64 protein-coding genes (1 of these 64 only partly in view) are annotated in these 54,075 nt (G+C 71.6%); 18 read left to right on the top strand and 46 right to left on the bottom strand.

The window, feature by feature from the left end:
- The 3 genes from F6W97_RS39500 to F6W97_RS39490 all read right to left on the bottom strand — a co-directional run.
- Positions 1-875 carry the beginning of an RICIN domain-containing protein gene (locus F6W97_RS39500; RefSeq protein ID WP_155375720.1) on the bottom strand. Its footprint begins 1,339 nt before the window's first position, so 875 of the gene's 2,214 nt are visible here — the first part of the coding sequence; the start codon lies at positions 873-875; the stop codon falls past the left edge of the window.
- Positions 872-2,770, bottom strand: coding sequence for an RICIN domain-containing protein (locus F6W97_RS39495; protein WP_230687355.1), 1,899 nt, complete (start codon positions 2,768-2,770; stop codon positions 872-874). Before F6W97_RS39495 ends, F6W97_RS39500 begins: the two co-directional genes overlap by 4 nt.
- 376 nt (positions 2,771-3,146) lie before the next feature.
- Entirely contained in the window at positions 3,147-4,175 is a 1,029-nt protein-coding gene (locus tag F6W97_RS39490) for a LacI family DNA-binding transcriptional regulator (protein ID WP_155375718.1), read from the bottom strand.
- Positions 4,176-4,470: 295 nt separating this feature from the next.
- Between F6W97_RS39490 and F6W97_RS39485 the strand changes: the two genes are divergently transcribed.
- Complete coding sequence (locus tag F6W97_RS39485; protein ID WP_230687354.1) at positions 4,471-5,205, top strand: DsbA family protein; 735 nt, start codon at positions 4,471-4,473, stop codon at positions 5,203-5,205.
- A 2-nt stretch (positions 5,206-5,207) separates the two neighbouring features.
- The gene (locus F6W97_RS39480) at positions 5,208-5,873 is read left to right on the top strand and encodes a vitamin K epoxide reductase family protein (RefSeq protein WP_230687353.1); all 666 of its coding nucleotides are present in this window, start codon (positions 5,208-5,210) and stop codon (positions 5,871-5,873) included.
- Positions 5,874-6,007: 134 nt separating this feature from the next.
- On the opposite strand, the gene hypE is transcribed toward F6W97_RS39480, so the two are convergent.
- Genes hypE through F6W97_RS39460 form a run of 4 tightly spaced genes read right to left on the bottom strand, consistent with a single transcriptional unit; the run spans position 6,008 to position 8,901 of the window.
- Positions 6,008-7,141 carry a hydrogenase expression/formation protein HypE gene (hypE, locus tag F6W97_RS39475; RefSeq protein WP_330165006.1) on the bottom strand — a complete coding sequence of 378 codons (1,134 nt, stop codon included), beginning with the start codon at positions 7,139-7,141 and terminating at the stop codon, positions 6,008-6,010.
- On the bottom strand, positions 7,138-8,265 hold the full coding sequence (hypD, locus tag F6W97_RS39470) for a hydrogenase formation protein HypD (protein WP_155375717.1): 1,128 nt from the start codon (positions 8,263-8,265) through the stop codon (positions 7,138-7,140). Before hypD ends, hypE begins: the two co-directional genes overlap by 4 nt.
- A 14-nt stretch (positions 8,266-8,279) precedes the next feature.
- Positions 8,280-8,552, bottom strand: a complete 273-nt coding sequence (locus F6W97_RS39465; RefSeq protein WP_155375716.1) for a HypC/HybG/HupF family hydrogenase formation chaperone — start codon at positions 8,550-8,552, stop codon at positions 8,280-8,282.
- Between the two features lie 4 nt (positions 8,553-8,556).
- On the bottom strand, positions 8,557-8,901 hold the full coding sequence (locus tag F6W97_RS39460) for a hydrogenase maturation nickel metallochaperone HypA (protein WP_196279531.1): 345 nt from the start codon (positions 8,899-8,901) through the stop codon (positions 8,557-8,559).
- A gap of 164 nt (positions 8,902-9,065) precedes the next feature.
- On the opposite strand from F6W97_RS39460, the gene F6W97_RS39455 reads away from it, so the two are divergent.
- On the top strand, positions 9,066-9,539 hold the full coding sequence (locus F6W97_RS39455; RefSeq protein ID WP_155375714.1) for a hypothetical protein: 474 nt from the start codon (positions 9,066-9,068) through the stop codon (positions 9,537-9,539).
- Positions 9,536-9,847: a winged helix-turn-helix domain-containing protein gene (locus F6W97_RS39450; protein ID WP_155375713.1), complete on the top strand. Its 312-nt coding sequence runs from the start codon at positions 9,536-9,538 to the stop codon at positions 9,845-9,847. Before F6W97_RS39455 ends, F6W97_RS39450 begins: the two co-directional genes overlap by 4 nt.
- 66 nt (positions 9,848-9,913) lie before the next feature.
- Here F6W97_RS39450 and F6W97_RS39445 read toward each other — a convergent pair whose 3' ends face one another.
- The 12 genes from F6W97_RS39445 to F6W97_RS39395 all read right to left on the bottom strand — a co-directional run bounded on the left by F6W97_RS39445 (position 9,914) and on the right by F6W97_RS39395 (position 19,379).
- Positions 9,914-10,795: an LLM class F420-dependent oxidoreductase gene (locus tag F6W97_RS39445; RefSeq protein WP_155375712.1), complete on the bottom strand. Its 882-nt coding sequence runs from the start codon at positions 10,793-10,795 to the stop codon at positions 9,914-9,916.
- 27 nt (positions 10,796-10,822) lie between these two features.
- On the bottom strand, positions 10,823-10,930 hold the full coding sequence (locus F6W97_RS41600) for a DUF6893 family small protein (RefSeq protein ID WP_407924651.1): 108 nt from the start codon (positions 10,928-10,930) through the stop codon (positions 10,823-10,825).
- Entirely contained in the window at positions 10,927-11,499 is a 573-nt protein-coding gene (locus F6W97_RS39440) for a hydrogenase maturation protease (RefSeq protein WP_155375711.1), read from the bottom strand. Before F6W97_RS39440 ends, F6W97_RS41600 begins: the two co-directional genes overlap by 4 nt.
- Before the next feature lie 67 nt (positions 11,500-11,566).
- Complete coding sequence (locus F6W97_RS39435; protein ID WP_155375710.1) at positions 11,567-13,051, bottom strand: hypothetical protein; 1,485 nt, start codon at positions 13,049-13,051, stop codon at positions 11,567-11,569.
- Positions 13,033-13,710: a DUF6084 family protein gene (locus tag F6W97_RS39430; protein ID WP_155375709.1), complete on the bottom strand. Its 678-nt coding sequence runs from the start codon at positions 13,708-13,710 to the stop codon at positions 13,033-13,035. Before F6W97_RS39430 ends, F6W97_RS39435 begins: the two co-directional genes overlap by 19 nt.
- On the bottom strand, positions 13,703-14,389 hold the full coding sequence (locus F6W97_RS39425; RefSeq protein ID WP_155375708.1) for a DUF5947 family protein: 687 nt from the start codon (positions 14,387-14,389) through the stop codon (positions 13,703-13,705). The genes F6W97_RS39430 and F6W97_RS39425 overlap by 8 nt, the downstream gene beginning before the upstream one ends.
- A complete protein-coding gene (locus F6W97_RS39420; RefSeq protein WP_155375707.1) occupies positions 14,386-14,952 on the bottom strand; it encodes a NifU family protein in 567 nt (188 codons plus the stop codon). Before F6W97_RS39420 ends, F6W97_RS39425 begins: the two co-directional genes overlap by 4 nt.
- Positions 14,953-14,957: 5 nt before the next feature.
- On the bottom strand, positions 14,958-16,730 hold the full coding sequence (locus tag F6W97_RS39415; RefSeq protein WP_155375706.1) for a nickel-dependent hydrogenase large subunit: 1,773 nt from the start codon (positions 16,728-16,730) through the stop codon (positions 14,958-14,960).
- 40 nt (positions 16,731-16,770) lie between these two features.
- A complete protein-coding gene (locus F6W97_RS39410; RefSeq protein WP_155375705.1) occupies positions 16,771-17,826 on the bottom strand; it encodes an NADH-quinone oxidoreductase subunit B family protein in 1,056 nt (351 codons plus the stop codon).
- Complete coding sequence (locus tag F6W97_RS39405; RefSeq protein ID WP_230687352.1) at positions 17,789-18,532, bottom strand: D-sedoheptulose-7-phosphate isomerase; 744 nt, start codon at positions 18,530-18,532, stop codon at positions 17,789-17,791. Before F6W97_RS39405 ends, F6W97_RS39410 begins: the two co-directional genes overlap by 38 nt.
- Positions 18,529-18,774: a HypC/HybG/HupF family hydrogenase formation chaperone gene (locus tag F6W97_RS39400; protein ID WP_155375704.1), complete on the bottom strand. Its 246-nt coding sequence runs from the start codon at positions 18,772-18,774 to the stop codon at positions 18,529-18,531. Before F6W97_RS39400 ends, F6W97_RS39405 begins: the two co-directional genes overlap by 4 nt.
- Positions 18,771-19,379, bottom strand: a complete 609-nt coding sequence (locus F6W97_RS39395; protein ID WP_155375703.1) for a phosphoheptose isomerase — start codon at positions 19,377-19,379, stop codon at positions 18,771-18,773. The genes F6W97_RS39400 and F6W97_RS39395 overlap by 4 nt, the downstream gene beginning before the upstream one ends.
- A gap of 128 nt (positions 19,380-19,507) precedes the next feature.
- On the opposite strand from F6W97_RS39395, the gene F6W97_RS39390 reads away from it, so the two are divergent.
- A complete protein-coding gene (locus F6W97_RS39390; RefSeq protein WP_155375702.1) occupies positions 19,508-20,257 on the top strand; it encodes a SanA/YdcF family protein in 750 nt (249 codons plus the stop codon).
- Positions 20,258-20,358: 101 nt separating this feature from the next.
- Here F6W97_RS39390 and F6W97_RS39385 read toward each other — a convergent pair whose 3' ends face one another.
- The 14 genes from F6W97_RS39385 to F6W97_RS39320 all read right to left on the bottom strand — a co-directional run bounded on the left by F6W97_RS39385 (position 20,359) and on the right by F6W97_RS39320 (position 31,358).
- Positions 20,359-21,192: an SDR family oxidoreductase gene (locus F6W97_RS39385; protein ID WP_155375701.1), complete on the bottom strand. Its 834-nt coding sequence runs from the start codon at positions 21,190-21,192 to the stop codon at positions 20,359-20,361.
- 87 nt (positions 21,193-21,279) lie between these two features.
- Complete coding sequence (locus F6W97_RS39380) at positions 21,280-21,930, bottom strand: phosphatase PAP2 family protein (protein ID WP_155375700.1); 651 nt, start codon at positions 21,928-21,930, stop codon at positions 21,280-21,282.
- Between the two features lie 52 nt (positions 21,931-21,982).
- A complete protein-coding gene (locus tag F6W97_RS39375; protein WP_230687351.1) occupies positions 21,983-22,618 on the bottom strand; it encodes a MerR family transcriptional regulator in 636 nt (211 codons plus the stop codon).
- A 161-nt stretch (positions 22,619-22,779) separates the two neighbouring features.
- Complete coding sequence (locus F6W97_RS39370; protein WP_144127411.1) at positions 22,780-23,244, bottom strand: bifunctional nuclease family protein; 465 nt, start codon at positions 23,242-23,244, stop codon at positions 22,780-22,782.
- 137 nt (positions 23,245-23,381) lie between these two features.
- Positions 23,382-24,119 carry a transcriptional regulator FtsR gene (ftsR, locus tag F6W97_RS39365; protein WP_230687350.1) on the bottom strand — a complete coding sequence of 246 codons (738 nt, stop codon included), beginning with the start codon at positions 24,117-24,119 and terminating at the stop codon, positions 23,382-23,384.
- Positions 24,116-24,556, bottom strand: a complete 441-nt coding sequence (locus F6W97_RS39360) for an FHA domain-containing protein (protein ID WP_120315525.1) — start codon at positions 24,554-24,556, stop codon at positions 24,116-24,118. The genes ftsR and F6W97_RS39360 overlap by 4 nt, the downstream gene beginning before the upstream one ends.
- A 167-nt stretch (positions 24,557-24,723) precedes the next feature.
- Positions 24,724-25,101, bottom strand: coding sequence for a glycine cleavage system protein GcvH (gene gcvH / locus F6W97_RS39355; RefSeq protein WP_155375699.1), 378 nt, complete (start codon positions 25,099-25,101; stop codon positions 24,724-24,726).
- 42 nt (positions 25,102-25,143) lie between these two features.
- Positions 25,144-26,091: a DUF881 domain-containing protein gene (locus tag F6W97_RS39350; protein WP_155375698.1), complete on the bottom strand. Its 948-nt coding sequence runs from the start codon at positions 26,089-26,091 to the stop codon at positions 25,144-25,146.
- Positions 26,092-26,099: 8 nt separating this feature from the next.
- Positions 26,100-26,432 carry a small basic family protein gene (locus F6W97_RS39345; RefSeq protein WP_155375697.1) on the bottom strand — a complete coding sequence of 111 codons (333 nt, stop codon included), beginning with the start codon at positions 26,430-26,432 and terminating at the stop codon, positions 26,100-26,102.
- Positions 26,429-27,346, bottom strand: coding sequence for a DUF881 domain-containing protein (locus tag F6W97_RS39340; RefSeq protein ID WP_155375696.1), 918 nt, complete (start codon positions 27,344-27,346; stop codon positions 26,429-26,431). The genes F6W97_RS39345 and F6W97_RS39340 overlap by 4 nt, the downstream gene beginning before the upstream one ends.
- Positions 27,343-27,957: a CDP-alcohol phosphatidyltransferase family protein gene (locus F6W97_RS39335; protein ID WP_230687349.1), complete on the bottom strand. Its 615-nt coding sequence runs from the start codon at positions 27,955-27,957 to the stop codon at positions 27,343-27,345. The genes F6W97_RS39340 and F6W97_RS39335 overlap by 4 nt, the downstream gene beginning before the upstream one ends.
- A 208-nt stretch (positions 27,958-28,165) precedes the next feature.
- Positions 28,166-29,329, bottom strand: a complete 1,164-nt coding sequence (locus F6W97_RS39330; RefSeq protein WP_155375695.1) for a cellulose binding domain-containing protein — start codon at positions 29,327-29,329, stop codon at positions 28,166-28,168.
- A 170-nt stretch (positions 29,330-29,499) separates the two neighbouring features.
- Positions 29,500-30,738, bottom strand: a complete 1,239-nt coding sequence (locus F6W97_RS39325; RefSeq protein WP_155375694.1) for a hypothetical protein — start codon at positions 30,736-30,738, stop codon at positions 29,500-29,502.
- Positions 30,739-30,887: 149 nt separating this feature from the next.
- Positions 30,888-31,358 (bottom strand): YybH family protein, encoded by a 471-nt coding sequence (locus F6W97_RS39320; RefSeq protein ID WP_196279530.1) that lies wholly within the window; start codon positions 31,356-31,358, stop codon positions 30,888-30,890.
- Between the two features lie 227 nt (positions 31,359-31,585).
- Between F6W97_RS39320 and F6W97_RS39315 the strand changes: the two genes are divergently transcribed.
- Positions 31,586-32,173 carry an alpha/beta hydrolase gene (locus F6W97_RS39315; RefSeq protein WP_155375692.1) on the top strand — a complete coding sequence of 196 codons (588 nt, stop codon included), beginning with the start codon at positions 31,586-31,588 and terminating at the stop codon, positions 32,171-32,173.
- A 61-nt stretch (positions 32,174-32,234) separates the two neighbouring features.
- Positions 32,235-33,206, top strand: coding sequence for a helix-turn-helix transcriptional regulator (locus F6W97_RS39310; protein WP_155375691.1), 972 nt, complete (start codon positions 32,235-32,237; stop codon positions 33,204-33,206).
- A 6-nt stretch (positions 33,207-33,212) separates the two neighbouring features.
- Here F6W97_RS39310 and F6W97_RS39305 read toward each other — a convergent pair whose 3' ends face one another.
- Positions 33,213-34,127 (bottom strand): SDR family oxidoreductase, encoded by a 915-nt coding sequence (locus F6W97_RS39305; RefSeq protein WP_155375690.1) that lies wholly within the window; start codon positions 34,125-34,127, stop codon positions 33,213-33,215.
- 77 nt (positions 34,128-34,204) lie between these two features.
- On the opposite strand from F6W97_RS39305, the gene F6W97_RS39300 reads away from it, so the two are divergent.
- Positions 34,205-34,723: a P-loop nucleotide/nucleoside kinase family protein gene (locus F6W97_RS39300; protein ID WP_155375689.1), complete on the top strand. Its 519-nt coding sequence runs from the start codon at positions 34,205-34,207 to the stop codon at positions 34,721-34,723.
- Positions 34,724-34,738: 15 nt separating this feature from the next.
- Complete coding sequence (locus F6W97_RS39295; protein WP_144127423.1) at positions 34,739-35,170, top strand: OsmC family protein; 432 nt, start codon at positions 34,739-34,741, stop codon at positions 35,168-35,170.
- Positions 35,171-35,305: 135 nt separating this feature from the next.
- Here the strand turns inward: F6W97_RS39295 and F6W97_RS39290 are convergent, their stop codons facing one another.
- Both F6W97_RS39290 and F6W97_RS39285 read right to left on the bottom strand, forming a co-directional pair.
- Positions 35,306-36,100 (bottom strand): class I SAM-dependent methyltransferase, encoded by a 795-nt coding sequence (locus F6W97_RS39290; RefSeq protein WP_155375688.1) that lies wholly within the window; start codon positions 36,098-36,100, stop codon positions 35,306-35,308.
- 22 nt (positions 36,101-36,122) lie between these two features.
- Positions 36,123-36,677: a nucleotidyltransferase domain-containing protein gene (locus F6W97_RS39285; RefSeq protein ID WP_155375687.1), complete on the bottom strand. Its 555-nt coding sequence runs from the start codon at positions 36,675-36,677 to the stop codon at positions 36,123-36,125.
- A 35-nt stretch (positions 36,678-36,712) separates the two neighbouring features.
- Here F6W97_RS39285 and F6W97_RS39280 point away from each other — a divergent pair, with 35 nt between their 5' ends.
- The gene (locus tag F6W97_RS39280) at positions 36,713-37,660 is read left to right on the top strand and encodes an aminoglycoside phosphotransferase family protein (RefSeq protein ID WP_230687348.1); all 948 of its coding nucleotides are present in this window, start codon (positions 36,713-36,715) and stop codon (positions 37,658-37,660) included.
- 4 nt (positions 37,661-37,664) lie between these two features.
- Here the strand turns inward: F6W97_RS39280 and F6W97_RS39275 are convergent, their stop codons facing one another.
- The 3 genes from F6W97_RS39275 to F6W97_RS39265 are packed head-to-tail and all read right to left on the bottom strand — an operon-like array spanning position 37,665 to position 39,007.
- Positions 37,665-38,078 carry a PIN domain-containing protein gene (locus F6W97_RS39275; RefSeq protein WP_155375686.1) on the bottom strand — a complete coding sequence of 138 codons (414 nt, stop codon included), beginning with the start codon at positions 38,076-38,078 and terminating at the stop codon, positions 37,665-37,667.
- The gene (locus F6W97_RS39270; RefSeq protein WP_155375685.1) at positions 38,075-38,287 is read right to left on the bottom strand and encodes a type II toxin-antitoxin system VapB family antitoxin; all 213 of its coding nucleotides are present in this window, start codon (positions 38,285-38,287) and stop codon (positions 38,075-38,077) included. The genes F6W97_RS39275 and F6W97_RS39270 overlap by 4 nt, the downstream gene beginning before the upstream one ends.
- Before the next feature lie 60 nt (positions 38,288-38,347).
- Entirely contained in the window at positions 38,348-39,007 is a 660-nt protein-coding gene (locus tag F6W97_RS39265) for a FadR/GntR family transcriptional regulator (RefSeq protein WP_155375684.1), read from the bottom strand.
- Between the two features lie 95 nt (positions 39,008-39,102).
- Between F6W97_RS39265 and F6W97_RS39260 the strand changes: the two genes are divergently transcribed.
- From F6W97_RS39260 to F6W97_RS39250, 3 genes are all read left to right on the top strand, one after another.
- Positions 39,103-40,386, top strand: a complete 1,284-nt coding sequence (locus F6W97_RS39260; protein WP_155375724.1) for a CynX/NimT family MFS transporter — start codon at positions 39,103-39,105, stop codon at positions 40,384-40,386.
- A 52-nt stretch (positions 40,387-40,438) separates the two neighbouring features.
- Entirely contained in the window at positions 40,439-41,635 is a 1,197-nt protein-coding gene (locus F6W97_RS39255; RefSeq protein WP_155375683.1) for a multidrug effflux MFS transporter, read from the top strand.
- A gap of 214 nt (positions 41,636-41,849) precedes the next feature.
- Positions 41,850-43,022: a low temperature requirement protein A gene (locus F6W97_RS39250; RefSeq protein ID WP_155375682.1), complete on the top strand. Its 1,173-nt coding sequence runs from the start codon at positions 41,850-41,852 to the stop codon at positions 43,020-43,022.
- A 99-nt stretch (positions 43,023-43,121) separates the two neighbouring features.
- Here F6W97_RS39250 and F6W97_RS39245 read toward each other — a convergent pair whose 3' ends face one another.
- The gene (locus F6W97_RS39245) at positions 43,122-43,910 is read right to left on the bottom strand and encodes an enoyl-CoA hydratase/isomerase family protein (protein ID WP_230687347.1); all 789 of its coding nucleotides are present in this window, start codon (positions 43,908-43,910) and stop codon (positions 43,122-43,124) included.
- A 56-nt stretch (positions 43,911-43,966) separates the two neighbouring features.
- Between F6W97_RS39245 and F6W97_RS39240 the strand changes: the two genes are divergently transcribed.
- Complete coding sequence (locus F6W97_RS39240) at positions 43,967-44,341, top strand: Mth938-like domain-containing protein (protein WP_230687346.1); 375 nt, start codon at positions 43,967-43,969, stop codon at positions 44,339-44,341.
- Positions 44,342-44,346: 5 nt separating this feature from the next.
- On the opposite strand, the gene F6W97_RS39235 is transcribed toward F6W97_RS39240, so the two are convergent.
- Together F6W97_RS39235 and F6W97_RS39230 are read right to left on the bottom strand one after the other, a co-directional pair.
- Positions 44,347-45,141, bottom strand: a complete 795-nt coding sequence (locus tag F6W97_RS39235; RefSeq protein ID WP_155375680.1) for a maleylpyruvate isomerase family mycothiol-dependent enzyme — start codon at positions 45,139-45,141, stop codon at positions 44,347-44,349.
- A gap of 27 nt (positions 45,142-45,168) precedes the next feature.
- On the bottom strand, positions 45,169-45,579 hold the full coding sequence (locus F6W97_RS39230; RefSeq protein ID WP_155375679.1) for a winged helix-turn-helix transcriptional regulator: 411 nt from the start codon (positions 45,577-45,579) through the stop codon (positions 45,169-45,171).
- A 67-nt stretch (positions 45,580-45,646) separates the two neighbouring features.
- Here F6W97_RS39230 and F6W97_RS39225 point away from each other — a divergent pair, with 67 nt between their 5' ends.
- Positions 45,647-46,594 (top strand): NADP-dependent oxidoreductase, encoded by a 948-nt coding sequence (locus tag F6W97_RS39225; RefSeq protein WP_155375678.1) that lies wholly within the window; start codon positions 45,647-45,649, stop codon positions 46,592-46,594.
- 46 nt (positions 46,595-46,640) lie between these two features.
- Here the strand turns inward: F6W97_RS39225 and cspE are convergent, their stop codons facing one another.
- Positions 46,641-46,844, bottom strand: coding sequence for a transcription antiterminator/RNA stability regulator CspE (gene cspE / locus F6W97_RS39220; RefSeq protein ID WP_155375677.1), 204 nt, complete (start codon positions 46,842-46,844; stop codon positions 46,641-46,643).
- 302 nt (positions 46,845-47,146) lie between these two features.
- Between cspE and F6W97_RS39215 the strand changes: the two genes are divergently transcribed.
- The gene (locus F6W97_RS39215) at positions 47,147-48,709 is read left to right on the top strand and encodes a glycoside hydrolase family 10-like protein (RefSeq protein ID WP_230687345.1); all 1,563 of its coding nucleotides are present in this window, start codon (positions 47,147-47,149) and stop codon (positions 48,707-48,709) included.
- A gap of 98 nt (positions 48,710-48,807) precedes the next feature.
- On the opposite strand, the gene F6W97_RS39210 is transcribed toward F6W97_RS39215, so the two are convergent.
- The 3 genes from F6W97_RS39210 to F6W97_RS39200 all read right to left on the bottom strand — a co-directional run bounded on the left by F6W97_RS39210 (position 48,808) and on the right by F6W97_RS39200 (position 52,397).
- The gene (locus F6W97_RS39210; protein ID WP_155375676.1) at positions 48,808-50,343 is read right to left on the bottom strand and encodes a GGDEF domain-containing protein; all 1,536 of its coding nucleotides are present in this window, start codon (positions 50,341-50,343) and stop codon (positions 48,808-48,810) included.
- 108 nt (positions 50,344-50,451) lie between these two features.
- Entirely contained in the window at positions 50,452-52,023 is a 1,572-nt protein-coding gene (locus F6W97_RS39205; protein ID WP_155375675.1) for an amino acid permease, read from the bottom strand.
- Positions 52,024-52,127: 104 nt separating this feature from the next.
- The gene (locus F6W97_RS39200; RefSeq protein ID WP_155375674.1) at positions 52,128-52,397 is read right to left on the bottom strand and encodes a hypothetical protein; all 270 of its coding nucleotides are present in this window, start codon (positions 52,395-52,397) and stop codon (positions 52,128-52,130) included.
- Positions 52,398-52,601: 204 nt separating this feature from the next.
- Here F6W97_RS39200 and F6W97_RS39195 point away from each other — a divergent pair, with 204 nt between their 5' ends.
- Positions 52,602-53,441 (top strand): nitrilase-related carbon-nitrogen hydrolase, encoded by an 840-nt coding sequence (locus F6W97_RS39195; protein WP_155375673.1) that lies wholly within the window; start codon positions 52,602-52,604, stop codon positions 53,439-53,441.
- A gap of 11 nt (positions 53,442-53,452) precedes the next feature.
- On the top strand, positions 53,453-54,075 hold a 623-nt coding region (locus tag F6W97_RS39190), incomplete at its 3' end, for an amidohydrolase family protein (RefSeq protein WP_155375672.1).

Genomic DNA, 54,075 nt, shown 5'->3' with positions numbered 1-54,075 from the left:
TCGGCACCGCGCCAGAAGTTCTGGGTGGCGTTGTTCGGCGGGAACCAGTCGGCCTCCACGTGCACCGACCCGTTGATGTTCACCGCGTCCGGCGAGAAGCCCAGACCCAGGACCTGGGTGTAGAAGCCGACGTTGACGTTGACGTTGTAGCTGCCCGGCTTGAACATCAGCGCGTACCGCTGGGTGCCGAACTGGTTCGTCTCCTGCCCCGAGAACACGCTGTTGAGCTGGGACTGGATGGTCGAGGCCGACATCGACGGGTCGAAGATGCGGACGTTCGGGCCCAGGTCGGGGTTGCCGGGGTTAGGCGGCACGGTGCTGGGCGAGGGCTGCGGCCCGCCGACGGGGTTGAGGAAGAATGACTGCGCTCCGGTTCCGTTGCAGGCGTACTGCACCAGCTGCACGCTGTCGGCGGTCGAGGCCGCGGGCACGTCCAGGCACTTGCCGCTGTGCCGGCTGACGAAGTGGTACGCCCCGTCGGCCTCCTGCACCGGCTGCCACTGCTGGTTGTTGCCGCCGCCGTAGAGCCACAGGTGGATCGCGGCGTTGTCGGCGGTCGACACGTTGGAGACGTCCCAGACCTGGTTGACGGCCGGGGCCGTGCCGACCCGGAAGTAGCCGCCGCTGGTGGCGTCGAAGCGCCACTGCTGCGCGGTGCTGCCGTTGCAGGCGTACTGCTGCACCGCGGTGCCGTTGGCGCTGGCCGCGGCCCGTGCGTCGACGCACTTGCCGTTGCCCTTGTTGACCACCGTGTACGTGGTCCCGGAGGTCACCGCGGCCTGCGCCGAGGTGCTGCCGAGCACGACCACGGCGGCCGCGCCGAGCCCGGCGAGCAGCGACGCGGTCAGCGTCGTGACGATCAGGCGCCGCTTCATGAGTACGTCCACTTCTGGTTCGCGCCGGTGGTGCAGGACCAGATCTGCAGCCGCGCGCCGTCGGCGGAGCTGTTGTCCTTCACGTCCAGGCAGGTGCCGGAGAACTGGTTCACGAACTGCTGGGTGCTGCTGTTGTAGGTCCACTTCTGGGAGGTGCCGGTGTGGCAGTCCCACAGATGGGTCAGCGTGCCGTTGGCCGCGCTGGGTCCGGCGATGTCCAGGCACTTGCCCAGCGAGCTGAGCCGGCCGTCGGCGTCGCGGGTCCAGGACTGCGCCCCGGTGCCGTTGCAGGTGTAGAGCTGGATCGCGGTGCCGTTGGCGGTCGCCGCCCCGGCCACGTCGATGCACTTGCCGCCCAGTCCGGTGATCGGGCTGGTGCCGGTGCCGCCGCCCCCGCCGCTGCCGGGGGTGCCGGTCCAGGTGAAGGTCGCGGTGGTACGCGCCGGCAGGGTGTACACGAACGACTGGTTGCCCCAGTTCACCCGCACCGACTGCGACGACGTGCCGCCGTTGTGCGCGATCAGGGCCTTGGAGCCGTCCGGGTTCTTCCACGCGACGTTCTGGATGGTGCCGTTGGCCGTCGAGTCGATGCGGTACGCGCCCGGCTTGACGAACTTGGTCAGGTGGCCGGTGGTGTAGTACTCGATGGTGTAGTCGACCTGGCCCGCTCGCGAGCCGCCCTCCTGCACGGTGATCAGGCCGGTGCAGACGTCGCAGCCGCCGTTGTGCGGGCCCATGTTCTGGTTGAGCGCCAGGCTCCACTTGACCAGGCTGCCGCTCCAGTTACGGGTGTAGTTGACGATGTCAGACATGTCCTCGTTGTGCTGGTTGCCGATCCAGGTGCCGCCGGAGTGCTCGGTGCTGAACTGCTTCACCGCCGGGTACTGGTTGTGCACCTGGGTGCCGACCGCCGGGTCGCCGAAGTAGCCGTGCCAGGCGATGCCGCCGAACAGCGGGTCGTTGCGGATGCCCGTGTCGGCCAGCGTGCCCGCGCTCATGCTGGCGTAGTCGCCGTAGTTCCAGTCGTGGATGAGCACCTTGGTGGTGATGCCCGCGGCCCGGAACGCCGGGTACACGTGGTTCTTGGTGAACTCGGTCAGCCCGGAGGTGTTCCAGCTCATGCCCGGGTAGTTCATCGCGGTGGGGTTGCCCGACTGGCAGCAGTTGGGCTCGTTCTGCACCGAGATGTAGTTCACCGGCACGCCGATGGCCTGGTAGCTCTGGATGTACTTGACCAGGTACTGGGCGTACATCGGGTAGTACTCGGCCTTGAGCCAGCCCATCTGGTCCATCCGGCCGTTGTCCTTCATCCAGCCCGGCGCGCTCCACGGCACGCCCTTGACCCGCAGGGCCGGATTGAGGTTCTTGGCCTGCTGGGTCAGCAGCCGCACGTTGGTGTCGTAGCCGTTGCTGCCGAAGTCGTTGAGGTTGCAGCAGGTGTCGTCGAGCGAGATGTGGCCCGGCCGGGACAGGTCGGACGCGCCGATCGGGTTGCGCACGAACGACAGGCCGATGCCCGCGGTCGGCGAGAACAGCTTGCTCATCACCGTGTCGCGGGTGGCTGCGCTGATCGGGCCGCCGCGCAGCAGGTAGGCGGTGGTGTCCGTGATGGACGCGCCGCCGCCCTCGAACTGCTGGTAGGTGGTGCCCTCGTTGACGGTGATCGTGTGGTTCGCGCTGCCGCCGGCGGGGCCGAAGGCGATGTTGCCCTGCTGCTGCAGGCCGCGGGTGACCGTGCGGCCACCGGAGTCGGACGTGGTGGTGAGCCAGACGCTGACGCTCTCGCCGGCCGCGTAGGCCGAGGGGGCGATCACCGAGCCGGTCACCAGGAACGCGGTCGCCGCAGTGGCGGTGACCGCGATGGTGGTGGTCCAGCCTGACCGGGGACGGAACACGCGGGACCCTCCTTTCGACAAAACCATGACGTGGCCATGGCAGGACGGGGACGCGGGATTCGCCGGGGCGCGCCGCGTGAGAGGTGGCGCGTCGCGACGAGTCGCGTACGGGCGGTGGGGCCGGGCGGCGGTGGGGCTGCCGCCGGTCCGGCCCCGGGCCGTTCTCGGTACACAGGACGGTCGATGTAACCGATGTAACAGAATGATTGACGTCCTGTTGACAGCACTGAAACATAAGGCATTCAGGCCTGTCAAGAGCTAGGTATGTCCGAGAAAGACAGCAGGTTCAGGGCCGATTCTGCTGTAACAAAATGAAACTGCCGCTGCCTGCGAAGAAAAGGAAGGACACCTTCCTATAGCCCGCGACGAATGTTCGTCAGCGGGTCGGCGCGGGGGCGGTGGAGTCGCGGATGACGAGTTCGGTGCCGAGCGAGACGTGCACGGCCTCCAGGGTGTGCCGGTCCAGCAGCCGCATCAGCATGGTGACCGCCATCCGGCCCATCTCCTGCAGCGGCTGGCGCACCGTGGTCAGCATCGGCGTCGTCGCCCGGCTCACGTCGATGTCGTCGAACCCCGCGATCGACAGGTCCTGCGGCACCCGCAGCCCGCGCTCGTGCGCAGCGGCCAGCGCGCCCACGGCCATCTTGTCGTTGAACGCCACCAGTGCCGTCGGCCGGTCCCGCAGATCCAGCAGCTCGCCCGCCGCCCGGTAGCCGTTGTCCGTGTTCGGCTCGTTGACGTGCCGCACCAGCTCGGCAGTGGGCAGCACCCCGGCGTCGGCCAGCGGCGCGACATACCCGGCCATGCGAGCGTCGTTGGCCAGCCACTCCGGCGGGCCGCCAATGATGCCGACCCGGCGGTGGCCGAGCTCCACCAGGTGCGACATCAGCCGCCGCGCCCCGGCGAAGTGCGCCGCGGACACGGTCACGATGTCCCTCGGCGCGGGCGTGCGCGGGTCGATGACCACGAACGGGAACTGCTGGTCACGCAGCCGCACCAGGTCGTCGGGCGACTCGGGCGGCAGGATCAGGATCGCCCCGGCCACGTCCGGCCGGTCCCCCAGTGTCGGCAGCACCGCGGCCGTCTGCGCCGCCTCGCCCGCGTTGAGCACCATCTGCCGGCCGTGCAGCTCGATGGTCTCCGCGATCGAGCTGACGATCAGCCCGAAGTAGTCGGTGAGCACGTACGGGCAGCGCACGTAGACGGAGCCGGCGGCCGGGGGCAGCTCGCCGCGGCGCAGCGGAGCCTTGTCACCGCGCCGGCGCACGGCCTGCAACACCAGGTCACGCGTATGCGGCGCGACGTTGGCCGCGCCGTTGAGCACCCGGGACACCGTCGCGATGGACAGGCCCGTCTCCGCCGCGATGTCGCGCACCGTGGCGCGCACGCCGACCGTCCTAGGCATGGGCGCACACGATACCCGACACGCTGCGTGACTCCCCCCACCCAACCCGCCACCCCACCACCCATGATCACGACGATCTTGCGCGAAACGTTGCCCTTTTGTCCGGTACGGGCGTGTCGTACCCACAGTTCACGCAAGATCGCCCCCGCGGGGTAGGCGACACGGCACAGGCTTTTCGCGGCGTGCTCACAGGGATCGCCCAGCCGTCATGGATAGAGTCCCCAGACAGCTGGGCCGCCCCCACCAGCGGTGATCTACGAATCCCCCCACATCATTCCTGTGGAAAGGTGACGCGATGCCCGCGACGACCCGCCCTGCCTCGCGGCGGCCGGACAAGACCGGCGGCAAGGGGCGCAAGAACCTGAAAGCGCCGGCCCGCGCCGGTATGAGCACCAACCTCAAGTTCACCCTCGGCGTGCTGGCGGCGGTCGCGCTGATCATCGGTGGCGCCGTGTTCTTCGCCATGAAGGGCTCGTCCACGCCGGACGCCGCCGGGGCGAACCTGGTGCGCGCCGACTCGCACCAGATCTCGACGGCCGCCGACGGCAAGGTGACCATCGTGGAGTTCCTCGACTTCGAGTGCCCGTCCTGCGGCGCGGCGTATCCGGCCGTCGAGCAGCTGCGCAAGGAGTACGCCGGGAAGATCACGTATGTGGTGCGGGAGTTCCCGCTCGACATGCACCCCAACGCGATGAACGCCGCCGCCGCCGCGGAGGCCGCCGCGAACCAGGGGCAGTTCGAGGCGATGTACAACAAGCTGTTCAGCACCCAGCAGACCTGGGGCGGGCAGCAGACCGACCACGCGAAGACGTTCGACGGTTATGCCCAGGAGCTGGGGCTGGACATGGCGAAGTACCGGGCGGACGTCGCGTCGCAGCCGGTGCTCGACCGGATCGAGACCGATCGGACCGACGGCGCGGCCGCCGGGGCGCGGGGCACGCCGACGTTCTTCGTCAACGGGAAGCTGTTCGAGAAGCAGGCAACGTACGACAACCTGAAGGCCGCGGTCGACGCGGCGCTGGCGGGCTGACCATGACCACGATCAAGCAGCGCGGCGGCTCCCACGTCGAGCAAAGCGCCGTCGACGAGCAGCCGGCGCCGCGGCGGACCACCGTCGACCGGGCGATCGGCTGGATCCTGGCCGTCACCGGCGTGCTGGGCACGGCGGCCGCGTTCACGCTGGCCGTGGAGAAGATCCACCTGCTGACCGATCCGTCGTACACGCCGTCGTGCAGCATCAACCCGGTGCTGTCCTGCGGTTCGGTGATGGTTACCGAGCAGGCGTCGGCGTTCGGCTTCCCGAACCCGCTGCTGGGGCTGGGCACGTTCCCCGTCGTGGTGACGCTGGGCGTGCTGGTGCTGGCCGGGGTGCGGCTGCCGCGTTTCGTCTGGCTCGGGCTGCAGGCGGGGGCGACGTTCGCGCTGGGGTTCGTGTTCTGGCTGATGTTCCAGTCGCTGTACCGGATCGGCGCGCTGTGCCCGTACTGCATGGTGGTGTGGGTCGCGGTGGTGCTGCTGTGCTGGTACACGACGCTGTACAACCTGCACCACGGGCATCTGCCGGTGCCGGCGCGGCTGCGCGGGGCGGTGGACCTCGCGGTCGACGTGCACGCGGTCGGCCCGGCGCTGTGGCTGCTGGTCACGGTGGTGCTGATCGCCCAGGCGTTCTGGAGCCAGTGGCAGATCATGCTGTCCTGACCTTCCCGGCCGCCGCAGCCCTCCTCCCCGGGTCGCGGCGACCGGTTCCGGCTGGAGATCGCCGTTTCTTGTCAGAACATGGGATCGGGCCAAAGGTTCTGACACGAAACGGCGATCTTCGCTTCCAGTCCGAGTCAGCAGATCCGCGGCAGCGGATCACCGACCAGGAGGTCCATGATGCGGGTGCCGCCGAAGCGGGTGCGCAGCAGGACCAGGTGGGCCGGGTCGTCGTCAACGCGGCCGATGACGGCGGCCTGCTCGCCGAGCGGGTGCCTGCGCAGCGCGGTCAGCGCGGCGTCGGCGGACTCGGGCGCGACGACGGCCACGAAGCGGCCCTCGCAGGCGACGTAGAGCGGGTCGATGCCGAGCAGTTCGGCCGCGCCGCGTACGCCGGGACGGACCGGCACCGCCTCCTCGTCGACCACGATGCTCACCTGGGCCGCGCGGGCGATCTCGTTGAGGACCGTGGCGACGCCGCCCCGGGTCGCGTCGCGCATCGCGCGCACGCCCGCCCCGCATGCGTCGAGCAGCGCGGCGGTCGCCCCGTGCAGCGGCGCGGTGTCCGAGCGCAGGTCGACCTCCAGGTCCAGGTCGCCACGGGCGATCAGGACGGTCATGCCGTGGTCGCCGACCGGGCCGGACACCAGCACCACGTCACCCGGCCGGGCCTTGTCGACGCCGAGTTCGTGGTCGCGCTCGCGCAGGCCGACCCCGGCGGTGGTGATGTAGCAGCCGTCGGCCTGGCCGCGCTGCACGACCTTGGTGTCCCCGGCGACGATGCGCACCCCGGCGGCGTGCGCGGCGGCGGCCATCGAGGTGACGATGCGGGTCAGGTCGGCGACCGGGAACCCTTCTTCGAGGATGAACCCGGCCGACAGGAACAGCGGGCGCGCCCCGCACACTGCCAGGTCGTTGACGGTGCCGTTGACAGCCAGCTCGCCGATGTTCCCGCCGGGGAAGAACAGCGGGGAGACCACGTACGAGTCGGTGGTGAACGACAGCCGGGTGCCCGCGACGGTCAGCGCCGCCGCGTCGTCGAGCGCGGCCAGCTGCGGGTTGTGGAACGCCTCCAGGAACACCGCCTCGACCAGGCTCTGCGTGGCCTTGCCGCCCGCGCCGTGGGCCATGGTCAGGCGCTCCTCGCGGACCCGGGCGCGGGCCCGGCGGGCGCGGGCTACGCGGTCCATGACGGCCTGCTCGCTGATGCCCGCGGCAGCCGCCGCCCCGGCCTCGGTGACCGGGCCGTCGAGGGTGACGTCGCCGGTCATCGCGGCGTCACCTGGAGCAGCCGCTGGCGGCGGAACCGGCCGAAGTTGTAGTACGCCGCGCAGGCGCCCTCGGGCGACACCATGCAGGTGCCGATCGGGGTCTCCGGGGTGCAGGCGGTGCCGAACACCTTGCACTCCCACGGCTTGAGCACGCCCTTGAGCACCTCGCCGCACTGGCAGGACTGCGGGTCGGCGACGCGTACGCCGGGCACGTCGAAGCGGCGCTCGGCGTCGAAGTCGGCGTACGCCTCGGTCAGCCGCAGCGCGCTGTGCGAGATGAAGCCCAGGCCGCGCCACTCGAAGAACGGGCGCAGTTCGAGCACGTCGCCGAGCACCTTCAACGCGGTCGGGTTGCCGTCCCAGGTGACCACCCGGCTGTACTGGTTCTCGATCTCGCAGCGGCCCTCGGCGAGCTGGGCCAGCAGCATGTCGATCGAGTGCAGGATGTCCAGCGGCTCGAACCCGGCGACTACCAGCGGTTTGGCGTACTGCTCCGCGATGAACCGGTAGGGCTCGCAGCCGATCACCGTGGACACGTGCCCGGGACCGAGGAAGCCGTCGAGGCGCTGGTCGGGCGAGTCCAGGATGGCCTTGATGGCCGGCAGGATGGTGACGTGGTTGCAGAAGACGGAGAAGTTGGCCAGCCCCTCCGCCTTGGCCCGCAGCACCGTGACGGCGGTGGACGGCGCGGTCGTCTCGAAGCCGATGGCCATGAAGACGACCTGGCGGTCCGGGTGCTGCCGGGCGATCTTCAGCGCGTCCAGCGGGGAGTACACCATGCGGATGTCGGCCCCGGCCGCCTTGGCGTCCAGGAACGAGCCGTCGCCGCCGGGCACCCGCATCATGTCGCCGAACGAGGTCAGGATGACCTCGGGGCGCTTGGCGATGGCGATCGCGTCGTCGACGCGGCCCATCGGGATGACGCAGACCGGGCAGCCCGGCCCGTGCACCAGCTCGACCTGCTCGGGCAGGTAGTCCTCCAGGCCGTGCTGGTAGATGGTGTGCGTGTGGCCGCCGCACACCTCCATGAACTTGTACGTGCGGCCCGGTTCGCACCGGGCGGCGATCCGGGCCGCCAGTGCTCGGGCCTGTTCGGCGTCGCGGAACTCGTCCACAAAACGCATCGTCGTCGCCTCGCTCAGTCGATGGTGGAGCTTCGCAGGGCGGTCAGCTCGTCGGCGTACGCGTCCCCGAGGCTCTTCAGGAAGTCCATCGCGGCCGTCGCCTCGGCCTCGTCGATCTTGGATAGCGCGAAGCCGACGTGGATCAGCACCCAGTCGCCCTCGTTGATCTCACCGGGCTCGAACAGCCCGATGTTGATGGCGCGGCGTACGCCGCTGACATCGACCTGCGCCAGGTCCGGCCGGTCGGTCATGATCTCGACGACCTCGCCGGGAATGCCCAGGCACATACGCTCAGGCCCGCAGGTCGACGAGGTGGAGCTCTTCGAGGATGAGGTCGTCGCCACCGGTGACGACCACGTCCGCGCTGCCGCAGAACGCGCACACGGGCAGCATGTCCATGGACTGCTCGGCCCGCTTGCAGGCCGAGCACGCCACGTGCGCCGGCACGGCGACCATGTCGATCTCGGCGCCGTCGGCGGTGGTGCCCGTGGCGACCAGCGCGAAGCCCTGCTTGAGGGCGGGCTCGGCGACGCCGTGGCGCACGCCGATGCGTACCTTCACGCGGTTGACCTGCCGCCCTTCGGCACGCTGGGTGACCGCGCCGAGGATGCTCTCACAGAGTCCGATTTCGTGCATTTTATCTCCTTTGCTCCGCATACCCAACGCCGCTCGACCCGCCGGGGAAACGAGAGCGAGGACTGCTTCTTCGCGCACTGTGCCAACCTTCAGGAAAGTACTTTCCTCATGGGAAAGCCGAGTGTACTTTCCTTGTAGGAAAATACTTTCCGAAGGAGGGCACCATGACGGAGCAACTCCGTCCCGACGAGGCGGCACAGGCGCTGGCTCGGATACGGGAGCAGCAGGAACAGGTCATCGACGCGCTGTCCATCCCGGACTGGTACTGGTGGCTGCTGGGCGGCCTCATCCTGGCGCTGACCGCGGCCGTGGAGTCCGGGAACCCGACCACGATCGGGGTCGGGGTGACGGTCTTCGTGCTCGGCATGCTCGCCGGGACCGGGTGGGTCGTCCGCGGCTCGCTGCGCGTGAAGGTGCGCAACGCCCTGCTGGGCGCACGCGGGATCGGGCTGATCCTCGGCTTCGTCGCGCTGACCGTCGCGGTCTCGCTCGGCCTGGCGTTCAGCCTGCAGGCCGCGCAGATCGGCTACCCGGCGACCTGGGGCACGCTGGTCAGCGCGGTCATGCTGGTCGTCGGCGGGCCGCTGCTCACCCGGGCGCTGCGGCGCACCATGCTCGACCGGCGCGGAACACGATGACCGCCAGGTTCGACGAACTGATCCACGCCCCGACCCGGCTGGCCATCGTCGCGCTGCTCGCGGCGTCGGAGTGGGCCGAGTTCAAGTTCATCCGCGACAGCGCCGGACTGTCCGACTCGGCACTGTCCAAGCAGCTCACGACGCTGGAAGAGGCAGGCTACGTGGAGATCCGCAAGGGTTTCGTGGGCAAGCGGCCGCGCACCTCGGCCGCACTGACCCCGGCCGGCCGGGCGGCGTTCGCCCAGCACGTGGCCGCCCTGGAGGAGATCGTGGCGCGGGCGGGCGTGACGATTCTGCCCAACGGCTGACCTGCTCGTTCACGGGCGTGCACACCGTCCCCTGGCTGCGGGGGCGGCATGCACGCCCGTAGCAGGTCAAGCCTCAAGCGGCAGCGCACCGGCCAGGCGGCGCCACTGCTCGCGCGGCAGTCCGGGCTCGCCGGTCACCACCTGCACCGCCAGGTGATCCGCGCCTGCGTCCAGGTAGGCGGCGGCGCGGCGCGCGACGGCCGTCTCATCGCCCATCGCGAACACCGCGTCCAGCAGCCGGTCGCTGCCGCCGTCGCGGAAGTCGTCCTCCGTGAAGCCCCACCGCAGCAGGTTGCTGGTGTAGTTGGGCAGCTGGAGGTAGAGGGCGAGGTGCCCGCGGGCCGCCGCGCGGGCGCGGTCCGAGTCGGTGTCGAGCACCGCCTTGAACTCGGGCGCCAGCACGGCCTCCGCACCGAGGATCTCGCGGGCTCGGGCGGTGTGCTCAGGCGTCACCAGATAGGGGTGCGCGCCGGCGGCCCGGACTCGCGCCAGCGCCAGCATGCGCGGGCCGAGCGCCGCCAGCACGCGGTCGTGCGCCGGCACCGGTTCGGCGGCGGAGTCCAGCGCGGTCAGATACTCCGCCATCGCGGTGTACGGGTGCGCGTAGTTCTCGGTGAGTTTGCTGTGGCTCACCCCGAGTCCCAGCACGAAGCGGCCGGGAAACTCGCGCTCCAGGTCGGCGCGCTGCGCGGCGACCTCGGCGGCTCCGTGCTGCCAGATGCTGAGGATTCCGGTGGCGACCGTCATCCGGGAGGTCGTCAGCAGCAGTGGCCGCGCGTACGTGACCGCCGGGCTGCCGCCCAGCCAGAGCGTGCCATAGCCAAGATCGTCCAGTTCGGCTGCCGCGTCGGCGAACTCGCCGGTCAGCACCTCACCACCGGACCGCTGCGCCTCGGTCCAGGCCGAACTCCACACGCCGATCCGGCCCCATCGATCGTGCCGCGACACGGCGCCTCCTCCCCCATTGCCGCCCGGTCACATACTGCGGATCTTGAGGTACCGCTTCATGTCCGGCAGCGTGCGCACCACCACCGCCGTCACGCCGGCCAGCACCAGACCCGCGACGATCTTCTTCAGCGTCATACCCGTACCCCTGTCTCTCGATCCTCTACCACCGGCGCGGCGAGCAGCCCCGCCGGCAACGGCAACGCGCCGGTCAGCACGGCCGGCCCCAGCTCCCACAGCTGGCGTACCAGCGCCACCGCCGGTTCGACGGCGGCCTCGACCGGCGGGCTCAGCCCCATCCGCTCGCTCAGGTCGGCGGGCTCGCAGCCGACCAGCAGCACCCGCCCGGGGGCGCTGCCGCAGCTGTCGAGCAGGTCCAGCACCCGCTGCGGCTGCATGCCGTGCGGGTCCACCAGCACCGGGCCGTCGTCGGCCCGCCCGGCCGCGCGGTCGGCGGCGCTGATCTCCAGCAGCCGCACCGTGCCCGGGGCGTCACCCCGGCTGTCCAGGTCGATCAGGACGGTCGCGTCGTAGCCCGCCATCAGGTCGTACGCCAGGTGGACGCCGCGGATGCCGTAGTCGGCGACCCGCAGCCAGGTCGGGCACGGCCCCGCGAGCAGCCGCGCCGCGACCTCGACGCCGAACCCGTCGTCGCCGAGGAAGATGTTGCCCAGCCCGGCGACCAGCACCCTGCGCCGTGCGCTCATGCCCGCTCCTCGCTGCGCTCGTCGCCGGCACGGGTCGCCATTCCCATGATTTGCTCGCGATGCTCGCTCATGCCCGCTCCTCGCTCGTCACCGATCCGGCCGCCACGCTCGGGTCACCGCGTTCGTCCGGCACCACGGTGAGCTCCTCGGGGGCGAAGTAGCGGAACCGTCCCTGCAGGATCTGCAGGTCGGCGGCCGGGTCGTCGTCGAGCGTCACGGCCAGGTGCGTCGAGCCGTCCACGTCGAGCAGCACCGCCTGCACGGTGGCGATCCGGTCGACCAGGAACATGTCCTGCGCGTCGCTGCGCCGCCCGCCCGGGTGCAGGCGTACCCGGCTCCCCCGGCCGACCGGGGTGCCGTCGATGACCACGGTGTCGGTCGCCGGGTCGACGGAGGAGTCCGCGCCCGGGTCCCACCACGGTGTCCGCGTGCCGAACACGTCGGCCTGCTCGGCCGCGGGCGCGGGGCGCAGCTGCCGGATCGCGCCGTGCAGCCGTTCGAACACCTCGGGCGGCATCGTCTCGGCCCGGCCCAGCAGCGCTTCGCCGCGCGGGTCGGTGGCGCGGACCTGGCGCTTCTCCTCGTCGGTGAGGGTGAGCGTACGCAGCACCAGCAGCTCGTCGATCTCCAGCGCGTCGAACATGTCGCCGGGGCTCTCGGGCGCGACGACCGGGTGGTCGTAAAGGATCACCGGCGCGGACAGCATCACCTCGCGGCTGCCCTCCGGGCCCAGCATGACCGGCCAGGTGCGGATGTTGCGGCACTCCTGCACGGCCGCCTTCGCCCACTCCGGCGGGTCGAGCAGCGAGACGAAGTTGCCCGCCGTCAGCGCGAACACGCTGTGCGCCGCGATCAGCGAGTGCCGCAGCGCCTCCGGCCGCTCCAGCGCACCACCCACCTGCGCCGCCTCGGGCGATGCGTTTGGAAGGTGCCCTTCCTCTACGTATACCGATGTGAAGGCGCCCTTCCTTTCGGTCAGGTTGGTGATCGTGGCGGTGAGGCGGAGGACGCCGTAGGGGCCGGGGAGGAGTTCGGCGTGCAGGCGCAGTTCTGCGCGCAGGGGGTGGCGTTCGCGGTGGAGGCGGACGGACGGGGAGAGCTGCTCGGTGGTGGTGTCGCCGGGGATGTCGACGGTGTGCACGTGGTCGGGGGTGCCGACCAGGTCGGCGGGGGTGAGGACGAGGTCGGCGGACTGTTCGACGGTTTCGTCGAAGGGCAGGTGGATGACGCCGTCGACGTCGGCGGAGGGCACGGGGCGGAAGCCGTCGCCGGAGTCGGATTCGACGGTGCGGCGCTGGGCCGCAAGGAAGCGCAGGCGCCAGTGCAGGCGGGCGCCGGGGCGCGGTTCGGCCAGCAGCTGGGTCTGGCACCAGGTGTACTCGCCGAGCGCGTCGTCGGCGTAGGCGGGCGGCACGAGGACGCCGAACTGCCAGCGGAGCTGGTTCTTCGCGGCGGAGGCGCGGTACGGGTAGAGCAGGTAGCCCTCGTAGAGGACCGCGTCGGCGACCGCGCGGGCCTGCTCGAACGGGTCACTCAGCGTGGTGTCGGGCACAGGCCGTCCTCCTTCGAGGGGTCGTCCGCCGCTGCCGCGAGCAGGGCCGTCAGCACCTCGTCGGCCGTGGGCACGGCGTGGCGGGCCTGATGGCGCAGCAGCGCGTCGACGGTGTCACGGCGCAGCCGCAGCCACGCCGTGTCGGGGAAGTACAGGTCCATCAGCTCGCGCCACACAGCGACCGGCAGCGCGTACGCCGCCTCGCGGTCCCACGGCACCCGCCCGACCTGCACCCCGGAGCCGCCCGCCGGGGCCTCGAACAGCGTGCCGCTGAACAGGAACGTGATCGGGACGGTGCCCTCGGCGAGCGCGTGCAGGTACTTGCCCAGCCCGGGTTCGAGGTCGTAGGTACAGGGCACCATCAGGTCGAACTCGGTGCTGCCGGTGAACCCGGGCACGGTCACGCCGACGGTGGCGAAGTGCAGCGCCTGCATGCTGGTCGCCCAGCGGGCCGGCGCGCCGAACACGTAGTCCAGGCCCTGCCCCTCGTCGGCGGAGTAGGTCCGGGCGCGTGGGTCGATGCGCAGCTGGCAGCTGAGCACGAGCGCGTGCACGCGTACGCCCTCCGGGGCGGTGATGCGCAGCCGGAAGCGCAACGTCGGCCCGGCGGCCCACGGCAGCGCCTGCGCGTCCACGCAGGCGAACGCCAGCTCAGCCATGTGCCGCCCCCACGGGCACGCCGGCGTTCTCGCGTACCTGCGCCAGCCAGCCGTCGATCGCCGCCCACGCCTGCTGGCCGCCGTCGAAGCCGCGCCAGTGCAGCCGGACCAGCCCGACCAGGCGGTAGCAGACGTCGATCGGCACCGCGTACGCTTCGGGCCCGTCCGGGGACCGGTGCAGCAGCAGCGCCTGCACGTCGGCGGGCAGTTGCGCGGTGTACGGGTGCCGGGCCAGCACCTTCGCCCACACCTCGGGCGGCAGCTGCGACTCGGCCGCCCCGGCGGGGCTCGGGTAGAGCGCCACCGGCTGGCCGAGCGAGCTGTTGACGAACACGAACGCCAGCCGCACCGGCACGTCCAGCGCGGACCAGTCCAGGTCGGACAGCGGGAAGTCGGGCAGCGCCACGTGCTCGCGCGGCACCGCCGCGAACCGGCGCGCGCCCACCGCCTCCTCGCGTGGGGCGGGCCCTCGCCCGACAACGGCGGAAACTCGCTCGTCGGCGGGCACGAACAGCAGGTAGCAGGGTCGGCAGGCGCACGGCAGCGACCTGCTCGTCAGGTCCACCAGATGGTCGTGGTCGGCCGGGATGGCTGCCGCGCACAGCTCGCAGCGTTCCTGCGCCGCCTGCGCGGTGGCAGGCGGCGCGGGCGCGGTCAGGTACCGCCGCAGCACGGTCATGCGGGCGCGCCGGTCGGCGCCTTGGGCCGGTGGCCGATCTGCAGCAGCTTCTGCGCCGGTGCGGCCTCCTCCAGCACGACCTCGACGATCTCCGGCGCGGCCTGCTGCACCAGGCGGGACACCGTCTCGCTCACCGGTTCGGCGGTGCTGCCGCAGCCGCTGCCGCAGCCGCCCGCGGTCGAGATCCGGGCGGTGCCCGCGGCGTCGATGTCGACCAGGGTGAACTCGCGGCCGAGCCGCCGGCGGGCCCGGTCCAGCGCGACCAGCACCCGCTCCTCGATCGGCACCGGGTGCAGGCCGTACAGCGCCAGCAGGCCGCCGACCAGCTCGTCCTCGGCCAGCACGCGCAGTTCCTCGGTGACGCCGGGCACGGTGACCAGGCCGTCGAGCAGCCGGGCCAGCCCGGCCTCGTTGAGGTGCAGCAGCTCGCGGACCACCCCGTCGGCGGCGGCGCGGGCGACCGTCCCGCCCGCGCTCTCCACCTCCACGAGCAGCCCTTCCACGCGTACGCCTACCGTGTGCGGGTCGAGCACCATGACCCGGTCCATGTGCTGGTCTCCCATCGGGATCACGCCGCACCGGACGCGAAGGCGTGCGGGGTGTGCAGCTTCTTGAGCACCGAGCCGTTGCCGGTGTACATGTGCACCCCGCAGGGCAGGCACGGGTCGAAGCTGCGTACCGCGCGCATGATGTCGATGCCCTTGAAGTTCTCCTGCGTGTTCTCCTCGAAGATCGGCGTGTTCTGCACCGCGTCCTCGTACGGGCCGGGTGTGCCGAAGCGGTCGCGCACGCTGCCGTTCCACGGCGTCGGCGGGTACGGGTGGTAGTTGGCGATCTTCCCGTCGCGGATGACCATGTGGTGGGACAGCACGCCGCGCACGGCCTCGGTGAAGCCGACGCTGTTGGCGTCCTTGGGCACCTTGAACGGCTCCCAGGTCTGGGTGCGCCCGGCGCGCACCTCGCCGAGCGCCTTCTCGCAGGCGTGCAGCGCGACGGCGGCCGCGTACGCCTGGAAGTAGGTGCGGGCGCGGTTGCGCTCCAGCGCGTTGCTCCACTTCGGGATCTTCCACTCGAAGGTGGCCGGGGGCTTGGTCAGCGTCTTCGGCAGGTTGATCACCACGCTGTGGCCGGTCGCCTTGACGTAGCCGATGTCGACCAGGCCGCTCAGCGCGGTGGACCACAGCCGGGCGATCGGGCCGCCGCCGGTGTCCAGGGCCAGGTGGTCGGTGCCGTCGAACCAGCGCGGCGACATGACCCAGGAGTACGCCCCGTCGAAGTCGCGCTTCTGCGGGCGGGGCAGGGTGTGCTGGTTCCACGGGTGGCGCACGTCGACCGGGTTGCCCAGCGGGTCCCGCTTGACGAAGACCTCCTGGCCCTGCCAGTCGTCGTAGTAGGAGCTGCCGAGCAGGATGCGGATGCCGAGGTTGATGTCGACCAGGTCGTTCGTGACGAGCTTGCCGTCGACGATGACGCCGGGCGTCACGAACATCTTCTTACCCCACTCGCTCATCCGCTCGTAGGTGAAGTCGCAGTGGTCCGGGTCGTTGAACGCGCCCCAGCAGCCCAGCAGCACCCGCCGCCGGCCGACCTCCTCGTAGCCGGGCAGCGCGTCGTAGAAGAAGTCGAACAGGTCGTCGTGCATCGGCACGACCCGCTTCATGAACTCGACGTAGCGCATCAGCCGGGACAGGTAGTCGGTGAACAGCTGCACCGTGGCGACCGTGCCGACGCCACCGGGATACAGCGTGGACGGGTGCACGTGCCTGCCCTCCATCAGGCAGAACATCTCCCGGGTGGACCGGCTGACCTGCAGGGCCTCACGGTAGAACTCCCCTTCCAGGGGGTTCAGCGAGGTCATGATCTCGGCGATGGTCTTGTAGCCGTGCTGCTCGGCGTGCGGGGCCGCGGTCGTCTTGGCCTTCTCCCAGACGCTCGGGTTCGTCTCGCGGACCATGCGCTCGCAGTAGTCGACCCCGACCAGGTTCTCCTGGAAGATGTTGTGGTCGAACATGAACTCGGCGGCCTCGCCGAGGTTGACGATCCACTCGCCGAGGTGCGGCGGCTGCACGCCGTACGCCATGTTCTGGTTGTAGATCGAGCAGGTGGCGTGGTTGTCCCCGCAGATGCCGCAGATCCGGCTGGTGATGAAGTGGGCGTCGCGCGGGTCCTTGCCCTTCATGAAGATGCTGTACCCGCGGAACACCGACGAGGTGCTGTAGCACTCGACGACCCGCTTGGCCTTCCAGTCGATCTTGGTGTAGATGCCGAGGCTGCCGACGATCCGGGTGATCGGATCCCACGACATCTCGACCAGGCCCTCTGCGGCCGCCTGCGTCGCCATGCTCGTCCTCAACGCCTTTCTGAATCGATACGGCCGCTGCTCAGCGGTGGTAGCCGGTGGTGAGTTCGGTGCCGCGGTGGCGCCACTTGGGCTCCTTGTCCACGGTCTTTCCGGTGACGTGGCGCAGCATCCGGATCATCGCGCCGTACGCGCCGCTGGCCGCCGAGGAGACGGTCGCGCCGGGCGGCTCGTCCATGAACGGCATGAACTTGTCCGGGAAACCGGGCATGGTGCAGCCGATGCAGATGCCCCCCACGTTCGGGCAGCCGCCGATGCCGTTCATCCAGCCGCGTTTGGGCACGTTGCACTTGACGACCGGGCCCCAGCAGCCGAGCTTCACGATGCACTCGGGCGTGCCGTACGCCGAGGCGAACTGGCCCTGCTCGTAGTAGCCGCCCCGGTCGCAGCCCTCGTGCACGGTCATCCCGAACAGCCACTGCGGGCGCAGCTTGTCGTCCAGCGGGATCATCGGCGCCTGCCCGGCGGCCTGGTAGAGCAGGTAGGTGATGGTCTCGGCGAGGTTGTCCGGCTGGATCGGGCAGCCCGGCACGCACACGATCGGGATGCCCGCCGCCGAGCGCCAGTCCCAGCCCAGGTAGTCGGGCACGCCCATGGCCCCGGTCGGGTTGCCCGACATGGCGTGGATGCCGCCGTACGTGGCGCAGGTGCCCACCGCGAGCACGGCCAGGGCCTTGGGCGCGAGGCGGTCCAGCCACTCGCTGGTCGTGATCGGCTGCCCGGTCGCCGGGTCGGTGCCGAAGGCGGCCCAGTAGCCCTCCTCCTTGATCGACTCGTTCGGGATCGACCCTTCGACGACCAGCACGAACGGCTCCAGCTCGCCCCGGTCGGCCTTGTGGAACCAGGCCAGGAAGTCGTCCGCGCCGCCGTCCGGGCCGCACTCGAAGTCGATCAGCGGCCAGTGCACCGCGATCTTCGGCAGGCCCGGCAGCGCGCCGAGCGCGATCTCCTCGATGCTGGGCTGGGTCGCGGCGGTCAGCGCGACGGAGTCGCCGTCGCAGCTGAGCCCTGCGTTGATCCAGAGGATGTGGATCGGCTGTTCATCGGTCTGCGCAGGCTGTGCCTGTGTAACGGTCATCTGCGTACACCCCCTGTGCCGCCGACGGGCGGCTGTCCGCGCCGCACAGCTCCGCCACGGTCAGCTCCCACAGCACGTGGCAGGCGGTGGTCTGCGCTTCCTGGATGCGGTGCACCGACGGCGACCGCACGACGAAAAGGTGGTCGACGGCGCCCGGCTCGGCCAGCCGTCCCCCACCGCCCCCGCTGAACCCGACGGTGACCATCCCGCAGCGGCGCGCCCGGTCGAACCCGGCGACCAGGTTCGGCGAGTTCCCGCTGGTGGAGAAGCCCATGGCGACGTCACCGGGGCGGGCGTGCGCGGCCACCTGGCGGGCGAACACCGACTCCACACCGACGTCGTTGGCCAGCGCGCTGAGCACGGCCACGTCTGCGCTGAGCGCGTACGCCGAAAGCGGCGGCGCGCCGTACCCGGCCGGCGGGGCCGCGAACAGGTCCGCGCAGGCCTGGGCGTCGGTGGCGCTGCCGCCGTTGCCGAACGCGAACAGCCGCCCGCCGGTGTCCAGCGCCACCGCCAGCGCCCGTGCGCAGGCCGCCAGCGCCTCGCCCTGCTCGGTGAGCACCTGGGCGCGCAGGGCCGCCGTCTCGCGCAGCTTGCCCGCGGTGGACACGACCAGCTCCGCGGTGAACGCGTCCACGACCGGGGCCGGTTGCGCGTACAGGAAGGGATACAGGGCGCCCAGGTGCGCCGGGGCGGCGTTGCTCACCCGGCCACCTCCGGCAGCACCTTGATGGCCTCGCCGGCGTGCACCAGCACGGTGTCACCGACCCGTGCGGCCACCAGCGCCACGCTGATCTCCTCCGGTCCCCCGCCCGCGTCGGCCAGGGCCAGGCCGTCGGCCAGCAGCAGCACCACGGTCGCCGGGACCGCCGTGTCCGAACAGGTCACGCAGGACGCACCGGCCCGGTCGCCCAGGGCCCGCAACTCCGCCGGAATGGCCTGCCTCATGGTGTGGGCCCGTCCGGGCCGTGTTCGAGCACCGCGTGGGTGAGTTCCCAGAGCAGGTGGTATGCCGAGACCTGCAGCTCGCGCAGCACGAGCGGGTCGTCGGCGGGCAGGGTCAGCAGGTGGTCCACGTTCGGTCCGGTCCAGAACCGCCCGGCCAGCGCGACGGTGAGCAGCCCGTGCCCGCCCGCCGCCGCCAGCGCCGCGGTCACCGGACCGTTTCCGGCCACCCAGGCCTCGTCCTCGGGCACCGCCCCGGACTCCGCCACCGCGCCGGTGCGCACCCGCGGCGGGGCCTGCGCGCCGCACACGGCCAGCGCGACATCACCAGGCGACGCGTGACGCAGCCGGTGGGCTGCCCGGGTCGCGCCGTGGGCCACGGCGGGCAGGGCGCGCTTGCCGACGATGACCGGGTGCACGAACTCGACCGCGATGTGATGGGCGTCGGCGTCGTCGGAACCGAAGGCGTGCAGGACACCGCCCGACCGGAACCGCCGGGCCATCGCCACGGCCGCCGCGACCAGGTCCGGTGCGGACCCGGCCAGATCCGCTCCCGGCCGCTCGCGCCGCTGCGCGAGCGCCGTGGTCAGCACCGCGGCCGCGGTCATCCCTGCCCCCCGTGGCTAGGTTCCGTCCGACTCACCATAGCGGCCTTATCACGACAACCACCGCGAATCGCCCTACCCCGCGCCGGACGGGGTGGCGGGGCGTGGCGGCGTACGCGATGATGCCGCGTATGACGTCCGACCAGGAGCAGCCCGAGTCCGCGCCGGTCGGCGAGCCGGCGTCCGGCCCGTTCGGGTCCCCGGCGCCCGTGCGCCGCCGACGCCGGTGGTGGCGGGTCACCCGCCGGGTCGTGCTGCTGAGCCTGCTCGCCGGACTGCTCGCGCTGGCGGGCAGCATCGGCTGGGTGCGCTGGCAGGCCGACGGGCACGTGTACGCGATCGAGAACGTGCCCGAGGCCCCGGTCGCCCTGGTGCTGGGCGCGCAGGTGCACGACAACGGCTCGCCCTCGGGCTTCCTGGAGGCCCGGCTCGACATCGCCCGCCGCCTCTACGAGACCGGCAAGGTGCGCGCGGTGCTGGTCTCCGGCGACCACGGCCAGTGGTCCTACGACGAGCCCGACGCCATGCGCCGGTGGCTCATCGACCGCGGCGTGCCGGACCGCAAGGTGGTCGCCGACCACGCCGGGTTCGACACGTACGACTCCTGCCAGCGGGCCGTCCGGGTGTTCGGCGTGCGGCAGCTCATCGTGATCACGCAGAGCTACCACATCGACCGGGCGGTCGCGCTGTGCCGCGACGCGGGCATCGACGCCACCGGGGTCGGCGACGACACCGCCCGCCGCTTCGGCTCCTTCTGGACCAAGGCGGTCGTCCGCGAGCAGGGCGCGTGCGTCAAGGCCATGCTTGACGTGGTCACCGGCCGCGACCCGGTCTTCCTGGGCCGCCACGAAACCAGCGTCGAGGATGCACTTCGCGACTGACCGCCCCACCCCCCATCCCGCCGCGACTCTTGCCGACTCGGGCCTTCACAGCAGCCAGGAAGGCGCGACTCGGCAGGAGTTGCGGCGGCGTGTGGCGAGGCTCAGGCCGCCGCTGACACGTGCAGGCGGGCGGCGGTGACGTCCTCGAACTCCTTGGTGCGGGCGGACAGGGCCATGGTGAGGAACTGGGCGGCGTCCTCGCCGACCGGCAGGCGCAGCGGCGGCTCGGCGAGCCCGGCGAGGCGGTGCACCGCCTCGGCGAACAGCTCCGGCGGGTTGAGCGCCGGGTTGCCCTGCATGCCGCGCAGTCCCGCGATCATCGGGCCCGCGACCGGCTCGTAGGCCTCCACCCGCTGGCGCGGCAGGGCGGCCGAGGTGCCGTACGGGGTGCTGAAGCCGCCGGGCTGCACGATGGTGACCTTCACCCCGAGGTGCGCGGACTCCTGTGCCAGCGACTCGGCCAGGCCCTCCAGCGCGAACTTGCTGGCCGTGTACGCCGCGAGCCCCGGGAACGGCACCGCGCCGGCGATCGAGGAGACGAACACCGCATGCCCGCCGCCCTGGGCCCGCCACAGCGGCAGCACCAGCCGGGCCAGCCGCCAGGGTCCGTACACGTTGGTCGCGAACTGCGCCTCCAGCTCGCCGTCGGAGACCTCCTCCACCGCGCCGCACTGCCCGTATCCGGCGTTGTTGACGAGCACGTCGATGCCGCCGAAGCGCTCGGCCGCGGCGGCCACCGCGGCGGCGCAGGAGACCGGATCGCAGACGTCCAGCGGCAGCGCCAGCACCGTGTCCGGGTGCCGCTCGGCGAGGTCGGCCAGCGTCTCGGGCCGCCGGGCCGTGGCCACCACCCGCTCGCCCGCCTGCGCCAATCGCTCCACCAGCGCCCGGCCCAGCCCGGTCGAGCATCCCGTCACCAGCCAGCGTCGTGCCATCGGTGCCACCCCTCGCGTACGCCGGCCCCCTGCGGGCCGGTCGGGTGACCAGACTGGCAGCGGACATACAGGAACGGCAATGTAAACTTACGGACGGGAGTGATCTCGCCACGCTGCGTGAGTCACGATCGTGAGCGCCACCCCGAGCAGCGCCACCAGCCACCCGCCGAGCACATCGGAGGGCCAGTGCACCACCAGCGCCACCCGGCTCGCCCCCACCAGCACCGCCCAGCCGACCACCACCGCCGCCAGCGCGACCCGCTGCCGGCGCGTGCCCAGCCGCGGCCACACCAGCACGAGCAGCAGCAACGCCGCGGTCGCGAAGTGACTGGTGTGTCCGGACGGATAGGACCAGCCGGCCGCCCAGGACAGCATGTCGTCGGGCCGGTGCCGGGCCACCAGCGCGTGCACGGTGAGCCGCAGCGCCGCGCTGGCCGCCACGGCGGCGCACACGAAGGCGAGCTGCGCCAGCAGCCGGCGGCGCAGCAGGAAGCCGAGCGTGAATGCGAGCACCGACAACAGCACCACGGTGTCACCGGTGCGGGTGACCGCGGTCATCGCCGCCCGCCACATCGGATACTCCAGGGCCAGCCGGTGCGCGGCCGCGCTGACGACGGCGTCCTGCTCCACCAGCGGGGTCCAGGTGACCTCGACCGCGAAGGTCAGCAGCGCGTAGGCCGCCACGGCGGCAGCCGCCGCCCACAGCCAACGACGCCTGGCGTCGGTGTGTACCAGCATGGATATTTCTTACCCCCGCACGGTGACGCCCGTCACTCGGGGGGCGGATTCTTCAGCCCGCGCGACGCCGGGCCCGGCGGGCGGCCAGCTCGTCGGTGACGCCCAGGGGCAGCACGGCCGGCGCGAACGGGGTGACCGTCGCCTCCTCGACCTCGGTGCCCCGCTCCGCGGGCAGGTGCGACAGCGAGCCCTGGATCTCCTTGAACGCGCCGCCGATGGCGATGCCGAACACGCCCTGGCCACCCTGCAGCAGGTCCACGACCTCCTCCGGCGAGCGGCAGTCGTACACCGAGGTGCCGTCGGAGATGAGGGTGATGGTCGCCAGGTCGTCGGCGTCGTACGCCCGCAGCGTCTCGATGGCGCGGCGGATGTTCTGCAGCGACACCCCGGCGTCCAGCAGCCGTTTGACCACCTTCAGCACGACCAGGTCGCGGAACGAGTAGAGCCGCTGGGTGCCCGAGCCGGACGCGTCCCGGATGCTCGGCACCACCAGCGCGGTCCGCGCCCAGTAGTCGAGTTGCCGGTAGCTGATGCCCACCGCGTGGCAAGCCGTCACGCCCCGATAGCCGAGCGAACCGCCCTGCACATCCGAGTCCGCATCCTCCGCCGCGCCGCCGTGCAACGCGGCCGCACCACCGGGACGACCTGGTTCACTACCAGGCGACTGCGGATCATGGAGCTGGTTCATGCGACTACCTCCCGCCGAGTGTCGACTTGAAGCAGCCTATAGCGGATGCGACCGGCGGGCGGGGAGGTAACGCCGCGACACGCCACATTCGAGTCCCGGAGCGTCACTTTTCGGTGACCCGCTCGTTAACGGCATCCGCGGAAGCGGATGCCGTGGCCGGGCTACGAGGCGAAGTCCTCCGGGCGGACCTGCTCCAGGAACTCGCGGAACTTCTCGACCTCGTCCTCCTGCTCGTCCGGGATGATGATCCCGGCCTCGTCGAGGACCCGCTCCGCGCAGCGCACCGGGGCGCCCACCCGCAGCGCCAGGGCGATCGCGTCGCTGGGCCGGGCGGACACCCGCACCGAGTCGCCGATGAGCAGATCGGCGTAGAAGATGCTGTCCTTCAACTCGACGATCTCCACGGCCTTCAGCGGCGCCGACAGCGCCTGCAGCAGGTCCCTGAGAAGATCATGAGTGAGCGGCCGGGCAGGTTTGACGCCCTGCTGCTCGTAGGCGATCGCCGTCGCCTCGACCGCGCCGATCCAGATCGGCAGGTAGCGGTCCCCCTCCACCTCACGAAGCAGGACGATCGGCTGGTTGGTGGGCAGTTCGACCCTTACCCCGATCACGCTCAGCTCGCGCACCGTCTCGCCTCCGTCGCGTCTGCCTGGGGCCGGTGTCCGGCGGGCCCGCCTCTCGGCGGACCTTATGACACTGCCTCTCAGCCTCTTCTACTGCACGCTACACGCCCACGCGCACCGTCGGCTCGTACGACCGCCGGTCAGCCGCCGAGCGCGTCGTTGAGCCCGGAACGCAGCAGCGCCACGTGCAGGCGCTGCGACAACACGGTCAGCTCGCGCATCGCCTCGGCCGCCCGCGCGCGGGCCGTGGGGTCCTGCTGGCGCATCAGCGGGGCGACCAGCTGGGCGTAGAGCCCGGCCTCGCGGTCCGCGGCCACCCGGTACGCCCGCAGGTGCCGGGGCTCGACGCCGTACTCGGCGAGCTGGCCGGCGACCTCGGCGACCGCCAGCGCGTCGCCGTCGAACCACTCCCCCGCCCGCGCCGTGACCAGCCCGTGCCGCTCCAGGTCGGCCAGCAGCGCCTCGGTGATCCCGGCGCGGTGGCACAGCTCCTGGCGGCGCAGCCGCTCGTCGACGGGCTCCGCCACGGCCTCGGGCCGGTGGTCGTCGCCGACCGCGACCAGGGTCGGGCGCGCCTGCGTCAGGTGCGCGCCTTCGGACAACTGCTCGCGGATGACGCGCAGGGGCAGATACTGGTCACGCTGCGCGGCGAGGATGAACCGCAGCCGCGCCACGTCCTCACGGCTGTACTTGCGGTAGCCGGACGACGTCCGCTGCGGCTCCACCAGACCCTCCGTCTCGAGGAAACGCAGCTTCGAGATGGTGACATCCGGAAAGTCGGGACGCAGCAGCCCGAGCACCTCGCCGATGCTCATCAGCGTCTGTGCCCGCGCCGCCCCGCCCCCGCCGCCGGCCGACGCCGGCACAGCTCCGGTCATGCCTCCTCGGCGCGCGGGCCGGCCACGTACAGCAGGCGGAACTTGCCGACCTGCACCTCGTCGCCGTTGTTGAGCGTGGCCGACTCGACCCGCTCCCGGTTGACGTAGGTCCCGTTGAGGCTGCCCACGTCGCGCACGGTGAACGTGGACCCGTCCCGGTGGAACTCGGCGTGCCGGCGCGAGACCGTCACGTCGTCGAGGAAGATGTCGCTGTCGGGGTGACGGCCACTCGTCGTCACATCGTGGTCGAGCAGGAATCGGGCGCCCGCGTTGGGGCCACGACGCACCACCAGCAGGGCCATGCCCGGCGGCAGCTGTCCCGAGACCCGCCCCGGGACTACGTCAGACTCCGGCCCTTCCAGCGCCTCCTCCAGGGAGCCGAGGTGCAGGGTCGACGTGACGTCGAGCTGGGGGAACTCGTCGTCTGGTCGCGTCATCGGACCACCTCACGGTCATATCGGCCACGTAAACGTGGAACTGCTATGGGCACCGGATAGGGCGTTACTCGACGTCAGCGGCGAGCTTAGGGAGCGAGCCTAGCGACCCTGGAAATGAAGGGTCAACCGGACTCGCGGTTCGGCGATTCACGCCCCTGAATGAAGGTTCAGCTCTGGGTCAGCTCACGGTACGCTGCCGCGTCGAGAAGCGCATCCAGCGCGGACGGATCGGCGATCTCGATTTCGACGAGCCAGCCCTCGCCGTACGGGTCGGTGTTGATCAGGTCGGGTGAGTCGACGAGGGTCTCGTTGCGGGCGGTCACCGTGCCGCTCAGCGGAGCGTAGATCTCCGACACGCTCTTGGTGGACTCGACCTCGCCGAAGGACTCGCCCGCCGCCACGACCTGGCCGGTCTCCGGCAGCTGCACGTACACGATGTCGCCCAGCGCGTCCTGCGCGAAATGGGTGATACCGACCCGGACCGAAGCGCCCTTCGTGGTGACCCACTCGTGCTCGGCGGTGTACTTCAGGTCCTCAGGAATCACGGTCGTGCCCTTTCGCTCCAGGCCGTCGTGTGGCCTTGCCCGTCAGGAGACGGGTTTCGCGTACTCCAGGTTCGGCGTGCCCCGCACCGCGGTGATGTCGACCGGATGCGGATCACTGACGATCACCGTACCGCCGTCGTTGCTCACATCGTCAACCACCCCGCCGCGGAACTCCATGGCCTTGTCCAGGTCTTCCGGGCCGATCGCGGTCACCGTGTACGGCCCGGTCAGCCGCACCCCGTCGACCTCGATCCCGCCGCCGCCGGCGTTGACGAAGTGCGTCGAGGCGATCACCCGCACGGAGCCGCCCGTCCCGTCGATCTGGATCGCCTCGGCCCCCGCCCCGCGCAGCTCCTGCACGGCGTTGAGCAGGTGGTCCGCGGTGATCGGCCCGGCGCCGTCGGAGAAGCGCAGCGTGATGCCGGTGCCCTGGGCCTTGAGCGTGCCCGCCAGGATGCCGATGTCGTCGGCCCGCTCCTGGGCCTCCTTGAGGATCTGCTCCCGGCTGGACGCGCCCGAGTCGAGCTCGCGGCGGGTCGCGTCGAGCTCGGCGATGTCCTGGCGCAGCCGCTCCGCGCGCGAGTCGAGGTCGGCGAGGATGACGTACAGATCCTCCTCGCGCAGCGAGTTGTAGCCCTCGTCGGCGGAATTGCTCTTGAGCTGGACCGCCAGCGTGAAGCCGAGCAGGACCAGCAGCACCCCGATCAGGGCGCCCGCGCCGCTGATCTGCTTGCGTCTGTTGTCGCTCGGGCCGTCCGCGTCCGGCTCGGGCCGTGCTTGCGGGGCCGCGTCGCCGGGCACCGGGGAACCGGCGCCGTCCGGCGTCGCCGCGTCGGACGTCTCGGCCGTCGGCTCCGCCGCGGGCTCGGCGGTCGAGGCCTCGGCGGTCGAGGTTCCGGCCGTCGGCTCGTCGCCGCCCGCGCCCGCCAGGGGCACGGTCGGCTCGTCGCCCTGACCGGGGCCGATCGGCTGCGTCTTCTCGTCGCTCACTGCTGCACCTACGCCTTGAACAGCCGTCGCCGGATAGCCGCCACGTTGCCGAAGATCCGCACGCCGAGCACGACGACGACACCGGTGGACAGCTGGACACCCACCCCCAGCTTGTCACCGAGGTACACGATGAAGGCCGCGACCAGGACGTTGGAGATGAACGAGATCACGAACTGCTTGTCGTCGAAGATCCCGTCCAGCTTGGCGCGCACGCCGCCGAAGACCGCGTCCAGCGCGGCCACGACGGCGATCGGCAGGTAGGGCTGCAGCGCGTCCGGGACGGTGGGGTTGAGCACGACGCCCAGCACCACTCCGGCGATCAACGCCAGTACTGCGATCACTTGCCACCTCCCGAGGGCGAGGTTGAGGGTGCGGGCGTGCCCGAGGGCGACGGCGACGGCTGCGGCACGCGGGCGAACTGCAGCCGCGGCATCACCGCCGCCGGCAGCTCCAGGTCGTCCTTTTCGTCGACGTCGAAGCCGACCTCGAAACGCTTGTCGTCGCGCAGCTTGCGGTAATCTTCCGCGGTCGCCGTGTCGTTGAACTTGTCCGCCATGTCGGACGGCCCGATCGCGGCCACCTCGTAGGGGCTGATGACGTGCGCGTTGCCGATCAGGATCGCCGAGCCGGCGGTGCGGATCGGCGTCACCGAGGTCAGCCGCCGCCCGTTGACCGAGATCGCCTCCGCGCCGGCCGCCCACAGCGCGTTCGTCACCAGCTGCAGGTCCAGGTCGAGCACCCGGGCCAGCCGCTCGGTGCTCGCGTTGGGACCGTCGGCGAGGGTGACCACCACGCCGTCGCCGGTCACCTTGCGCACCCCGGTCGCGGCCTCCAGCTCACGCAGGCGGGCGATGGAGGTGTCGTCCAGCTCCTGCTCACGCCGCCGGTTCACCTCGTCCTGGCGGTTCTCCGCGTCCTGGTCGAGCTTGTCGGTGTCCGCGGTGCGCCGGTTGATGTCCTTGATCAGCTCGGTGCGGGTGGTGGCCCGGGCCGGCGCCCGTGCCACGACCTGCAGGTAGGCCACGGCGAGCAACACCCCGATGACCACGCAGGCCAGCACGGTGATCCCGCGGCGAGTCCAGTGGGTTGCCGTCGGCAGCGGGCCGTGCTCGCGGCGGGCGCGGGCCGCGTCGGTGTATCCGCCGTCGAGCGGGTCCTGGAACAGGTCGGTCAGCATGTCCGTCTGCCACACCCGCTGCCCGGAGGGCGGCGTGGACACCGGCTGCACCGGCTCCCGCTCGGGGCCCGTGCTCACGCCGTCGCCTCACGGGAGCGCCTCACCACGGCGGCGAACTGCACCAGGTAGAAGATGCCCGCGATCCAGTACAGGACGATGCCCCACCAGCACAGCGCCCAGCCGCTGGCGTACGCGACGGTGTGCATCGCGCCGGTCGGCACGGCCCAGGCCAGCAGCAGGATCGGGAAGCCCATCAGCAGGATGAAGGTGGCCGTCTTGCCGATGTAGTGCACCGGCAGCGGGCCGTAGCCGAGCCTGCGCAGCACCGGGAAGGTCAGCATCAGCAGCACGTCGCGGGCCAGCAGCGCGACCGTGAACTGCCAGGGCACGATGTCGCGCACGGTGAACGCGAGCAGCGTGGCAAGGATGTAGAGGCGGTCGGCCGCCGGGTCCAGCAGCTCGCCCACGCGGCTCACCTGGCCGAGCCGGCGGGCCAGGTAGCCGTCGATCCAGTCCGTGGTGCCGCCCAGGCCGAGCACGACCACGGCCCAGCCGACCTCGTCGGCGACGAGGAAGAGATAGAGGAAGACCGGCACGCCTAGCAGGCGGGCGAAGCTGATCAGGTTGGGGATGGTGAGGATGCGGTCGCGCGACTGCACGCCAGCATCGCCCAGCGGCTGCTGAGCCACCGAGGCCTCCCCTCCGCCGCCGGCTGTAAAAGCGACAGCCGGCGCAGGCCGGCCGTATTCACCCGAATCTTCGGACATGATCCGCCGATTCACGACCCCCAGTTGTACCACGTTGCCGTGGGTGGCTGCCGACACGGCCGCAGGCGTCGGCGACGGTGCGGGAAAAGGGCGTACCCGCACTGCAGGTACGCCCTTTTTGTCCTTTTTATCAGAGCGCCGTGCAGACCGGCACCGGGGTGCCGTTGGCGCCCTGGTAACTGGCGAGGAACCCGGTCGCCGTGCCCGCGCCGGGCGCCAGCTGGCCGTTCCAGCTGACGTTGAGCGTGGTCACGGTCGAGCCGGTCTGGGTGTACTGGCCGTTCCAGCTCTGCGAGATCACCTGGCCGTTCGGGAAGGTGAACCGCACCGACCAGCCGCTGATCGGCACCGTGCCGTTGTTGACCACCCGCAGCTCGCCCTGGAACCCGCCGGGCCACTGCCCGATGATCACGTACGTCACCGCGCACGACTTGCCCGGATTGCCCGACGGCGACGGCGACGGCGGGCGCGACGGGCTCGGCGAGGCCGAGGCGGACGGGGAAGCGGACGGGCTCGGGGACGCCGACGGGCTGGGCGACACCGACGGGCTCGGCGACACCGACGGCGACGGCGTGACCCCGCCGAGCGCCGCGATCAACGCCGGGTACCAGCGGTCGGACATCTTCTGGTCGCCGGCCGCGTTGGGGTGCACCCCGTCGTAGGTGTCGGTAGCCGTGTTGAAGCCGGTCCACTGGTCGACCACGGTGATCGGCGACTGGGCGGTGGTCTTGCCCGCCGCCCAGGCCGGAATGGCGTTGTTGAACGACACCGCGCGAGCGGCGCACTCGGTGCAGCTCGACGGGTTCATCGGAATGATCTTCGCCACCAGGATCTTCATCGTCGGCTTGCTGGCCCGCATCTGGTCGACCATCGTGCTGAAGGCGGCGAGGATCTGCGTGTTGGGCAGGTTCGACCACACGTCGTTGGTGCCGAGGTGCATCAGCACGACGTCGGGCAGCGTCGCCGACAGCCAGCCGACCAGCTGGTTCTGGCCGGCGATGTTGGTCGCCAGGAAACCGCCGTGGCCCTCGTTGTCGCCGTCGTGGGCGACCCCGCAGCCCTGCGTCGGCAGCGTGCCGACCATGTCGATGTTGGTGTAGCCGGTGGACTGCAGCCGGTTCCACAGCGTCGCCCGCCAGCAGCCGGGCGAGCCGGTGATCGAGTCACCGAGCGCCATGATGCGGGTCGGGGCGGCAGCCGCGCTGCCGGTGGGAGCGGCGACGACGACGGCCGTCGCGGCCACGAGTGTGCCCAGCAGCGCCGTCAGCGCTGCCCTCACGGTGGGCCTGGACATGGGCGAATCCCCTCACTGGGACGCGCGAAGACACCCGCCGCCCACGCGGAGACCCCACGCTGGTACCGAGACAGGACGTCGACGCGGCACGGCGCGGTCGACGCGATCAGGGTGCGGCCCGGCTCCCGGGGGCCGACAGAGCCTGGCGTCGATATTAGAGGGTGCTGGGCCTACGGCGAAACCGAGCTGACCAACAGCACGAACAGCAGCGCCACCGCGACGATGCCGATACATCCCGCCACCAGCACCAACGTCTGCTGCGGCAGCCGTCGCCCCGCGGGCCGGGCCGCGTGGCGACCGGCCCTGTGCTCCGGTTCGGCGGACTCCGCCGCCGGCTCGGTCAGGTACGGCGGCAGGTACACGGTCGTGCTGAACGCGGGGGCGGCGAGCACCGACGGCGGCTCGTACCCGGCCGGGGTCAGGTGGTCCCACAATGCCGCGACCTGTTCTTCCTGCTCCGGCGGCACCCACGAGGCGGTCGCCCGGGACTCGCCGGGCAACGTCGGCGACGTTCCGCCCGGACGGTCGTGGACGTCGCCCGCCCAGGCCGCCGGATCCGGCTCCGCGTCGCGCAACCGCTGTGCCCAGGAGTCCTCCGGGGCCGGTTCGGGCCGCTGCCCCGGCACGGGGTCGGGGTCCGCGGACCCTGTGGACGACTGCTGCCCGGCACGTCCGGCAAGCTCGACCGGGGAGATCGGGGCGTCCGGGATCAGGCCGACACCGCACTGGTGGCGCGGGTCGGCCACCGCCCGGCCCGCTGTGGTGATCATGGTGTGCACCGGGTCGGCGGGGTCCAGCCCGGCCGCGTCCTCGCGCGCCTCGGCCAGCAGCTCGTGCGCGTCGTTGAAGCCGCCGCAGTCGCGCCACATGGCGGCCAGCCGCAACTGCATGCGGATGCCGACAGGATGCGCCGCGCCGTGCGCCCGCCGGTGCTCGTCGATGACCGTCGCCAGGCGCAGCCGCGCCGACACGCAGTGGCCCTGGGCGTGCTCGACGGTGGCCAGATCACCGCGCGCGGCCAGCACCCGGTCGGAGTCCGCGCCGTCCAGCTCGGTGTACGCGGCGATCAGGTCGAGGTAGCGCTGCACCGCGCGGGCGTGCACGCCCACCCTGGCCAGCACCGCGGCCAGCAGCCCGAGCGCGTGCAGGGTGCGCCGGTCGCGCTCGCCGTACAGCGCCCGCGACGCCGCGAAGCCGTAGGCCGCCCAACCCCGGGCCGCGTACGGCTCCCCCAGCCCGAGCAGCACCCCGGTCTGCAGCACCACCGCCTCGGCGACGACCGGCGTGGCCTGGGCCGGGTCGGCGGGCACCGTGCCCAGCGCCGCGGACAGCAGGTCGTGTGCGGCCGACAGCGTCCCGGCCGCGATGTGCTCGCGCGCCCGTGCCACCACGTGCTCTCCGACCGGCATCGCCGCCCGCACCCCCAAGTCACCCGTCCGCGGACCGCCACCATGCCGCGTGGAGGCCCTCGGGCGCCAGCCCCGGGAGGGTTACGTCACCAACCTGACCCGCCACCGCCGACCGGCGAACGGTCGGCGGGGGCGGCGGAGTGCGGTGCTCAGACCACCGGCAGCGGCGAGCTGACATCCAGGATGATCTTCCACTGGCCGCGCTCGCGGACGAAGGTGAGCGCGTTGTAGAAGTGCTGCTTGAACCCCAGCGACGCGATGGACAGCGTGAAGTCGACCACCAGCGTCGCGCCGCGGCACCCGTCGACGACCTTCTTCACCTCGGGGAACGTCGCCGTGAAGTCATAGGTGAACAGCCCGGTGAAGTTGGCCTGGATGGCGGCCTTGTCCTTGCGGTACGCCCCGTTGGCGCCGATCTGCACCGCCTCGTCGTGGTAGTACGACATGACCGCGGGCAGGTCCTTGGCGAGGAAGACCGCGTCGAAGTCCGCCACCGCGGCGTCGAAGTGCCGCTCACAGCCGCGCGCCGTGTCACCTGTGCCCGCGCCCGCGGAGCCGGGCACCGCCAGCAGCACCGCCAGGCCCAGCGCCGCCATTGCCGCCGCATACCACTTGCGCACGTTTCCTCCAGCAGTCCAGGTGAGACAGTCGCCCCACATCGACCACGATCATAAGAAGCCGATCGATACGAGCGCCTTGGATGATCAGCCCGACAACGCGGCACGGTCGGCGGCCACGTCGGCGCGAAATCGGGACCCGGCACGGCACACGACCGGTGTAGGCCTGCCCCGCAGGCGCGCGCCCGCGCGGGTCGGCACCCGCGCCTGAGCCGACCTAGGATCGGCCCATGACCCGCCCGGAGACGCCGAATCCCTGGCCGAGAACGACCGACCGCCACCAGGCCGACCCCGACCGGCTGGCGATCATCCTGCCGGGCGGCGGCTACACGCCCGCCCGGCCGCTGCTGCACCTGACCCGCAACGTGCTCGCCCACCACGGCTGGAGCCTGCAGGAGCTGTGGTGGACCCCGCCCGCCACCATCGATATGGACGAGCGCGCCGACTGGGTCGTCGCGCAGGCCGTCGCCGCCGTCGAGGCCGAGTCCGCAAAACGGATCATGCTGGTCGGCAAGTCACTGGGCAGCCTCGCCGCGCCCGTGGCCGCCGAACGCGCGCTGCCCGCGATCTGGTTCACGCCGCTGATGTTCCATCCGTCGGTGGTCGACGCGCTCGGCGCCACCGAAGCCCCCACCCAGCTGATCGGCAGCACCGGCGACTTCTCCTGGGACCCGCGGCTCGCCGACGACCTCGGCCTGCCGTGCCTGGAGCTGACCGGCGCGGACCATGCGCTGGAGCACCCGGACGACCCGGTCCGCAGCGCGGAGAACCTGGTGCGCGTCACCCGCTGCGTGCACGGGTTCGTGGCCGGGTTGTGAGCGAGACCCCGGATCGGCCGCCGCCGGCCCGAGTCGGGCACGGCGAGCCGGGTCAGCCTCGATGAAGGCGTCGCGGCTGGTGTCGCTGCTGCTCACGTTGCAGCAGCGGCGTTCGGCGCGGGCCGCCGAGCTGGCGCAGCTGTTCGAGGTCTCGGTGCGCACCGTGTACCGAGACGTCGCCGCGCTGCAGGCCGCCGGCGTGCCGCTGTGGACCGAGCCCGGCCGCGCCGGCGGCATCCGGCTCATGGAGGGCTGGCGCACCAGGCTGGACGGTCTCACCGGCGCGGAGGCGGCCGCGCTGTTCGCCGGGGCGGCCCCGGAGGCACTCGCCGAGCTGGGCCTCGGCTCGGTGCTGCTGGCGGCGCAGGCCAAGGTGCTCGCCACCCTGCCCGAACCGCTGCGCGACCGGGCCCGCACCATCGCCCAGCGCTTCCACCTCGACGCGCCGGGCTGGTTCCACCGCGGCGAGGAGCTGCCGCACCTGATGAGCGTCGCCGAGGCGGTGTGGGAGCAGCGCCTGATCACCGTGCGCTACCGGCGCGCCGACGGCTCCGTACGCCGCGAGCTGGAGCCCTACGGGCTGGTCCTCAAGGCCGGGGTCTGGTACCTGGTGGCCCGGGTGCCGGACGCGGACGCGGTGCGCACCTACCGGCTGGGCCGGGTGACCGCCGTCGAGCCGAGCGACGAGACGTTCGAGCGGCCCAAGGACTTCCAGCTCGCGCGGTGGTGGGCGGCCTCGGCGGCCTCGTTCGACCGCACGCTGATGCGCGACCGCGTCCGGCTCCGGGTGAGCCCGCGCGGCCTGCGCCTGCTGCCGTCGGTCACCGACCCCGCCACCCGCGACGAGGCGATCCTGCACACCGGCCCACCCGACGAGCACGGCTGGTGCGAGGTGGAGCTGGCCGTCGAATCGCCCCGGGTCGCGCTGAGCCAGCTGCTGCCGCTGGGCGCCGACCTTGAGATCCTCGCTCCGGTCGAGCTGCGGACCGAGCTGGCGGCGATCGGCGCCGCGATCGCCGCCCGCAACGGCTGAGCTGCCTCAGCGGTAACCGGTGGGGTCGATCGGGCCGGTCCTGGTCGAGCCGTGCTCGGCGAAGTAGCGCCAGATGTCGGGCACCGACCCGTCCACATCGGTGAGGCCGTACTCCTGCGCCAGCGACGTGCTGGACAGCGAGCTGCCCGTCCACCGGGCCCGGTCGGGGTCGGCGGCCAGCGCGGCCACGCCCCGGCCGAGATACGCCGGGCTCTCCGACAGGACGAAGTGGGGATCGGCGGCCGCGCCGTCGCGCCAGTTCTGCTCGGTGACGCCGAAGTGGTCGAGCATCGCCTCCGAGCGCAGGAAACCGGGCGTGACCACGAGCGCGGTCCCGCCGAAGGGCTGGAGCTCGGCGGACTGGGCCAGCGCGATCCGCGACACCGACGTCTTGGTCAGGTCGTAGAAGAACGAGCCCCGGTACTTCCGGTTGAACTCGTCGGTGCCGTCGGTGACCTCGACGACCAGCCCGCCCGGGTGCCGGACCAGCAGCGGCAGCGCGGCATGGCTGGTGATGACGTGGGTGTGCAGGCCGAGCCCGAGCATGCGCAGCCCGCCGTCGAGGGACTGCTCCCACAGCGGCTTGCCCCACTCGGCGTAGTCGTCGCCGCCCCACACGTCGTTGACCAGGATGTCCAGCCGCCCGTGCGCGGCGTCGATCGTCGCGACCAGCGCCCTGACCTCCTCGGGCACGAGGTGGTCGACGCGTACCGCGATGCCCTCGCCGCCCGCCGCGGTGACCAGGTCGGCGGTGTCCTCGATGGTCTCCGGCCGGTCCATCTCGGAGCGCTGGGCGCGGGTGCTGCGGCCGGTGACGTAGACGGTGGCGCCGGCCCGGCCGAGCTCGACCGCGATGGCCCGGCCGCATCCGCGCGTCGCCCCCGCCACCAGGGCGATCCTGCCGTGAAGCTGCTTGTTCATGGGTCCATCGTCGCGGCAATCCCTGACACGTTCCGTCAGGTTTTCCCGGCGATTCCGGCCTGGGCGACACTGGTCCGGTGCTGATCGTCTTCTCCGGGCTGCCCGGTGCCGGCAAGACCACGCTGAGCCGCCCGGTCGCCGCCGCGCTGGGCGCGACCTGGCTGCGGGTGGACGCCATCGAGTCGGCCCTGTGGCGGGCCGGCGTCGACCGGTCGCAGCCCACCGGCCTGGCCGCCTACGTGGTGGCGGACGCGCTCGCCGACGCCCACCTGGCGCTGGGGGCGACGGTGGTGGTCGACGCGGTCAACGCGGTCGAGCAGGCCCGCGCCGGGTGGCGGGACCTCGCCGCGCGGCACGGCAGGGTGATGTACGCCATCGAGGTGGTCTGCACCGATGCCGCCGAGCACCGCCGCCGGGTCCGGCAGCGCACCCCCGAACCCGATCAGGCGTTCCAGCCCAGCTGGGACGACGTGCGCACGCGCGAGTTCACGCCGTGGCGCGAGCCCCGGCTGCTGGTCGACACGGCCGCTCACGACACGACTGAGCTCGCGACTCTCATATTGCGGGGCATTGCCGGGCACGGCACGCCCGCGTGAGCTAGCGTCGGGCCCATGCCTATTCGTACCGCAACAGCCCGCTGGCAGGGAACGCTCACCGAGGGGTCCGGCACCATCGCGACCGGCAAGGGTGGCCTGCAGGGCAACTATTCGTTCAAGTCCCGTTTCGAGGAGGGTGAGGGCACCAACCCCGAAGAGCTGATCGCCGCCGCGCACTCCGGCTGCTTCTCGATGGCCTTCTCCAAGCAGCTGTCGGACGCGGGCTTCCCGCCCAACGCCGTGGTGACCAACGCGAACGTCCACCTGGACAAGACCGACGCCGGCATGACGGTGACCCGCATCGACCTGGTGACCACCGGCGACGTGCCCGGCATCGACGAGGCGCAGTTCCAGAAGCTGGCCGAGGCCGCCAAGGCCGGCTGCCCGATCTCCCGCCTGCTGTCGCCCGGCGCCGAGATCACCCTCGACGCCACGCTCCAGGCGTGATCCGTTCCCGGCGCGGCCGCTGACCAGCACTCGCGCCGGGTACACGCGAAGACCTGTGTCCGGGTCGGGATCCGCGGCCAGTCCGCCGGTCCCGGCCCGGACCCTTTCCTGCCCACTCCTGACGGGCGGCCCGCATCAGGCCGCGCGGCGGGCGACCGTGAGCAGGTGGGAGCTGACGCCCCAGAGGTGCGGCTCCGACTCCACCGCGCGCATCAGTGCCAGCGCCTGCGCGGTTCGTGCGTCGTCGGCCAGGATCCCCGGCAGGTCCGGCAGCATCCACAGCGGACCCTCCACCGCGGCGATCCGCTCCAGTGCCAGCCCCGCGGCGGCGACCTCGTCGGGCAGTTCGTCGGGGTGGTGGAAGTACGCCGTGGTGAACCAGCGCGCGTCGTGGTCGATGTTGCGGTGCACGCCCGTGGCCAGAGTCGTGTCGAGAATCTGCGCGAACACGGGGCTGGCGACGTAGCCCTTGACGTAACCGTCGAGCAGCGACGCGTACCGGCTGATCGTCGCGGCGACCACCAGGCCACCGGGGCGCACCACCCGCGCCGCCTCCCGCCAGGCCGCGAGCCGGTCCTCCCGTTGCACCAGGTGGTACAGCGGGCCGAGCAGCAGCACCACGTCGCGGCTGCGGTCGGCCTCGCCGACGTCGCGGGCGTAGCCGACGCTCGCGGTGACCCCGGGCAGTCCGGCCGCCACGGCCACGTGATCGGGCATCGGGTCGACCAGGTGCACGGTGTGTCCCGCCGCGGCCAGCGGACCCGCGTAGACCCCGGCCGCGCCGCCGACATCGAGGATCTCCAGCGGGCCGGGCGGCAGCACCCGGCTGAGCAGATCCCAGGTGCGCAGGTACTCCCAGCGCCCCGCCCCCGTCTCCAGCCGGTGTCGCTCCTGCCCGCCCTGGTAGTACTGCGCGATCTCCAGTTGCATGCCGCCGATCGTGCGCCCGACGTCAGGCTCCGGCAACCCCGTTTCCGACCTGCGGGGTGTTCCGCAGCGCGCCGGCCAACAGGGCGATGTCGGCCAGGTCCTTGTCGCGGCGGGGCAGGCCGGGCACCCATACCGGCATCATCTTCTTGATCTCGAGCTGCGCCTGCGGGCTGATGACGGGGCAGCTCAGGCCGTTGAGGTGACCGGGTGGGCCGTCGAGCATGCCGTCCGGCCAGCGCGCGCCCGCATAGGGACCCGCCGGCACCACGACGTGCCCCTCGCCGTCCCGGCCGAGCAGGGCCACGCCGAGGTCGACGCCGTCGCGCAGGAAGTCGCGCTGCACCCGCGGATCGTGCTCGCCGTAGCCGGTGAAGCCGAGCCCTGCCAGCACCGACGTCAGCCGGTCGGCGTCGGCGGCCCAGCAGAACCAGTCCACATCGGCGTGCGGGCGGGTGATCCGCCCGAGGTGGAAGTCCATAGCCCAGCCGCCGCGCAGCCACAGGGCGATACCGTCCCGGGCGGCGCAGGCGGTGATCTCGGCGACCGCCGCCAACTGCAACTGTGCCCGAAAGTCCACCTCGCGATGGTAGACAGCGGCGGTAGTCTCGCCGCGTGACGGAGCCAGAGGTGACCGAGGTGCTGGTGCCGCCCACCCTGAGCGTCGTCGAGTCGATCGGCGACCTGGCCGAGGGCCGGGCCTGGCTGGACTCGCTGCCCGGTCTCATCGCCGAGCTGCGCGACGGCTGGTCGCTGCGGCTCGGAGCGCCGTGGACCGGCGGCTCCTGCTCGTGGGTCGCGCCCGCGGAGCTGCCCGACGGCCGCCCGGCCGTGCTGAAGATCAGCTGGCCGCACCCGGAGATGATGGGCGAGGCCGCGGCGCTGCGGGTGTGGCAGGGGCACGGCACGGTCGCCCTGTACGCGCACGACGGCGTACGGCACGCGCTGCTGCTGGAGCGGGCCGACCCCGGCACGACGCTCGGCGACAGCGACTCCCTGCCCGCCGAGGAACGGCTGCTGGTCGCAGCGCGGCTGCTGCACCGGCTCTGGTCCGCGCCCGTCGCCGACGCGGGCGGGTTCGACCTGCTCAGCCATGTGACCGCACGCTGGGCCGGGCTGGTCGAGCAGCGGATGGCCCGGCTGCGCCCCGGATTCGACCCGGGGCTGGTGGCGCACGGCATCCGGCTGCTGCGCGAGCTGCCCACCACGGCGTCACGGCGGGTGCTGGTGCACGGTGACATCAATCCCGGCAACATCCTGGCCGCGCGGCGTGAGCCGTGGCTGGTCATCGACCCGAAGCCGATGTACGGCGATCCCGGCTACGACCCGTGGAAGCTGGTCGAGCAGATCGACGACCCGTTCCGGCACCCGGATCCGGCCGCCGTGCTGCGGCGGCGGTTCGCCCTGTTCGGCGAGGTCACGGGCGAGGACCCGGCGCGGCTCGCGGCGTGGGCGACGGCCCGGCGGGTGGAGGACTCGCTGTGGTGGGTCTCCCGCGGCAACCCGCCCAGCCACCGGGCCATGGCCGAGGCCGCCGTCCTCGCCTCCGTCGCCGGGCTCTGACGGGCTAGGCGGTGTCCGACGGCGCGGAGATCCGCTGCTGCTTCAGTTGCGGCACCAGCCGAGCAGCCGTCTCGTAGTCGGCGTCCTCGTGCAGGACGGTCAGCTTGAGGCGGATCGCGGTGGCCGCGACGAGGTAGTCCGCGACGGACAGTCCCTGGCGCGCGCTGTGCTTGGCCAGCTCGCGGCGCAGTGTCGCGACGATGTCCCAGGCGTCGTCCGGCACCGGCACCCACGGATACGCCGACCGGAGACTCTCCTCGATCCGGGTGTACGCCTTCGCGTCGGCGATCGCCAGGCCCTCCGTGATGACCGGATCGCAGATCCCCACCCGCCCGCGGGTCACCTGGTCATGCCATTGCCCGTCGACCTGTCGGCGCAGCATGCGCACCAGCGCGCTGGTGTCGATCAGAAATCTCACCGATCGGGCTCTTCCAGCCGGTCGAAGTCGAAACCACCTTCGTCCGCGATCGTCTGCAGCTCAGCCAGCGCCCGCTCACGACGGGCGCGGCTCTCCTCGACCGCGAAGCGGAGCGCGGTGTTGACCGTTTCCTTCTTCGTCGAGGTGCCGAGTGCAACAGTCGCCTCTTCCAAGAGATCGTCGTCGACGTCGAGCAGAGTCTTCGCCATCGCGCCTCCCAGGGACGATCGGATATCCCAGATTAAGTCTTATACGTGCGCACGGGCAGGCTAGGCCGCTTCGAGGAAGGCTCCGGCGGCGCGGGCGGCGCGGTCGGGGTCGGCGGCGCGGATGGCTTCGACGAGGTCGTCGTGGGCGACGTACTTGTCGGGGGTGAGAGAGTCGCCGATCTGCTGGCTGAGGCTGGCCCGCAGCGCGCCGCCGAACGAGGCGTAGAGCTCGGCGAGCATGGCGTTGTGCGCGGCCGCGACGATCGCGACGTGCAGGTCGGCATCGGTGGCGACGAACGCCGCCGCGTCGCCGTCGCGCCACAGCTGCTCGCGCCGGGCCAGCAGGGCATCCATCTTCTCCAGGTCGGCGGGGGTACGCCGGACGGCCGCCAGCCGGGCCGCCTCCACCTCGAAGGCGCGGCGCACCTCGACGGCCTCGGCGACCTCGGCGGCGGCCAGCCGCCGCGCGACCACCCCGGTGAGCTCGTGGGTGGCGGTGACGTAGGTGCCGGAGCCCTGCCGGCACTCCAGGACACCGGCGTGCACGAGGGCCCGGACAGCCTCGCGGACCGTGTTGCGGCCCACGCTCAGCGCCGCGACCAGGTCGGGTTCGGTGGGGATGCGGCTGCCGACCGGCCATTCGCCGCTGGCGATCTGGGTGCGCAGCTGCTCGATGACCTGGGGCACCAGGGTCTGGCGTGACGGTGTGCGCAGTGTCATTGCTTACAACTCCGGTCCTAAATTCGTCCCATGATTCTACGATCGGAGGTATGCCACCGCCAGTAGCCGCCGCCGCGCCGCCCATCGTGTCGCCGATGATCGCACCCCGTGTGACGCCGCCGACACCGGCCGTACCGGCACCGCGCCCGGCGGTCCTGATACTGGCGGGCATCCTGCTCGTCGCGCTCAACCTGCGCGCCGCCATCACCAGCCTCGGCGCGCTGCTCGACGAGGTGACCACCGGCCTGCACCTGTCCGGCACCGTCGCGGGGATCATCACCACGCTGCCCGCGCTCGCCTTCGCCGTCTTCGGCGCGTTCACGCCGTGGCTGGCCCGCCGGTTCTCCCCGGCCCGCATCCTGGTCGGCGCGATGGGCCTGCTGGCCGTGGGACAGCTGCTGCGGGCGGTCAGCGGCTCGCCGTGGACCTTCGTGCTCACCAGCGCCATCGCGCTGGCCGGCATCGCCATCGCGAACGTGCTGCTGCCGGTGCTGGTCAAACAGCACTTCCCGCACCGGGCCGGGCTGATGACCGGCGTCTACTCGATGACCCTGATCCTCGGCACCACGACCGCGTCGGCGGCCTCGGTGCCGATAGCCCACGCCGTCGGCGACTGGCGTGCCGGGCTGGGTGTCTGGGCGCTGCTGGCCGCCGTGGCGGTCCTGCCCTGGCTCGGCCCGGCGCTGCGGCGTACGCCGCGATCGGCAGGCGGAACGAGGACGGCGGCCGCGCGCGTGCGCCCTGCACGCACCCGGCTGGGCTGGGCGATGGCGCTCTACTTCGGCATGCAGTCGCTGAGCGGGTACGCCACCATGGGCTGGCTGGCGAAGATGTTCCGCGATGCGGCGTTCACGCCGACCGACGCCGGGCTGCTGCTGGCCGGGGTGACCGCGGTCGGGGTGCCGTTCGCGCTGCTCATGCCGACGCTGGCCGGCAAGCTGCGGAACCTTCGCCCGCTGGTGCTGCTGATGTCCGCCGCGATGATCGCCTCGTACCTGGGTCTGGCACTGGCCCCGCACGCCGGCGCGATCGCCTGGGTGGCCCTGCTGGCGCTCGGGCAGGCCGCCTTCCCGCTGGCCCTGGCGATGATCGGCATGCGGGCACGCACCGGCGAGGGCGTGGTGGCCCTGTCTGCGTTCGCGCAGAGCACCGGTTACCTGATCGCCGCGCTCGGCCCGCTGCTGGTCGGCGTACTGCACGAGCTGACCGGCGGCTGGCAGCTGCCGCTCGGCTTCCTGATCGCCGCGGCGGTGGTGCAGGCGTTCGCCGGGCTGGCCGCGGCGCGGCCCCGTTACCTGGAGGACGAGGCCGGGCTGGTGAACGCCGCTGCTGTGCCCGCCGGCGCCCGGACGGGCCGGGCCGCGCCGGCCGTCTCATGACCGCGGTCACAAAGCTCCCGGTACTGCGGCGCGGGATGGTTGGGTAAGGACCGTGACTCCCCCGCCGGCCCAGCGACGCACCCTGATCCTGGTCCTCGGCAGCATGTCCGCCTTCGGCGCGCTGTCGTTCGACATGTACCTGCCCGCCTTCCCCACCATCGCCGCCGACCTGCGCGTCTCCCCCGCCGCCGTGCAGCTCACCCTCACCGTCGCGCTGATCGGCATCGCGCTGGGCCAGTTCGTGATGGGACCGCTGTCGGACCGCTGGGGGCGGCGGCGGCCGATCATCGCGGGCACCGTGCTGTTCTTCGCCTCCTCCGCGCTGATCACCGTCGCCCCGAACATCGAGGTCATGACCGCGCTGCGGCTGGCACAGGGCTTCGCCGGCGGCATCGGCATCGCGATCTCCCGCGCCGTGGTGCGCGATCTCTACTCCGGGGCCGAGGCCTCGCGCTTCTTCTCCCGGCTCACCCTGGTCTTCGGCGTCGCGCCGGTCGTCGCGCCCACCATCGGCGCGGCCGTGCTGGAGTTCACCAGCTGGCGTGGCGTGTTCGCGCTGCTCGCCCTGTACGGGCTGGTCATGGTGGTGGTCGGGTGGCGCTTCCTGCCCGAGACGCTGCCCGTCGAGCGCCGCCGCACCGGCGGGCTGGCCGAGGTCGGCCGCGGCTTCAAGGTGCTGGCCGCCGACCGCCGGTTCTGGGGGTACACCGCCGCGCAGGGGCTGACCTTCGCCGGGCTGTTCGCCTACCTGTCCAGCGGCTCGTTCGTGCTGCAGGAGGTGTACGGCGTCTCCGCCCAGGCATACGGGCTGATCTTCGGCTTGAACTCGCTCGGCCTGGTCGCGGTCGGGCAGCTCAACGCCCGCCTCGTGGGCCGGCGCACGCCGCGCGCCCTGCTGTTCGCGGCGCTGGCGGGCGCGGTCGCCGCCGGGATTCTCATGGTCGGCGGAGCGGGGCTGCACAGCCTGACCATCGTGGTCGCCATGCTGTTCGTCTACATCGCCAGCCTGGGCATGGTCGCCCCGAACAGCACCGCACTGGCGCTGGACGGCCACGCCCAGATGGCGGGCACCGCCGCCGCGCTGATGGGCGCGGTGCAGTCGGTGATCGGCGCGATCGCCGGACCGATCGTGGCCGCGCTCGGCGCGTCCAGCGGCGTGCCGATGGCCGCGGCCATGTTCGGCTTCGCCGCGCTGTCCGTCCTCACCGCCACCGTGCTGACCCGCCCCGGACAGCCGAAACTCGCCTGATCCGGACCACCCGCCGGAGCCGACGGTCCGGTTCGCACCCTTGACGGTCCCCGCGTCGATGGGGCATCATGGGAGCGCTTCCATCTTCCGATGTCTATGCGATGGACATCGCCCCTCCGGTGTGGACCGGGGCCCGGCGCCGCACATACGCCGGGCCCCGAGGGCTTCTCCGTCCCGCCCGCGCGGCGTGATCCACCGGCGGTAGCCTGCGAACATGGCCGATGCGACGCGCAGGATGCTGTACCGACCGATGACCTCGCGCTCGCCCGACGAGCCGCACCGGGCGGCCACGCCACTGGAGCTCTTCTTCGACCTGTGTTTCGTGGTGGCCGTGGCCCAGGCCGCCGCCGAGCTGCACCACGCGGTCAGCGAGAACCACATCGGGCACGGCGTGCTCGGCTTCCTGATGGTGTTCTTCGCGATCTGGTGGGCCTGGATGAACTTCAGCTGGTTCGCCTCGGCATACGACACCGACGACGTGCCCTACCGGCTGACCACCATGGTGCAGATCGCGGGCGCGCTGATCCTGGCCGCCGGCGTGCCCCGCGCCTTCGAGCACGGGGACTTCCTGATCATCACCATCGGCTACGTGGTGATGCGCCTGGCCATGGTGACCCAGTGGCTGCGGGTCGCCCGCCAGGACCCGCCCCGCCGCCGCACCGCGCTGCGCTACGCCGCCGGCATCACCGTGGTACAGCTCGGCTGGGTGCTGCGCCTGCTCCTGCCGCCGAGCTGGGGACTGGCCTCATTCGTGGTGATGGCGCTGCTCGACATCCTGGTGCCCCTGTGGGCCGAGCGGCCCGCGCCGACCCGCTGGCACCCGCACCACATCGCCGAGCGGTACAGCCTGTTCACGCTGATCGTGCTCGGCGAGTCCGTGCTGGCCGCCACGGTGGCCATCGAGGGCGCGAGCGGCACCGGGCACAACGCGGCGCTGATCTGGCTCGCCGCGGCCGGGCTCGTGATCGTGTTCAGCATGTGGTGGCTGTACTTCGACCGCCCCGCCCACGACCTGCTCACCTCGCTCAAAGCCGGCTTCAGCTGGGGCTACGGCCACTTCTTCATCCTGGTCGCCGCGGCGGCGGTCGGCGCCGGGCTCGCGGTCGCGGCCGACTACGACAGCCACGTCGCCCACGTGTCCGGGGTGGCCGCGGCGTACGCCGTCGCGGTCCCGGTCGCGGTCTACCTGCTCAGCCTGTGGGTGCTGCAGGTCTGCCCGCACCATCGCGGGCTCGTCGTGTACGCCTTCCCGGTCACCGTGGCCCTGGTGCTGCTGGCCCCGTTCACGCCCGCGCCGATCCAGGTGATCGCCCTGCTGATGGCCGCACTGGTGTCCGTTGTGGTGCTCGCCAGCCGATCGCCCTCACCGGCCGACCTCGATCACTGACGCGGGCGCGGCGAGATCCGTCGACTTGCCAGGCAATCGGGCGTAGCTGGCCTCAAGATACGCACAGCTGCCAGGCAAGCCGGATGATCGAGGGCGGGGTCAGTGCGGGGACCAGCCGAAGGCGGGGCGGCGGCGGTCGACGAAGGCGGCGATGCCCTCGGCGGCCTCGCCCGACTCGGCCATCTGGCGGTGCCAGTAGGACACCCGGGTGTCGTCGTGGTGGCCGTCCCCGGCCATCGTCACGATCTCCTTCGCGGCGACCTGGGTCAGCAGCGAGCGGGCGGCCAGCGTCGCGGCGAACGCGGCGACCCGGTCGGCCAGCCGGTCCGCCGGGTGCAGCTCGTCGACCAGGCCCACCCGCAGCGCGCGGTCGGCGTCGATCAGCTCGGCGGAGAAGAGCAGGTGCTTGGCCGCGGACGGGCCGATCAGCGCGACCAGCCGCCGGGTCGTCGGGGCGGGGTAGACGATGCCGAGCCGGGCCGGGGTGACCCCGAACCGGCTGCCCTCGGCGGCGAAGCGCAGGTCGCAGGCGACCGCGAGCTGGCAGCCGCCACCCACGCAGTCGCCCTCGATCCACGCCAGGGTCGGTTTCGGAAACCGGGCCAGCCGCTCCTCGGCGAGCACCGCGATGCTCCGGTCGCCGTCGGCGATCAGCCGGTCCACCTCGGTGATGTCGGCCCCGGCACAGAACGTGCCGCCCGCGCCGGTCAGCACCAGCACCCGCACGTCCGGGTCGCCGGCGAGCTCGTCGAGCAGCTCCGGCAGCCGGGCCCACATGTCGTTGGTCATGGCGTTGCGCCGGGCCGGGTTGACGAAACGGATCGTCGCCACATGCCCCGACAGTTCCAGGTCCAGACGGGGCGGTGCGGCGGCGGGCGGCTCGGTCACCTGGCGGCCTTTCTGCGGGTACGGGCGGGCGGGTGCATCGTGCCACAATGCCGGACGTGGATGAGCGGAGATCGCCGAAGGTGCTGTCGCTGGTGTGGGGCGAGATCGAGATCGAGGGCGCGGGCCGGGTCAAGGACGCCGTGCTGTTCCCCGGCGGCGGCGGCCCGTGGGACTGGAACGTCACCGGCACCCGGCACTCCCCCGGCATCCAGCCCGCCGACGTCGAGCCGCTGCTAGCCGCGGGCGCGACGTCGGTGGTGCTGTCGCGCGGCCAGCACCTGGTGCTGGAGGTGATGCCGGAGACCGAGTCCTACCTGGCCGAACGCGGTGCCGATGTGCACATCGCCGAGACCCGGGAGGCGGTGCGCGTCTACAACCTGCTCGCCGACGCGGGCGTACGGGTCGGCGCGCTGCTGCACTCGACCTGCTGACGGGCTCAGCCCATCGACACCCGCTCCAGCCAGTCTTCGAGCAGCTCGCGGTCGCCGTGCACGTGGACCTGCGCGAAGTCGAGCGGCAGCCGGCGGTAGAGGATCAGCAGCAGCTCGGCTAGCGGGGCCTGCAGCGCGACGGTGGCCTTCTCATGGCCGTGCCGCCAGGTGACGCCGTCCGGACCTAGTTCAATGAGCCATTCGGCGTCGAGGCCTTCGACGGTGTCGGTGGCGTGCAGGTGGATCGAGCGGGCCGGGCCGAACAGCTCGGGCAGCTTCTTGAACACGCGGGTGCCCAGCTGCGGGTCGACGGCCAGCTCCAGCAGCTCGTCGAGGGCGTCGGCGGCCAGGTCGGGCGCGATGGTGAAACCCGCGCCGGTGGTCAGCGCCGCGTCCGCGCGGTGCACCAGGATGTCGCACGCGGCCCGGCGGGCCCAGAAGGTCAGCGTCTGCGGCATGCCGAAGATCTCGGCCAGGTCCTGCGGGGCGCGCTCGCGCAGAGTCCGGGTGTACGCGTCCGCGCCGTCCTGCATCCAGGTGGTCAGCGTGTCCGGGTCGTCGGTGTCGGGCACCCCGGCGCGGGTGTGGTCGCCGAGCGCCGGGCGCGGGCCGGGCTCGCCGCGCACGGCGGCGTCGGTCATGTGGACGTTGCCGCCGACGTGCCGGACCAGGTCGGCCAGCGTCCAGTCCGGGCAGGTCGGCACCTTCGCGCTCAGGTCGTCGCCAGGCAGCACCTCGCGCAGCAGCGCGGTCTGGGCGGACACCTCGTCGCAGTACCGGTCATAGGTCAGCCGTGCCATGCGGCCCAGCCTATCCCGGTTTGCCCGTCATTCGACCGGCTGCACCTCGCGGGCGGACGACTCGTCGTACGCGTTGCGGGCCACGACGATCTCGTCGAGGTGTTCCTCGGCCCAGCCCCGGATCGCCCACACGAGCCCGGCGGCGCTGCGCCCGAGATCGGTGAGGCGGTACTCGACGCGGGGCGGGATGGTGGGATAGACCGAGCGGTGCAGCAGGCCGTCGCGCTCCAGCTCGCGCAGCGCCTTGGTGAGGCTCTTCTGCGAGATGCCGTCGAGCCGGCGCTTCAGCTCCCCGAACCGCATCCGTCCGGGCACCAGGGCGCCGAGGATCAGGCACGTCCACTTGTTGGCGAGCACGTCGAGCACGGTGCGGGAGGCACACCCGCGCAGGTAGGCGTCGGCGCCGCCGCAGGACCGCAGGTCGGGGATGGTTTCCATAAGGTACCTGAATACCATCGAGGTGCCTTCTTCACAATGGATACCGGCGGCGACCACGATGGACCGCATGTCAGAACACATGCGAGCAATGCGCCAGCAGGTCCTCGGCGGCCCGGAGGTCCTCCTCCCGGTGGAGGTGGAGCGCCCGGTCCCCGGGCCCACCGAGGTGCTCGTCGAGGTGCACGCGGCCGGGGTCAACCCGGTCGACTGGACCGTCCGCCGGCACGGCCTCTTCCTGACCCCGCCGTACACGGTCGGCTGGGACGTCTCCGGGGTGGTCGCGGCGGTCGGCGCGGGCGTGACCCGCTTCCAGGCCGGCGACGAGGTGTACGGCATGCCGCACTTCCCCCGCGCCGCGGGCGGCTACGCCGAGTACGTCACCGCGCCGTCCCGGCACCTCGCCCGCAAGCCCGCCGCCCTGAGCCACGTCGAGGCGGCCGCGCTGCCGCTGGCGGGGCTCACCGCATGGCAGGCGCTGGTGGACACCGCCGGGGTGCGCACGGGCGACCGGGTGCTCGTGCACGCGGCGGCCGGTGGCGTGGGTCATCTGGCGGTGCAGATCGCCAAGGCCCGGGGCGCGTACGTGGTCGCGACGGCGAGCGTCCCCCGGCACGAACTGCTGCGCGGCTGGGGCGCCGACGTCTGCGTGGACTACCGGACCGAGGACTTCACCGCCGTCGCGCGCGACATGGACGTCGTGCTGGACACGGTGGGCGGCGACTACGAGGAGCGCTCGCTGGGGGTGCTGCGCCCGGACGGGCTGCTGGTCAGCATCGTGGCCGTGTTCGCGGCGCAGCGGCTGGCGGCCAAGGCGCAGGCGGCGGGACGGCGTGCGGTGACGCTGCTGGTCGAACCGGACCAGGCCGGTCTGGCCGGGATCGCGGCCCTGGCCGACGGCGGGCAGTTGAAACCGCTGGTGGCGGCGGTCTTCCCGCTGGAGGAGGCCGGGCGGGCGCACGAGCTGGGCGAGGGCGGCCACACCGCGGGAAAGATCGTGCTGACGGTCGCGCGGTGAACGCCCGAGGGACGGGCAGACTGCCCGTCCCTCGGATGATGCGCGCTCAGACCGGGCGGATGTTCGCGGCCTGCGGGCCCTTCTGGCCCTGGGTGATCTCGAACTCGACCCGCTGGTTCTCGTCGAGGCTCCGGTAGCCGTTGGACTGGATCGCGGAGAAGTGCGCGAACACGTCCGCTCCACCGCCGTCCGGGGTGATGAAGCCGAAGCCCTTTTCCGCGTTGAACCACTTCACGGTGCCGACAGCCATGTCAGATACTCCTTGGTGAGGCTGCGAGTCCACTCCGTGTGAACTCTTCGCCTCCCGTACCGCACCAATGCGGACAGCGCCCGGGTCGTTTCTCGGGCGCTGCGGGTATACGGGAGGACGAGGTTATAACCCCGGGAATGTAACACGCATGCGCACGCGAACTGCACCGATAATGCTCGTGTCGCACCGCCGTGTCACGGATCGACGGCGGAAGATCGGTAAATCTTTACGACACAGAATCGTCCTGCGAAACTTTCCGACACAGCCCGGCCGGGCTCTCGGACAGATCGACAGGAGACGACGTGCGAGCCAGACGGACCATGGTGACGCTGCTTACCGCCGCCGCGCTGACCGTCGCGGGCTGCGGGCAGGCCGCTGCCCCGCCCGACGACCCCGCGCCCGCCGCGGCCCCGACCGCCGCCGACGGCTGCCCGCTGGGCGAGGCCCCCAAACGCGCGCTGCGCGGACTCTGGATCGCCTCCGTGGTGAACGTCAACTGGCCGTCGACCACCGGGCTGTCCGCTGCCCAGCAGCAGGCCGAGCTGCGCTCGCTGTTCGACCGGGCCGTGGGGCTGCGCTTCAACGCGGTATTCCTGCAGGTGCGGCCCACCGCCGACGCGTTCTGGCCGTCGCCGTTCGAGCCGTGGTCGCAGTACCTCACCGGCACCCAGGGCGTGTCGCCCGGCTACGACCCGCTCGGCTTCGCGGTCGCCGAGGCGCATGCCCGCAACCTGGAACTGCACGCCTGGTTCAACCCGTTCCGGGTGTCCATGCAGCCCAACGTCAACCAGCTCGTGGCGGGCCACCCAGCCCGGACGCACCCGAACTGGGTCGAGGCCTACGACGGCCGCCTCTACTACAACCCCGGCGTGCCCGCCGCCCGCCAGCACAGCGCGGACGCCATCATGGACGCGGTCACCCGCTACGACCTCGACGGCGTGCACTTCGACGACTACTTCTACCCCTACCCGGCGGCCGGGCAGACCTTCGACGACGCCGCCGAGTTCGCCGCGTACGGGGCCGGCAAGACCCTCGACGACTGGCGGCGCGGCAACGTCGACACGTTCGTGCAGAACCTGGCCACCCGGATCAAGCAGGCCAAGCCGCACGTGCGCTTCGGGATCTCCCCGTTCGGCATCTGGCGCAACCAGACCACCGACCCGCTCGGCTCGGCCACCAACGGGCTGCAGTCCTACGACGCCATCTACGCCGACACCCGCAAGTGGGTCAAGCAGGAGTGGATCGACTACGTCGCACCGCAGCTCTACTGGACGATCGGCTTCCCGGCCGCGCCGTACGACGCGCTGGTGCCCTGGTGGTCGCAGGTCGTCGCGGGCACCCGGGTGCAGCTCTACATCGGCCAGGCCGCCTACCGGATCGGCGGCACCACCGACCCCGGCTGGAGCAACCCCGCCGAGATGCCCGACCACCTGCTGCTCAACCGGCAACACCCCGAGGTCGCCGGGGACATCTACTACTCGATCGAAGAGTTGCTGGCCAACCCGCTCGGTTTCGCCGACCGGCTGCGCACCGACTTCCACGCCCACCCCGCACTGGTCCCGGTCTCGCCGCTGGTGCCGGGCACGGCGCCCGCGACGCCGGGCCAGGTCACGGCGACCAGGGTCGGCGGCGGCATCCGGCTCAACTGGCAGGCGGGCGGTGGCGCGCCCGCCTACTACGCGGTGTACCGGGCCGACGGAGCCGGCTGCGGCATCGAGGCCGGACGCAACCTGCTCGGCACCGCCCGCGGGGCGACCACGTTCACCGACCTGGCCGCGCCACCGGTCGGCCAGGTCACCTACTACGTGACCGCCCTGGACCGGACGCACCGCGAGAGCGCACCCCGCGGCGTGACACTCCAGTGAAGGACTAGGTCTTTCACATAGACGTTGGCCTATCTAGATGAGTCCGATCGCCGGATTTTCATCCAGATAGGCCAACGTCTATCGAGTCGCGGGGGCGGTCAGGCGGGGCGGAGGGCGCGTTTTTCGCGGTAGAGCTCCTCGTCGGCGTCCCGCACCACGGCGTCGAGGTCGCCGCCCGCGGGCAGCACCGACCAGCCCATGCTCATGCCGACCGGGGTCCCGGGGACGAGCGCGTCCCAGTCCTCGCCCACCACCGACGCGATGATGCGGCCGCCGACCTCGCGGGCCTCGGCCAGCCCGGTCTCCGGCAGGATCACCATGAACTCGTCGCCGCCGAACCGGGCGGGCAGGTCCTGGCCGCGTACGCTCTGCGCCAGCAGCCCAGCGATCCGCTGGAGCACCAGGTCGCCCGAGCTGTGCCCGTGGGTGTCGTTGACGGCCTTGAACCCGTCCAGGTCGATCAGGCCCACCGCCGCGTCGGCGCCCCGGCCCGCCAGCTCGGCGGCGAACGCCTTGATCCGCCGCCGGTTGGGCAGGCCGGTCAGCGGGTCGCTCATCGCCGCGTCGGCGTGCTCCTGGGCGATCTGGCGCAACCGGTCCTGGTCGAGGCGGGCGTTGACGCTGTCGATGTACCGGTCCCGCAGCGTGCCGTCGTCGCGGGTGATGACCCGCAGCATGGCCCGTTCGGCCTCCACGGCCCCCGCGTGGTCGCCGATGCGCGACAGCGCGATCGAGCGCAGCCGGTGCGGTTCGGCCTCGCCGAGCCAGGTCCCGCTCGCCGCGGGCTCCCCGAGCAGGCGCAGCGCCTCGTCGGGGCGGTCGGCCGCGATCGCCTCGCACACCGTGGTCAGGTAGACGACCTGCGAGAAGGACTGGTCAGGGCTGTCCGGCGTGGTCCCGCCGCGCACCGGGTCGCCGCCCACGGGGCGGTGGCCCAACGCGGCCAGCCGGGCCACCGAGTACCGCAGGTAGGTGCGGTCGGACACGGTCAGGTCCGGCTCGGCGGTGCTGCCGAAGGTCACCACCTCCCACAGCTCGCGTACGCAGTCGTCGGTCATGCCCTGGTGGTCGCGGGCCACGGCCGAGCGCACCAGCGTCTCCAGGCAAGCGCAGTTGGCCTCGGCGATGCCCGCGGCCACGCACGTGCGACGGCCGGCCCGCATCGCCTCGACGGCCTTGGCATGGAAACCCATCGCCGAGTACGTCACCGACATGTCGTGCCAGGTGCTCACCGCGGCCTGGTTGGCCTCGGTCATGCCGCGCAGCACCCGCTCGGCCTGCACCAGGTTGCTGACCGCGGTGCTCATCGACCCGTCGGCGAACGCGGCATAAGCCGCCAGCACGTGGTATTCGCCGCTGAGCCGGGGACTGTGGCCCGCGTGCCGCAACAGGTCGGCGATCCGGTCCAGCAGCGGCGCCGGGCGCGCGGCGCCACCCTGGTTGAGCAGGCCCGCGACCTTCTCGATAAGGGCCTGGGCGACCCGCAGTGCATCACCGGACTCGGCGACGATGCGGTCGGCGAGCGCGATGGCGTCAGCCGACCGGCCCGCCACGAGCAGGTCGCGGAACGTCACCCACTCCGCGGCCAGCTGCTCGCCGTGCGCACGGTTGGGCGGATCGTCTCGCCTAGCCACACCCCATTCCACCTTCTTCAGCCCACCGCCCGACGGTGATTCCCCGTTCGGCGTCCCGGTCCGGTCCGGTTCGCGCGGCAGCTCGACGGCTGCCGCGCGGACCGGTGGTCAGTCCAGCACCGCCACCGGGGCGTCGGCGGTCGCGACCCCGGCGGGGAGATCCACAGTACGTCGGGGTCCGGTGAACCACTTCCGTGCGGACACGATCCACCACACCCCGATCAGCAGCATCACCGTACCGACTGCGATCGGCGCGTAGTTCACCGCGGACCAGTCGAACTCGTCGCTGAACGGCACCCCGGCCGGCACGGTCGGCAGGATGAAGTACACCGAGATGACGATGATCTCGATGGACGCGATCCAGCCCAGCACCTTGTAGCGCCTGCCCAGCGTCCACGGGCCCGGTTCGAAGCTGTCGCCGGCCTTCAGCCGCAGCATGATCGGGATGAGGAAGGCCAGGTAGAGGCCTATCACGGCGACCGAGACGACCGCGTAGAAGGCGATCGGGGCGCCGTTCTTCTGGTACAGCGCGGGCAGGGTCAGCAGGCCGCCCGCGACGCAGCCCGCGACGACGGCCCAGACCGGGGTGCCGTTGCGGTCCAGTCGGGTCCACAGCCGCCAGCCGGGCACCGCCCCGTCGCGGCTGAACGCGTACATCATCCGCGACATCGAGGTCACGCAGCTCATGCCGCAGAAGAACTGGCCGACCACGGAGATGATGATCACGACTTTGAAGAAGCCGGACGACAGCGCGCCCTGCAGCAGCACCCCGACGAAGCCGTAGCCCTCGGTGACCGCGCCCGCGTCCTTCACCGCGAACAGCAGGGCCAGCAGCAGGATCCAGCCGCCGATCGCGGAGTAGAAGATGGACCGCCACAGCGCCTTGGCCGCGTTCAGCGCCGCCCCGCGGGTCTCCTCCGCCACATGCGCGCAGGCGTCGAACCCGGTGATCGTGTACTGCGTGAGCAGGCCGCCCAGCGGCAGCACGTACAGCCAGAAGCCGAGGCCGGAGGTGCTGCCGCCGTTGAAGCCGTTGCCGTTGATCGTCTCGGTGAAGACGAAGGACGGGCTCTGGTGGCTGGTCGGCACGACGATCAGGATGGCGACGATGACGGCCGCGCCGAACACGTGCCACCAGACCGAGATGTCCTGCAGCCGGTTGATGATCCGCGCGCCGAAGATGTTGACCAGCGCGTGCAGCACCAGGATGCCCAGGAAAAGGTAGAACGCCTGGGTGAAGGTGCCCGCCCAGCCCGGCACGGTGTTGGCCAGCGCCAGGTTGAGGAAGGTCGCGCAGCCGTAGTCGACCGACGCGGTCACCGCGACCAGCCCGATCAGGTTGAACCAGCCGGTGAACCAGCCGTGCACCGGCCGCCCGAGCTTCGCCGCCCACCAGTAGATGCCGCCCGCGGTCGGATACGCCGAGACCAGCTCCGACAGGCACAGCCCGATGATCAGGATGAACGCGGAGATGATCGGCCAGCCCCACGAGATGGCGATCGGGCCGCCGTTCATCCAGGCCTGGCCGAATGTGGTGAAGCAGCCCGCCAGGATCGAGATGATGGAGAACGAGATGGCGAAGTTGGAGAAGCCGCTCCACCCACGGTGCAGTTCCTGCTTGTAACCGAGCTCGGCGAGCCGTGCGGAGTCGGTGTCCGTTGTCTGCGCGGGATCACTCATGATTGCCCCTTCTGGCGCTGGACGATGCACGAGTGTCCAGCGTTACAGAGACATATGGCAATACTCCGTTGAGCCGATCGCCGCGACGGGCTACACCGCGCCGATCAGACTGCGCCGATCAGGATGAGGTTGTAGTACTCGATGAGCTTGTAGCCGAGGAAGAACGCGATCGCGACGGCCAGCAGCCACGCCACGACGGCGTACGTCCGCGGGAAGCGCCGGGACACCCGCGGCCGGTCGCGCACCGCCCGCCACAGACCGCCGAACCACCACTGCCTGCCGAGCCACTGGGTGACACGCCAGTAGAAGGTGGTGCGGGCGGGCTCGGCGTCCTTGCGCATCCACTCCGGCAGCGATGAGCCTTCTCTGGTCATGGCGGAGCATTCTCCCTGCGCGGGCCGCCGCCCGCTGCCCCCTCGCCCACCACCTGCGCTTTCCCGCCGGGGCGGACAGGGTGCCCGCGTGACTTCGCACTATTCGCTGAGAATATGGTTGTTTATCCGGCACGTCGGGGCACACCGGTGCGGTTCGCCTGGTTACCTGGAGTACCGGCTCAACAGGCTCGCAGGAGGTGCCGCATGTCGCGCGTGATCCGTGCCGCGCTGGTCCAGACGACCTGGACCGGTGACAAGGAATCGATGATCAAGGCGCATGAGGAGTATGCGCGTCAGGCCGCCGCGCAGGGTGCGAAGGTGATCTGTTTCCAGGAGCTTTTCTACGGCCCGTATTTCTGCCAGGTCCAGGATGCGCAGTACTACTCCTACGCGGAGTCGATCCCGGGTCCGACGACGGAGCGGTTCCAGGCTCTGGCGCGGGAACTCGGGATGGTGATGGTCCTGCCGATGTACGAGCAGGAGCAGCCCGGCGTGCTCTACAACACCGCGGCGGTGGTCGACGCCGACGGCAGTTACCTGGGTAAGTACCGCAAGACTCATATTCCGCAGGTGAAGGGGTTCTGGGAGAAGTTCTACTTCCGTCCGGGCAATCTGGGTTATCCGGTGTTCGACACGGCGGTGGGCCGGGTCGGGGTGTACATCTGTTATGACCGGCATTTCCCGGAGGGTTGGCGGGCGCTGGGGCTCAACGGCGCGCAGATGGTGTTCAACCCGTCGGCGACCAGCCGGGGGCTGTCGTCCTACCTGTGGCAGCTGGAGCAGCCCGCGTCGGCGGTGGCGAACGAGTACTTCATCGGGGCGATCAACCGGGTGGGCATCGAGGACCTGGGCGACGACGACTTCTACGGCACCTCGTACTTCGTCGACCCGGAGGGCGCGTTCGTCGGCGACACGGCCGACGCGCACCAGCCGGAGCTGCTCGTCCGCGACCTGGACCTGGGGCTGCTGGACACGGTGCGCGACCGCTGGCAGTTCTACCGCGACCGCCGCCCCGACGCCTACGGCCCGCTGACCCAGGCCTGAGGAGGCACGGCGTGTATCTGCTGATCAAAGGCGGCACCGTGGTCACCGCGACCGGCAGCCACCCCGCGGACGTGCTGGTCGAGGGCGAGAAGATCGCCGGGCTGTTCTCCCCGGAGAGCACCCCGGCGGTCGAGGGTGCGCAGGTGGTGGACGCGAGCGGCAAGTACGTCATCCCCGGCGCGGTCGACGTGCACACCCACATGCAGCTGCCCTTCGGCGGCACGTCCGCCTCGGACACCTTCGAGACCGGCACCCGGGCCGCGGCGTTCGGCGGCACCACCACGATCGTCGACTTCGCCGTGCAGCGCACCGGCGAACGCATCCCGGACGGCCTCGCCGCCTGGCATGCCAAGGCCGATGGGAACTGCCATATCGACTACGGGTTCCACATGATCATTGGTGGGGTCGACGACGAGTCGCTGAAAGCCATGGACTCCCTGGTCGACACCGAGGGCATCAGCAGCTTCAAACTGTTCATGGCCTACCCCGGCGTCTTCTACAGCGACGACGGCCAGATCCTGCGCGCCATGCAGAAAGCCCGCGACAACGGCTCCATGATCATGATGCACGCCGAGAACGGCATCGCCATCGACGTCCTCATCGGCCAAGCCCTCACCCGCGGCGAAACCGACCC

It is taken from the genome of Catellatospora vulcania, from assembly GCF_009720385.1.
Taxonomy (GTDB): Bacteria; Actinomycetota; Actinomycetes; order Mycobacteriales; family Micromonosporaceae; genus Catellatospora; species Catellatospora vulcania.
The sequence above is the reverse complement of the archived record's forward strand: the minus strand, read 5'-3'. Positions and strand labels throughout refer to the sequence as shown.

Coding starts and splice junctions, on each gene's coding strand:
- F6W97_RS39490 (WP_155375718.1), bottom strand. CDS start 4,175: ATGCCTAGGACGGTCGGCGTGCGCGCCACGGTGCGCGACATCGCGGCG.
- F6W97_RS39485 (WP_230687354.1), top strand. CDS start 4,471: ATGCCCGCGACGACCCGCCCTGCCTCGCGGCGGCCGGACAAGACCGGC.
- F6W97_RS39480 (WP_230687353.1), top strand. CDS start 5,208: ATGACCACGATCAAGCAGCGCGGCGGCTCCCACGTCGAGCAAAGCGCC.
- hypE (WP_330165006.1), bottom strand. CDS start 7,141: ATGACCGGCGACGTCACCCTCGACGGCCCGGTCACCGAGGCCGGGGCG.
- hypD (WP_155375717.1), bottom strand. CDS start 8,265: ATGCGTTTTGTGGACGAGTTCCGCGACGCCGAACAGGCCCGAGCACTG.
- F6W97_RS39465 (WP_155375716.1), bottom strand. CDS start 8,552: ATGTGCCTGGGCATTCCCGGCGAGGTCGTCGAGATCATGACCGACCGG.
- F6W97_RS39460 (WP_196279531.1), bottom strand. CDS start 8,901: ATGCACGAAATCGGACTCTGTGAGAGCATCCTCGGCGCGGTCACCCAG.
- F6W97_RS39455 (WP_155375714.1), top strand. CDS start 9,066: ATGACGGAGCAACTCCGTCCCGACGAGGCGGCACAGGCGCTGGCTCGG.
- F6W97_RS39450 (WP_155375713.1), top strand. CDS start 9,536: ATGACCGCCAGGTTCGACGAACTGATCCACGCCCCGACCCGGCTGGCC.
- F6W97_RS41600 (WP_407924651.1), bottom strand. CDS start 10,930: ATGACGCTGAAGAAGATCGTCGCGGGTCTGGTGCTGGCCGGCGTGACG.
- F6W97_RS39440 (WP_155375711.1), bottom strand. CDS start 11,499: ATGAGCGCACGGCGCAGGGTGCTGGTCGCCGGGCTGGGCAACATCTTC.
- F6W97_RS39430 (WP_155375709.1), bottom strand. CDS start 13,710: ATGGCTGAGCTGGCGTTCGCCTGCGTGGACGCGCAGGCGCTGCCGTGG.
- F6W97_RS39425 (WP_155375708.1), bottom strand. CDS start 14,389: ATGACCGTGCTGCGGCGGTACCTGACCGCGCCCGCGCCGCCTGCCACC.
- F6W97_RS39420 (WP_155375707.1), bottom strand. CDS start 14,952: ATGGGAGACCAGCACATGGACCGGGTCATGGTGCTCGACCCGCACACG.
- F6W97_RS39415 (WP_155375706.1), bottom strand. CDS start 16,730: ATGGCGACGCAGGCGGCCGCAGAGGGCCTGGTCGAGATGTCGTGGGAT.
- F6W97_RS39410 (WP_155375705.1), bottom strand. CDS start 17,826: ATGACCGTTACACAGGCACAGCCTGCGCAGACCGATGAACAGCCGATC.
- F6W97_RS39400 (WP_155375704.1), bottom strand. CDS start 18,774: ATGAGGCAGGCCATTCCGGCGGAGTTGCGGGCCCTGGGCGACCGGGCC.
- F6W97_RS39395 (WP_155375703.1), bottom strand. CDS start 19,379: ATGACCGCGGCCGCGGTGCTGACCACGGCGCTCGCGCAGCGGCGCGAG.
- F6W97_RS39390 (WP_155375702.1), top strand. CDS start 19,508: ATGACGTCCGACCAGGAGCAGCCCGAGTCCGCGCCGGTCGGCGAGCCG.
- F6W97_RS39385 (WP_155375701.1), bottom strand. CDS start 21,192: ATGGCACGACGCTGGCTGGTGACGGGATGCTCGACCGGGCTGGGCCGG.
- F6W97_RS39380 (WP_155375700.1), bottom strand. CDS start 21,930: ATGCTGGTACACACCGACGCCAGGCGTCGTTGGCTGTGGGCGGCGGCT.
- F6W97_RS39375 (WP_230687351.1), bottom strand. CDS start 22,618: ATGAACCAGCTCCATGATCCGCAGTCGCCTGGTAGTGAACCAGGTCGT.
- ftsR (WP_230687350.1), bottom strand. CDS start 24,119: ATGACCGGAGCTGTGCCGGCGTCGGCCGGCGGCGGGGGCGGGGCGGCG.
- F6W97_RS39360 (WP_120315525.1), bottom strand. CDS start 24,556: ATGACGCGACCAGACGACGAGTTCCCCCAGCTCGACGTCACGTCGACC.
- F6W97_RS39330 (WP_155375695.1), bottom strand. CDS start 29,329: ATGTCCAGGCCCACCGTGAGGGCAGCGCTGACGGCGCTGCTGGGCACA.
- F6W97_RS39325 (WP_155375694.1), bottom strand. CDS start 30,738: ATGCCGGTCGGAGAGCACGTGGTGGCACGGGCGCGCGAGCACATCGCG.
- F6W97_RS39315 (WP_155375692.1), top strand. CDS start 31,586: ATGACCCGCCCGGAGACGCCGAATCCCTGGCCGAGAACGACCGACCGC.
- F6W97_RS39310 (WP_155375691.1), top strand. CDS start 32,235: ATGAAGGCGTCGCGGCTGGTGTCGCTGCTGCTCACGTTGCAGCAGCGG.
- F6W97_RS39305 (WP_155375690.1), bottom strand. CDS start 34,127: ATGAACAAGCAGCTTCACGGCAGGATCGCCCTGGTGGCGGGGGCGACG.
- F6W97_RS39295 (WP_144127423.1), top strand. CDS start 34,739: ATGCCTATTCGTACCGCAACAGCCCGCTGGCAGGGAACGCTCACCGAG.
- F6W97_RS39290 (WP_155375688.1), bottom strand. CDS start 36,100: ATGCAACTGGAGATCGCGCAGTACTACCAGGGCGGGCAGGAGCGACAC.
- F6W97_RS39270 (WP_155375685.1), bottom strand. CDS start 38,287: ATGGCGAAGACTCTGCTCGACGTCGACGACGATCTCTTGGAAGAGGCG.
- F6W97_RS39265 (WP_155375684.1), bottom strand. CDS start 39,007: ATGACACTGCGCACACCGTCACGCCAGACCCTGGTGCCCCAGGTCATC.
- F6W97_RS39260 (WP_155375724.1), top strand. CDS start 39,103: ATGATCGCACCCCGTGTGACGCCGCCGACACCGGCCGTACCGGCACCG.
- F6W97_RS39250 (WP_155375682.1), top strand. CDS start 41,850: ATGGCCGATGCGACGCGCAGGATGCTGTACCGACCGATGACCTCGCGC.
- F6W97_RS39235 (WP_155375680.1), bottom strand. CDS start 45,141: ATGGCACGGCTGACCTATGACCGGTACTGCGACGAGGTGTCCGCCCAG.
- F6W97_RS39230 (WP_155375679.1), bottom strand. CDS start 45,579: ATGGAAACCATCCCCGACCTGCGGTCCTGCGGCGGCGCCGACGCCTAC.
- F6W97_RS39225 (WP_155375678.1), top strand. CDS start 45,647: ATGTCAGAACACATGCGAGCAATGCGCCAGCAGGTCCTCGGCGGCCCG.
- cspE (WP_155375677.1), bottom strand. CDS start 46,844: ATGGCTGTCGGCACCGTGAAGTGGTTCAACGCGGAAAAGGGCTTCGGC.
- F6W97_RS39205 (WP_155375675.1), bottom strand. CDS start 52,023: ATGAGTGATCCCGCGCAGACAACGGACACCGACTCCGCACGGCTCGCC.
- F6W97_RS39200 (WP_155375674.1), bottom strand. CDS start 52,397: ATGACCAGAGAAGGCTCATCGCTGCCGGAGTGGATGCGCAAGGACGCC.
- F6W97_RS39195 (WP_155375673.1), top strand. CDS start 52,602: ATGTCGCGCGTGATCCGTGCCGCGCTGGTCCAGACGACCTGGACCGGT.